At 57.2% G+C, this 56,846-nt stretch carries 55 protein-coding genes, 1 pseudogene and 1 CRISPR repeat array (2 of these 57 running past the window's edge); of the genes and pseudogenes, 30 read left to right on the top strand and 26 right to left on the bottom strand.

The features are described from left to right. The 5 genes from cas9 to EU803_RS15580 all read left to right on the top strand — a co-directional run. Positions 1-819, top strand: partial view of a type II CRISPR RNA-guided endonuclease Cas9 gene (gene cas9 / locus EU803_RS15600; RefSeq protein ID WP_129684517.1) — the 3' end only. It extends 2,397 nt beyond the left edge of the window; only the last 819 of its 3,216 coding nucleotides appear in the window; its start codon lies off the left edge, out of view; its stop codon occupies positions 817-819. A 65-nt stretch (positions 820-884) separates the two neighbouring features. Continuing rightward, positions 885-1,796, top strand: coding sequence for a type II CRISPR-associated endonuclease Cas1 (gene cas1 / locus EU803_RS15595; RefSeq protein WP_129684515.1), 912 nt, complete (start codon positions 885-887; stop codon positions 1,794-1,796). Continuing rightward, positions 1,793-2,137 (top strand): CRISPR-associated endonuclease Cas2, encoded by a 345-nt coding sequence (gene cas2 / locus EU803_RS15590; RefSeq protein WP_129684513.1) that lies wholly within the window; start codon positions 1,793-1,795, stop codon positions 2,135-2,137. Before cas1 ends, cas2 begins: the two co-directional genes overlap by 4 nt. A 72-nt stretch (positions 2,138-2,209) precedes the next feature. Next, positions 2,210-2,972: direct repeats of the CRISPR family, unit length 36 nt; unit sequence AGTTTAGCTGTTCAGAATTCGAGGTCCAGCCGCAAC. Between the two features lie 782 nt (positions 2,973-3,754). Then, positions 3,755-4,585 carry a type IV toxin-antitoxin system AbiEi family antitoxin domain-containing protein gene (locus EU803_RS15585; RefSeq protein WP_129684511.1) on the top strand — a complete coding sequence of 277 codons (831 nt, stop codon included), beginning with the start codon at positions 3,755-3,757 and terminating at the stop codon, positions 4,583-4,585. Further along, complete coding sequence (locus EU803_RS15580) at positions 4,575-5,492, top strand: nucleotidyl transferase AbiEii/AbiGii toxin family protein (protein WP_129684509.1); 918 nt, start codon at positions 4,575-4,577, stop codon at positions 5,490-5,492. The genes EU803_RS15585 and EU803_RS15580 overlap by 11 nt, the downstream gene beginning before the upstream one ends. Before the next feature lie 178 nt (positions 5,493-5,670). Here the strand turns inward: EU803_RS15580 and EU803_RS15575 are convergent, their stop codons facing one another. The 4 genes from EU803_RS15575 to EU803_RS15560 form a co-directional block, all read right to left on the bottom strand. Further along, a complete protein-coding gene (locus tag EU803_RS15575) occupies positions 5,671-6,267 on the bottom strand; it encodes a DUF6088 family protein (protein WP_129684507.1) in 597 nt (198 codons plus the stop codon). A 582-nt stretch (positions 6,268-6,849) separates the two neighbouring features. Then, positions 6,850-7,440, bottom strand: coding sequence for a hypothetical protein (locus EU803_RS15570; RefSeq protein ID WP_129684505.1), 591 nt, complete (start codon positions 7,438-7,440; stop codon positions 6,850-6,852). Next, positions 7,440-8,327, bottom strand: coding sequence for a zincin-like metallopeptidase domain-containing protein (locus tag EU803_RS15565; RefSeq protein WP_129684503.1), 888 nt, complete (start codon positions 8,325-8,327; stop codon positions 7,440-7,442). Before EU803_RS15565 ends, EU803_RS15570 begins: the two co-directional genes overlap by 1 nt. Before the next feature lie 454 nt (positions 8,328-8,781). Beyond that, on the bottom strand, positions 8,782-8,982 hold the full coding sequence (locus EU803_RS15560) for a hypothetical protein (RefSeq protein ID WP_129684501.1): 201 nt from the start codon (positions 8,980-8,982) through the stop codon (positions 8,782-8,784). A gap of 1,615 nt (positions 8,983-10,597) precedes the next feature. Between EU803_RS15560 and EU803_RS18825 the strand changes: the two genes are divergently transcribed. Together EU803_RS18825 and EU803_RS15540 are read left to right on the top strand one after the other, a co-directional pair. Next, the gene (locus EU803_RS18825) at positions 10,598-11,164 is read left to right on the top strand and encodes an EAL domain-containing protein (protein ID WP_277985712.1); all 567 of its coding nucleotides are present in this window, start codon (positions 10,598-10,600) and stop codon (positions 11,162-11,164) included. Positions 11,165-11,392: 228 nt separating this feature from the next. Then, complete coding sequence (locus tag EU803_RS15540; RefSeq protein ID WP_129684495.1) at positions 11,393-13,807, top strand: Hint domain-containing protein; 2,415 nt, start codon at positions 11,393-11,395, stop codon at positions 13,805-13,807. Positions 13,808-14,185: 378 nt separating this feature from the next. On the opposite strand, the gene EU803_RS15535 is transcribed toward EU803_RS15540, so the two are convergent. Then, positions 14,186-14,428, bottom strand: a complete 243-nt coding sequence (locus EU803_RS15535; protein WP_129684493.1) for an H-type lectin domain-containing protein — start codon at positions 14,426-14,428, stop codon at positions 14,186-14,188. A gap of 570 nt (positions 14,429-14,998) precedes the next feature. On the opposite strand from EU803_RS15535, the gene EU803_RS15530 reads away from it, so the two are divergent. The 9 genes from EU803_RS15530 to EU803_RS15490 all read left to right on the top strand — a co-directional run bounded on the left by EU803_RS15530 (position 14,999) and on the right by EU803_RS15490 (position 23,780). Beyond that, positions 14,999-16,243, top strand: coding sequence for a transporter substrate-binding domain-containing protein (locus EU803_RS15530; RefSeq protein ID WP_129684491.1), 1,245 nt, complete (start codon positions 14,999-15,001; stop codon positions 16,241-16,243). A 72-nt stretch (positions 16,244-16,315) separates the two neighbouring features. Continuing rightward, positions 16,316-17,185 (top strand): urea ABC transporter permease subunit UrtB, encoded by an 870-nt coding sequence (gene urtB, locus EU803_RS15525; RefSeq protein ID WP_129684489.1) that lies wholly within the window; start codon positions 16,316-16,318, stop codon positions 17,183-17,185. A 9-nt stretch (positions 17,186-17,194) separates the two neighbouring features. Continuing rightward, positions 17,195-18,304, top strand: coding sequence for an urea ABC transporter permease subunit UrtC (gene urtC / locus EU803_RS15520; RefSeq protein ID WP_129684487.1), 1,110 nt, complete (start codon positions 17,195-17,197; stop codon positions 18,302-18,304). Further along, positions 18,304-19,032, top strand: coding sequence for an urea ABC transporter ATP-binding protein UrtD (urtD, locus tag EU803_RS15515; protein ID WP_129684485.1), 729 nt, complete (start codon positions 18,304-18,306; stop codon positions 19,030-19,032). The genes urtC and urtD overlap by 1 nt, the downstream gene beginning before the upstream one ends. 3 nt (positions 19,033-19,035) lie before the next feature. Then, positions 19,036-19,737, top strand: coding sequence for an urea ABC transporter ATP-binding subunit UrtE (gene urtE / locus EU803_RS15510; RefSeq protein WP_129684483.1), 702 nt, complete (start codon positions 19,036-19,038; stop codon positions 19,735-19,737). Positions 19,738-19,789: 52 nt separating this feature from the next. Then, positions 19,790-20,833 carry an aliphatic amidase gene (locus EU803_RS15505; protein ID WP_129684481.1) on the top strand — a complete coding sequence of 348 codons (1,044 nt, stop codon included), beginning with the start codon at positions 19,790-19,792 and terminating at the stop codon, positions 20,831-20,833. 108 nt (positions 20,834-20,941) lie between these two features. After that, positions 20,942-22,018, top strand: coding sequence for an AAA family ATPase (locus tag EU803_RS15500; protein ID WP_242494392.1), 1,077 nt, complete (start codon positions 20,942-20,944; stop codon positions 22,016-22,018). After that, positions 22,015-23,181 carry a transporter substrate-binding domain-containing protein gene (locus EU803_RS15495; RefSeq protein ID WP_129684477.1) on the top strand — a complete coding sequence of 389 codons (1,167 nt, stop codon included), beginning with the start codon at positions 22,015-22,017 and terminating at the stop codon, positions 23,179-23,181. The genes EU803_RS15500 and EU803_RS15495 overlap by 4 nt, the downstream gene beginning before the upstream one ends. Beyond that, positions 23,178-23,780: an ANTAR domain-containing protein gene (locus EU803_RS15490; protein WP_242494391.1), complete on the top strand. Its 603-nt coding sequence runs from the start codon at positions 23,178-23,180 to the stop codon at positions 23,778-23,780. Before EU803_RS15495 ends, EU803_RS15490 begins: the two co-directional genes overlap by 4 nt. 137 nt (positions 23,781-23,917) lie before the next feature. On the opposite strand, the gene EU803_RS18745 is transcribed toward EU803_RS15490, so the two are convergent. The 3 genes from EU803_RS18745 to EU803_RS15480 all read right to left on the bottom strand — a co-directional run bounded on the left by EU803_RS18745 (position 23,918) and on the right by EU803_RS15480 (position 27,107). Further along, entirely contained in the window at positions 23,918-24,253 is a 336-nt protein-coding gene (locus tag EU803_RS18745) for a hypothetical protein (RefSeq protein WP_207209217.1), read from the bottom strand. A 119-nt stretch (positions 24,254-24,372) separates the two neighbouring features. Further along, positions 24,373-25,827, bottom strand: coding sequence for an NAD-dependent succinate-semialdehyde dehydrogenase (locus EU803_RS15485; RefSeq protein WP_129684475.1), 1,455 nt, complete (start codon positions 25,825-25,827; stop codon positions 24,373-24,375). A gap of 2 nt (positions 25,828-25,829) precedes the next feature. Then, on the bottom strand, positions 25,830-27,107 hold the full coding sequence (locus EU803_RS15480) for a 4-aminobutyrate--2-oxoglutarate transaminase (RefSeq protein WP_129684473.1): 1,278 nt from the start codon (positions 27,105-27,107) through the stop codon (positions 25,830-25,832). Positions 27,108-27,251: 144 nt separating this feature from the next. Between EU803_RS15480 and EU803_RS15475 the strand changes: the two genes are divergently transcribed. Next, positions 27,252-27,818 (top strand): cupin domain-containing protein, encoded by a 567-nt coding sequence (locus tag EU803_RS15475; protein ID WP_129684471.1) that lies wholly within the window; start codon positions 27,252-27,254, stop codon positions 27,816-27,818. A 110-nt stretch (positions 27,819-27,928) separates the two neighbouring features. Here EU803_RS15475 and EU803_RS15470 read toward each other — a convergent pair whose 3' ends face one another. From EU803_RS15470 to EU803_RS15435, 8 genes are all read right to left on the bottom strand, one after another. Next, entirely contained in the window at positions 27,929-28,939 is a 1,011-nt protein-coding gene (locus tag EU803_RS15470; protein ID WP_129684469.1) for an ABC transporter permease, read from the bottom strand. Then, on the bottom strand, positions 28,936-30,444 hold the full coding sequence (locus EU803_RS15465; RefSeq protein ID WP_129684467.1) for a sugar ABC transporter ATP-binding protein: 1,509 nt from the start codon (positions 30,442-30,444) through the stop codon (positions 28,936-28,938). Before EU803_RS15465 ends, EU803_RS15470 begins: the two co-directional genes overlap by 4 nt. 70 nt (positions 30,445-30,514) lie before the next feature. Continuing rightward, entirely contained in the window at positions 30,515-31,591 is a 1,077-nt protein-coding gene (torT, locus tag EU803_RS15460) for a TMAO reductase system periplasmic protein TorT (protein WP_129684465.1), read from the bottom strand. A 71-nt stretch (positions 31,592-31,662) separates the two neighbouring features. After that, positions 31,663-32,634 carry a biotin-dependent carboxyltransferase family protein gene (locus EU803_RS15455; protein ID WP_129684463.1) on the bottom strand — a complete coding sequence of 324 codons (972 nt, stop codon included), beginning with the start codon at positions 32,632-32,634 and terminating at the stop codon, positions 31,663-31,665. After that, positions 32,624-33,499, bottom strand: coding sequence for an allophanate hydrolase subunit 1 (locus tag EU803_RS15450; protein WP_129684461.1), 876 nt, complete (start codon positions 33,497-33,499; stop codon positions 32,624-32,626). The genes EU803_RS15455 and EU803_RS15450 overlap by 11 nt, the downstream gene beginning before the upstream one ends. A gap of 10 nt (positions 33,500-33,509) precedes the next feature. Continuing rightward, positions 33,510-34,880 (bottom strand): acetyl-CoA carboxylase biotin carboxylase subunit, encoded by a 1,371-nt coding sequence (locus tag EU803_RS15445; RefSeq protein WP_129684459.1) that lies wholly within the window; start codon positions 34,878-34,880, stop codon positions 33,510-33,512. Position 34,881: 1 nt separating this feature from the next. Further along, positions 34,882-35,118, bottom strand: coding sequence for an acetyl-CoA carboxylase (locus tag EU803_RS15440; RefSeq protein ID WP_129684457.1), 237 nt, complete (start codon positions 35,116-35,118; stop codon positions 34,882-34,884). Positions 35,119-35,142: 24 nt separating this feature from the next. Then, positions 35,143-35,919: a 5-oxoprolinase subunit PxpA gene (locus EU803_RS15435; RefSeq protein ID WP_129684455.1), complete on the bottom strand. Its 777-nt coding sequence runs from the start codon at positions 35,917-35,919 to the stop codon at positions 35,143-35,145. Positions 35,920-36,083: 164 nt separating this feature from the next. Here EU803_RS15435 and EU803_RS15430 point away from each other — a divergent pair, with 164 nt between their 5' ends. Further along, on the top strand, positions 36,084-37,058 hold the full coding sequence (locus EU803_RS15430; RefSeq protein WP_242494390.1) for a LysR family transcriptional regulator: 975 nt from the start codon (positions 36,084-36,086) through the stop codon (positions 37,056-37,058). Between the two features lie 415 nt (positions 37,059-37,473). After that, positions 37,474-37,680 carry a hypothetical protein gene (locus EU803_RS15425; protein ID WP_129684453.1) on the top strand — a complete coding sequence of 69 codons (207 nt, stop codon included), beginning with the start codon at positions 37,474-37,476 and terminating at the stop codon, positions 37,678-37,680. Between the two features lie 126 nt (positions 37,681-37,806). On the opposite strand, the gene EU803_RS15420 is transcribed toward EU803_RS15425, so the two are convergent. Then, positions 37,807-38,262 (bottom strand): MarR family transcriptional regulator, encoded by a 456-nt coding sequence (locus EU803_RS15420; protein WP_165352868.1) that lies wholly within the window; start codon positions 38,260-38,262, stop codon positions 37,807-37,809. A 54-nt stretch (positions 38,263-38,316) separates the two neighbouring features. Between EU803_RS15420 and EU803_RS15415 the strand changes: the two genes are divergently transcribed. From EU803_RS15415 to EU803_RS15405, 3 genes are all read left to right on the top strand, one after another. Further along, entirely contained in the window at positions 38,317-38,904 is a 588-nt protein-coding gene (locus EU803_RS15415) for a hypothetical protein (protein WP_129684449.1), read from the top strand. Positions 38,905-39,164: 260 nt separating this feature from the next. After that, positions 39,165-40,037, top strand: coding sequence for a hypothetical protein (locus tag EU803_RS15410; protein ID WP_129684447.1), 873 nt, complete (start codon positions 39,165-39,167; stop codon positions 40,035-40,037). 198 nt (positions 40,038-40,235) lie between these two features. Next, the gene (locus EU803_RS15405; protein ID WP_129684445.1) at positions 40,236-40,619 is read left to right on the top strand and encodes a nuclear transport factor 2 family protein; all 384 of its coding nucleotides are present in this window, start codon (positions 40,236-40,238) and stop codon (positions 40,617-40,619) included. Positions 40,620-40,908: 289 nt separating this feature from the next. Here EU803_RS15405 and EU803_RS15400 read toward each other — a convergent pair whose 3' ends face one another. The 7 genes and pseudogenes from EU803_RS15400 to EU803_RS15380 all read right to left on the bottom strand — a co-directional run bounded on the left by EU803_RS15400 (position 40,909) and on the right by EU803_RS15380 (position 49,141). Then, entirely contained in the window at positions 40,909-41,601 is a 693-nt protein-coding gene (locus EU803_RS15400; RefSeq protein WP_129684443.1) for a hypothetical protein, read from the bottom strand. A 15-nt stretch (positions 41,602-41,616) separates the two neighbouring features. Then, positions 41,617-44,433 (bottom strand): hypothetical protein, encoded by a 2,817-nt coding sequence (locus EU803_RS15395; protein WP_129684441.1) that lies wholly within the window; start codon positions 44,431-44,433, stop codon positions 41,617-41,619. Beyond that, positions 44,430-45,263, bottom strand: coding sequence for a hypothetical protein (locus EU803_RS15390; RefSeq protein WP_129684439.1), 834 nt, complete (start codon positions 45,261-45,263; stop codon positions 44,430-44,432). Before EU803_RS15390 ends, EU803_RS15395 begins: the two co-directional genes overlap by 4 nt. Further along, on the bottom strand, positions 45,263-46,996 hold the full coding sequence (locus EU803_RS15385) for a hypothetical protein (RefSeq protein ID WP_129684437.1): 1,734 nt from the start codon (positions 46,994-46,996) through the stop codon (positions 45,263-45,265). The genes EU803_RS15390 and EU803_RS15385 overlap by 1 nt, the downstream gene beginning before the upstream one ends. Before the next feature lie 599 nt (positions 46,997-47,595). Continuing rightward, the gene (locus EU803_RS18645; RefSeq protein WP_165352867.1) at positions 47,596-47,751 is read right to left on the bottom strand and encodes a hypothetical protein; all 156 of its coding nucleotides are present in this window, start codon (positions 47,749-47,751) and stop codon (positions 47,596-47,598) included. A gap of 396 nt (positions 47,752-48,147) precedes the next feature. Beyond that, positions 48,148-48,228: pseudogene (locus tag EU803_RS18895) on the bottom strand (transposase); the annotation flags it as partial. 379 nt (positions 48,229-48,607) lie between these two features. Beyond that, the gene (locus tag EU803_RS15380) at positions 48,608-49,141 is read right to left on the bottom strand and encodes a TetR/AcrR family transcriptional regulator (protein WP_129684435.1); all 534 of its coding nucleotides are present in this window, start codon (positions 49,139-49,141) and stop codon (positions 48,608-48,610) included. 118 nt (positions 49,142-49,259) lie between these two features. On the opposite strand from EU803_RS15380, the gene EU803_RS15375 reads away from it, so the two are divergent. The 8 genes from EU803_RS15375 to EU803_RS15340 all read left to right on the top strand — a co-directional run bounded on the left by EU803_RS15375 (position 49,260) and on the right by EU803_RS15340 (position 55,867). Next, positions 49,260-49,979 carry a type 1 glutamine amidotransferase domain-containing protein gene (locus tag EU803_RS15375; RefSeq protein ID WP_129684433.1) on the top strand — a complete coding sequence of 240 codons (720 nt, stop codon included), beginning with the start codon at positions 49,260-49,262 and terminating at the stop codon, positions 49,977-49,979. Between the two features lie 72 nt (positions 49,980-50,051). Then, on the top strand, positions 50,052-50,735 hold the full coding sequence (locus tag EU803_RS15370) for a cupin domain-containing protein (protein ID WP_129684431.1): 684 nt from the start codon (positions 50,052-50,054) through the stop codon (positions 50,733-50,735). Between the two features lie 5 nt (positions 50,736-50,740). Next, positions 50,741-51,415 carry an SDR family NAD(P)-dependent oxidoreductase gene (locus EU803_RS15365; RefSeq protein WP_129684429.1) on the top strand — a complete coding sequence of 225 codons (675 nt, stop codon included), beginning with the start codon at positions 50,741-50,743 and terminating at the stop codon, positions 51,413-51,415. Continuing rightward, complete coding sequence (locus EU803_RS15360) at positions 51,415-52,494, top strand: FAD-dependent oxidoreductase (protein ID WP_129684427.1); 1,080 nt, start codon at positions 51,415-51,417, stop codon at positions 52,492-52,494. Before EU803_RS15365 ends, EU803_RS15360 begins: the two co-directional genes overlap by 1 nt. Positions 52,495-53,203: 709 nt before the next feature. Next, positions 53,204-53,617 (top strand): hypothetical protein, encoded by a 414-nt coding sequence (locus EU803_RS15355; protein WP_129684425.1) that lies wholly within the window; start codon positions 53,204-53,206, stop codon positions 53,615-53,617. A gap of 124 nt (positions 53,618-53,741) precedes the next feature. Beyond that, complete coding sequence (locus EU803_RS15350; protein WP_129684423.1) at positions 53,742-54,284, top strand: sigma-70 family RNA polymerase sigma factor; 543 nt, start codon at positions 53,742-53,744, stop codon at positions 54,282-54,284. Further along, on the top strand, positions 54,281-54,967 hold the full coding sequence (locus EU803_RS15345; protein WP_129684421.1) for an anti-sigma factor: 687 nt from the start codon (positions 54,281-54,283) through the stop codon (positions 54,965-54,967). Before EU803_RS15350 ends, EU803_RS15345 begins: the two co-directional genes overlap by 4 nt. 63 nt (positions 54,968-55,030) lie before the next feature. Further along, positions 55,031-55,867 carry a DUF4198 domain-containing protein gene (locus EU803_RS15340; protein WP_129684419.1) on the top strand — a complete coding sequence of 279 codons (837 nt, stop codon included), beginning with the start codon at positions 55,031-55,033 and terminating at the stop codon, positions 55,865-55,867. 51 nt (positions 55,868-55,918) lie between these two features. On the opposite strand, the gene EU803_RS15335 is transcribed toward EU803_RS15340, so the two are convergent. Continuing rightward, positions 55,919-56,263, bottom strand: a complete 345-nt coding sequence (locus EU803_RS15335; protein ID WP_207209216.1) for a hypothetical protein — start codon at positions 56,261-56,263, stop codon at positions 55,919-55,921. A gap of 230 nt (positions 56,264-56,493) precedes the next feature. Then, positions 56,494-56,846, bottom strand: the 3' portion of a protein-coding gene (locus EU803_RS15330; RefSeq protein WP_129684415.1) for a helix-turn-helix domain-containing protein. It continues 64 nt past the right edge of the window; only the last 353 of its 417 coding nucleotides appear in the window; its start codon lies beyond the right edge, outside the window — the gene reads right to left on this strand; its stop codon occupies positions 56,494-56,496.

The following is a 56,846-nucleotide window of genomic DNA, read 5'->3' as shown; positions in this document are numbered from 1 at the left end:
GAGGGGTTCCGCGACGACCTGCGCGTTCAACTTGATGGAATCATCGTCAGTCACCGCGCCGATCACGGCCGGATCGACAAGGAAGGACGCAAGCACGGTCGCGACAGCACCGCCGGGCAGTTGCATCAGGAAACCGCCTATTCCATCGTCGATGACACATATGTTGCCAGCCGGACCGATTTGCTCAGCGTCAAGCCCGCTCAGCTCTTGGACGAAGCCGGTCGAAGCGGCCAGATCCGTGACCCGCAACTGCGCAAGGCGCTGCGCGCGGCGACCGCCAACAAGACCGGGAAGGACTTCGAGAATGCATTGCGCGATTTTGCGGGCAAGCCCGGCCCGTATCATGGCATCCGCCGGGTGCGGATCGTCAAACCCCTGCAGGCTCAGGCGCGGATACCCGTGCCTGCCAGGGACCCAATCAAGGCCTATCAGGGGGGCAGCAACCATTGCTTCGAAATCTGGCGCCTGCCCGACGGCAAGATCATGCCTCAGGTCATAACCACCTATGAGGCGCATACCCTCGATGGGATGATCAGGCCCCACCCCGCGGCGAAACGGCTTCTGCGGGTCCACAAGGGCGATATGGTGGCGTTGGAACGCGGCGGGCAGACAATCGTTGGCCACGTCCAGCAAATGCACATCAAGAACGGCCTGTTCATCGTTCCCCATAACGAAGCAAACGCGGATGCGCGTAACAACGACAAGACCGACCCGTTCAATTGGATTCAGATCGCCGCCCGCCCCGCCATTGAGGCGGGGATCCGGCGTGTTTCGGTCGACGAACTCGGACGTCTGCGCGATTCCGGGCCCGGAAGGTAAGGAATACCTGCCTTCGGCCGAATCGGATGAAGCCCCATCCTTCCAAAGTGTTGGAGGGGTGACATATGGACCAGATCGTCGATATTGCCACCGACGGGCGGCACCTGTCGCGCGATCGCGGTTTTCTGAAAGTCAGCGAAGGCGCCGAGGAAATCGGCCGTATCCCGCTGGACCAGGTCGCCGGAGTGATCGTTCACGCCCACGGCACCACGTGGTCCACCTCGCTGCTGACGGAACTGGCGGATCGCGGGGCACCGGTTGTTCTGTGCGGGTCCAACCACGCGCCGCGCTCCGTTCTCCTGCCGCTTGAGGGGCACCATGCCCAGGGCGCCCGGCTCCGCGCCCAATGGCAAGCCAAGGCTCCGCTCATGAAACAGGCGTGGAAACAGGTTGTGATATGCAAGATCGCCATGCAGGCCGCCGCGCTTGAGGCCATGGGGGAGACCCATGCTCCCGTGGCCATGCTCAAACGCAAAGTGACCAGCGGCGATAGCACAAATGTCGAAGCCCAGGCCGCCCGTTACTACTGGCCCCGGATGATGGGCCAGGATTTCCGCCGCGACCGTAATGCGCCCGATCTCAACGCGCTCCTGAACTACGGCTACACCGTCCTGCGCGCCGCCACCGCGCGCGCCGTGGTTGCCGCCGGGTTGCACCCAACCATCGGATTGCACCATTCCAATCGGGGCAATGCCTTTGCCCTGGCGGACGACCTGATGGAGCCGTTCCGCCCCTTGGTCGATTGTTGCGTGCGCGGTCTCGTTGCCCGAACCGGACCGGAGGTGAACACCGAGGCCAAACAGGCCCTGGCGCGGCTCATCGCGCTCGACCTTCCGCTCGGTGACGGCCTGACGCCCGTATCGGTCGCGCTCGGCAAACTCGCAGCGTCCTTGGGGCAAAGTTTCGAGGCAGGCGCACTCAACCTTGCGCTGCCCGCCCCCCTTGATGCGCTTACCCTTGCGGGGCTTGGGGCATGACCTCGGCGCCCGTCTTTCTGTCTGGATACCGGATCATGTGGATACTTGTGATGTTCGACCTGCCCACCGACACCAAGCCGCAGCGCAAAGCGGCAACGGATTTTCGGAATTTCCTGCTGGACGAAGGCTTCGAGCGCAGCCAGTTCTCGGTCTATGCACGCTTCGTCAACGGCAAGGAGGCGTTTCAGACCCGTGTAACCCGTATTGAACGTCAGTTGCCCGACAAGGGTGACATTCAGATCCTCAACTTCACTGACCGACAATATCGTGATATCGTGCATTTCTCGGATCAGGGTCGAAGGGCGGCCCGGAAAAATCCGCAACAACTGGCGCTTTTTTGATCATGATTCTTCAGATTGCCGCACTCGATCCCTCCCAAAACCTCTGTTGTTTCAGGGGCTTGGAAGAGGATCGAGTTTAGCTGTTCAGAATTCGAGGTCCAGCCGCAACGTGGCCCACCGATTGCCGGTGGGCACTGAAAGTTTAGCTGTTCAGAATTCGAGGTCCAGCCGCAACAACGCAAGCGGCTGGATGCGCTGCCAGACAAGTTTAGCTGTTCAGAATTCGAGGTCCAGCCGCAACGACACGTTCCGAGGCGGCAAGCTGGCGGTGAGTTTAGCTGTTCAGAATTCGAGGTCCAGCCGCAACGAATATGGGCAGGACATCGTGTCGCGGGTCAGTTTAGCTGTTCAGAATTCGAGGTCCAGCCGCAACATGGCGGCGAACGGTTACGCGCCGTTCTTTAGTTTAGCTGTTCAGAATTCGAGGTCCAGCCGCAACACGAAGGCTGAGCTTCAGGCAATGTTCATCAGTTTAGCTGTTCAGAATTCGAGGTCCAGCCGCAACGACGCGCTGCATCCCGTCATCGTCGGGGAAAGTTTAGCTGTTCAGAATTCGAGGTCCAGCCGCAACGCCCCAGCGGCGCGCTATTGCAGGACATTGAGTTTAGCTGTTCAGAATTCGAGGTCCAGCCGCAACAGCGCGACGGCATCACTTGGCTGGACTGGCAGTTTAGCTGTTCAGAATTCGAGGTCCAGCCGCAACGCTAGGCGTTCAGGAACGCCGACCCGGCGCAGTTTAGCTGTTCAGAATTCGAGGTCCAGCCGCAACTGAGTGTGTCAACGTTTGCGGGGCCGCAAAAGTTTAGCTGTTCAGAATTCGAGGTCCAGCCGCTCAAATTCTGAACGGCTGCTTTGTCTCAAACCTAAAGGCGCTCGCTCGCTCGGCGAAAGTCCGGAATCCGCCCTGCCCGAGTGACGTCTTCGGCCGTGAGGTAGCTGAACGTATGTCTTGATTGGGCTGAGCTACGGCCAGCAGGCCGATCAAAGCCAAAGGGTAGTCGGGGAAACTTTGAGCTGCGACGCCGCAAGTCGGCTCTGAGCCCAAACTTACTGAATGCTGCAAAGTGTCCGAACGGCTCCGATGCGCAGAAAGCGGACTCTGCAAAACTGCAAATGTATGGATGTTATTCGCGACAGGCCCGGCCCAGACCGGCCGCTTACTATACACTGCTACCGCTGCGGTGCGGCCCTAGATTCCGAACTTCCGCAGCAGCCGAAACGTCTTGTAGAGGAAAACGCCGAACGGCTTGGAGCATTCATTGATACTCCTTGGGTTTCCGCTGCATTTTACCACGGACTGCTTGGCATGCCCGGCGGAGCTTAGAGTTGGCCACTTTCGCCGATAGAAAAGCACCGGTCTTCATCTCATAGGAACGATTGGCGGTCACTCACCACAAGGCCCACATGGCCGGCAACCTGCCGCTTCAAAAATCTTCAGCAGTTGAAGCCTGTCAAAGACAAGAACACAAAGCTCCAACTTTTCGATCCGAATGGCCGGCTGTCTTCTCAGCCAATCCCTTCGAGAGCGTTACAGTTTGTCCATCCTTGGTGGACCATCTCACAGGTTTTCACAGAAACAAGTAGCGGCCTCTTTAAGAATACAACATTATGTCACGTATGAGCAGACAAGAGCACGAAAAACTAAAGAGCCTTCTTGAGGCTGTCCCCACGGGGTTCCTCGTGGACTCCGCTTGGCTTGAGCACCACGGGATAGGCAGGCGTTCGTCCTACGCCTATGTCCAACGCGGCTGGCTAGAACGCCTTGGACGCGGAGTCTTCCGCCGCCCCTCACCAAGCAGCGCCACCACGAACACGCTCAACTGGAAGACCTGCCTGCTCTCGCTCCAGCACATCATGCACTACCCTGTCCATATCGGGGGGGCGACGGCATTGGGCCTGCAAGGCTATGCGCACTATCTCTCACTCGGCGACAAGAGCACAGTCTGGCTTTACGGCTCAAAAATCCCTAACTGGCTCGAAAAACTGCCGCTCAACACCAAACTCCGCACACGCAACTTGTCACTGTTCTCCGATCCGGAGTTGGGTGTCGATGACGCACGAAGGAATGCCGACGAGACAGCATCGTCCCTGCCGTGGGACTGGAAACTGGTGATGTCCTCGCCGGAACGGGCGATCTTAGAGGCGCTGGACGAATTGCCGGATCAGGAGAGCTTTCACAACCTCGACATGGCGTTCGAAAGCCTGACGACATTGCGCCCGAGAACCCTCTCGGCGCTGCTCAGAAGTTGCAAGAAAATCAAGGTCAAACGTCTGTTCTTCGTGTTCGCCGACCGCCACGATCATGCCTGGCGCAAGCGTCTCGATCCGGAAGAGTTCGACCTCGGCAGCGGGGATCGAGCATTGGTCAAAGGCGGCAAGATACATCCGCGCTACAGGATCATGGTGCCCGAAGAGTTTGCAATAAAGGAACGTAATCATGGCGCGTGAAGACTATGCCGCCCAAGTGGCCCTTCTCGTGCGCTTACTACCTTATGTCGCCAGGGAGGAGATATTTGCGCTCAAGGGCGGGACGGCCATCAACCTCTTCTATCGCGACCTGCCACGCCTGTCGGTCGATATCGATCTGACCTACCTACCTGTCAAAGACCGCGCCGAAAGCCTCGCTGAAATCAACGTCGCGATGGACCGGATTGCCGCCGCCATCGAAGGCGGCATCACCGACGCAAAAGCGCAGCGTATTGCAGGTGGCGGCGGCGGTGCCACGCGTGCGCTCGCACGCCTGGGCGCGGCCGAGATCAAGATTGAGACCTCCCCCGTCACGCGCGGCGTCGTGCATGATCCGGAACAACGCGAAGTCTCCGAAGCCGTCGAGGAGGAATTCGGGTATGCGGCGATGAATATTGTCTCCTTCGAGGATTTGTTCGGAGGCAAGCTGCATGCGGCCGTCGATCGCCAGCACCCACGCGACCTGTATGACGTGAAGCTGCTCTACGAGAACGAAGGCCTTACGGACGAGTTGTTCCGCACTTTCCTCATCTATGTAGCGTGTTCACCGCGCCCACCGCATGAATTGCTGAACCCGAACCTGATCGATCTGGATCAACCCTATGCGCGGGAATTCGAGGGCATGACCAAGGAGCCAGTCGACCTTCCGGAACTGATCAGGACGCGCGACCGCCTAATCAGGGATATACGATCCTGTCTCGATGAGGACGCGAAGAGATTTCTGAGGACTTTGCACGAAGGCGAGCCGGATTACGAGGCGATCGGCCGGCCTCAAGCCGCCGCGTTGCCCGCCGTCAGATGGAAGCTGATCAACGTGAAAAAGCTGAAAGCAGAGAACCCCGAGAAGCACACCGCCCAGGGCGAAGAGTTAGAGAAACTCCTCGGCTGAAGATGGAACAGAGACGACTGATTTTGAGAACGATCCCGATGAAGAAGAGTGCCTGGTCACGGTTTTTGATGTGCTCGGCTTTCCAAGAGGCCCGCAGGCCGCCCCAAGGTCGAGGCGGCCACCTCTAGCGCATCGAGCTTGTCTTGGCGTGACAGGTAAAAGTAGGTCTGGCTCTCTGTCATTGCGGAGACGCGAGCGCGCTAAGTTCCTTGGCCAACCAGGTTGGTGCACAGGCACGAAGGCTCAGAAGCTCGCGCTGCTCCCCTTCGTTCAGCATCGCTTTGATGCGCGTCAAAGCCTGAGCGGCCTCGGACTTCCCGAAATAGGCAAGCGCCCGAAAGGCATGTCCGGCTCGGCTGTTGGGCGCGCGAAGCTGCCAGCTCGGAACATGCTTGAGCTCGACGCTTTGCGCTCCGAGCGTCAGATGACGGCTTGGCCCGGAGGTCCAGTAAATCTGACGCGATGGATTCTGCGTCGAGATGCCGAGCAGGTTCGCAGCAGAGGCTCCGCTCTGCGACACACGCTCACCCGTTGATTTTGCGATATGCTCAACCACGGCTTCAACCGAGGGCGCCCGGTTCCCAAAGCGGGTTTTCACGGGCAGGGCGAACACTCCCCGCTTCACACGCAGAAGCTCCCCGCGCCGAACCAAACGCGATAGCGCCTGGTCAATCGCCGCACGCTCCCCGAGGTGCAACAGTTCCCGCGCGGAGAGGGTCGCCCCCTCCGGCAAGGTTTCCGCATAGGTCTTGATGGCTTGGGATGTGGTCTGCATGTTTGCCTCCAAGCGTCAGATATATAATCTATTTTCTGACAGATGCAAGCATCGATCCGGCGACGCTTGAGGTCCCACTTCGTTCGATCCAAACCGCTCAAGTTCCCATTGCTCATAGCAAAGGTGCTGTTCCTGCAAGGGGTATCCCGCCGGAGTTTGAATCATCCGACCTCTGACAACCACGGGCAGACAGACACGCCGGGTCAAGTTGCCGCAGTCGATTGCAAGGGACGGGAGCCAGCCCACCTTCATTGCCCGACGTTGTTGACTGAAGAAACCGAACGTCGCGGAACGGGTCCCGCCCCGCAGAGAACCGAACGCGCCAGCGGCGAGGTGAGAAAGGGTCAACAGTGGGAAGTACCATCCGCCGGTGAAGCAGCGCTATTGCTTGGGTATCGCCCCCCACGAACGCGGTTCGGCGCGAATAGCGCCGGTCCTGAGCGATCCGGGCCACTTGCCCGGATCGCTCGGGACACATGGAAGGACCGTCAGCCCGGAACCGGTTCGGACAGATGGCCCGATATCATCGACTTCCGAAACATGACATGCGGCAGAAAGGCGGTCTTTTGCTGTGTCATCGCCCTATCCCACCGTCTTCCAGTCGCGCTTCATGACGCCACTGATCCGGCAATGCGCGCCCGTCTCGGCGCAGATGAAGCTGGTCGAAACCCGCTTCTCACCGGGATTACGCCCCTTGTGGACGGTGAAGCGGCTTCGTTGCCGCCCGTCGGTGAATTCCAGCGGTTGGGCCAGTTCGATCACGTCGCCATGGGTCAGCTTGCGGCTGGCTTTGGCGGCGTGTTCGCGGCACCGTTGCCGCCATGCAAGCGCGTAGTCCGTTGTCGTTGGACTGAGCAGGTTGAGAATGGCCAGAGGGGCTTGGGATTCCACCGGCCCTTGGCCCTCGTCCATGCTCTTATAGCCCCAGCCGCCATTCTCGCGTCGGGTCAAGAAGACGGCAGCAAAGACATAGCGGCCCATTGCATCGGCCTCGTGGCCGTAGGTCTCTCCGTCAGGACGTTTCAACTGCACTTCGACCGCGACATACCAAACCGTGCCGACACGGCTGGCCCGGAGGGGCCGTGCGGCCCGCACCTCGTCCTCGTATGTGCAGAGCCGTTCAATCTCGGCTTTGATGTCGCGCGGGGTATGATTGTAGATCAGCCAGCCCATCACGCGGCCTCCTTGGTGCTGGTTGCGCCCTCGGCGGCGGCTTCGATCATATCCACGGCTTTCTGTGCCTCGCTCGCGGCGCGGAAGATGGCGCGGTTGTCCTCGCCAAGGGCCTTCAACCACCCTTCGACATAGGCGGCGGACTGTTCAAAGTCGGGTTTGAACCCGTGCTTTGCCCCAAGGATGCAGGCCGCGATTTCCGCGATGAGTTCTTCGAATGCATAGGCTTTGCGGTCCCGGAACTTCTCGAACCGGTCCAGCCGCGACCTGTGGCCTGTGGAATGGGCGCACTCATGGGCCAGAGTTCCAAAATACTCAGATGCCGAATAGAAGGTTTGAACCGGCGGCATGTGGATCTGGTCCTTGTCGATGCTGTAGTAGGCGCGCGGTTCCTCGGTCGTGATGATCGGAACGCCAAGAGCCTCGAAGAACGCGCAAAGCGCGGGGTCCGCTTCGGTGCCGAGATCTTCGGCGGGCGCAGGCGTGGCATAGAAATGCTCGGGCAACCCGTCGATCTGATCGGCGTTGAAGACCCGATAGGCGCGGGTATAGGGAACCGCCTTGGCTTCGCCCTCGTCCGTCTCCCGGTCGATGGTGCCATATTTGACGACCGTGTTGGACTTTTCTCCTTTGCGAACCTGCCCCCCGTTCTCCTGCGCCTGCCGATAGGTGAACCAATGGGCGGAGGTATATCCGTGGTTCTGAGCTGCCGCCCATAGCAGCAGCACATTGATGCCCCGGTAAGGTTCGCCGTTGGCCCGGTGCGGGAAAGAACAGCCTCCCGCCTCACCGGTCCATGGCTTGCGCCACGGCGGGGTGCCTGCTTCGATGGCTGCAATGATTGCGCCTGTCACCTGATCCTGAACATTGAATTTTGCGGTCGCCATTTGTGGCCTCTCCTCTGTATCGCCCAAGATTGGGCATGTCTGGCAAGCGAGCCGCGCCTTGGCGCGTGTCTATCTTGCCGGACTGGCCCTCGCCGAGAGCAGGAGGGGGGCCCGTCAAGCGCGGTGCCGGACCGGATGGGGAGGGGGATCACCCGGCTGCACGGAGCCGAAGGCGGAGGAAGCCGGGGACACCCCTTCCGGTCCGAACAGCACCGGGCTTTACGGGGGAACCGGAGGTTCCCAAAACCGGGACGGAGCGGCGTTCGGCTCGTCCGAACCCCGACGGCCCCAGCCATCGACAGGGTCGCCTGACCGGCCAGAGCACAGCGTCGGCCGGGCAGCCCCCTGCCCTCGTGCGCCAGCACACCGCCGATCCTTCGCGGCCCGAAGGGGGCTCCCTGGAACAGGGGATGGGGCGGCCTGACGCCGCCCCGAGGCCCTGGGAGGGAGGGCCTCACTCGGTGACGCCCTCGTCGTCCTCCTTGTCCTTGGGCTCGAAGAGAACCAGTTCGCCGTTGATCGGGAAGGCCTCGAGCTGGATCTTCATGAAGGACTTCGAGCCCTCGCGCTGGGGGAAGGCGACCCCGATCTGGCGGAAGTAGGTCTTGCCGTTCTTGCCTTCGACCGGGGTGGTGACGCGGTAGTGAGTAGTCATGGTGGAGTTCCTTTCCTGTTTCGATGCAACCGAAACAGGCCGACGGAGAAGGCCGGGATGCAGGCAGAAATGCGGAGGGTCCGCGCGCAGCGTGGAAGCCGTATTTGTGCTTGCCGGAGCGCAGCGCAGGAACCAGCCCGGCCGCGTCGGCCAGATTGCATCTTCAAGAAACAGGGGAGGGACGCCACGGCGCCGACACAGCCTTCAGCGCGTCACCCGGACCGGAGGCAGAACCAGCCCAGCAGACCCCACCCGGATCGGACCAGCCCTCCCTACCCGCGCCGAAACTGCTCCAAACTCATGAAGATCCAGACCGAGGCCGGCTCCCAACAGGCACCCCGGCCCTTCCCTGCCCCAAGAACCGAGACGACACCGGGCAACCAAAGATGACCCCCGCACCCGGCCACGGTCAGCGCCAGGCCAGACCCAACAAAGCCCCCCGCAGCGCCGCACCCCCGCAAGAGCGATCCAGACTGGCGTGCCGTAATCGGGTGGTCCGGTTTGATTGCTAGTGCATCGTTGGCCTCAAATATGAAAAGATCTGCTGATCGGCGAGAGCACATCGTCGTCGAAGCTGCCCTCGGCATTCGTGAGGCGTCCGTCGTCATAGATTTTTCGGAATGCTGAGGCTGTTTATTGTCGGAAGCCGGGCTTGCCGGATTTGCCCTTCGTTACGCGGAAACATCTGGCCATTTGACACGGCACCTAATCTTACCAATTCGTAAGCGACACCATGCAAGAGTCTCCCGTCCTGTGTCAGGCATGGAACGACGAATCTACGGATTGGTGAATAACGGTGTTAGGACCTTTGTTGTCGAGCACCACGGCGGCGAAACGCTCGACCTGTCGGCAGAAACCGTCCTGGTAGTATTTGGCGAATGTTGGGTGGCTATGCCAAATCCACGGCGGTCGGAAAGCTCATTGATTTGGGCGGCGATACGTTCTGGGAAAGAACCCGCAACCACGACGACATGCATGAGCGCATTCAAAAATCGATGCCGCATCTCAAACCCTTGGGTTTCGATCTGGAAGACGCAATACTGCATCACACGGCCGCGGCGTTGCAGTCTGCGTTCAGGGAATGTGGACTCTGCGCCCGCATAGTGGGGACGAACTCGCAACAATGCTCCCCGGAGAGATAACTCAGAACAGCTGACCGAGTGGGCCGAAGCGGCAGTGGCGGCGCCTTGTGAGTTTGCCGACGAAGCTCTGCAAACCAGCGCCAGCGTCGGTCTGGCGCAGAGCCGTGCCATCGACAGCCTAACGGCCGACGGGCTTCTGCATCATGCGAATCTTGCGCTCTACGAAGCCAAACGGAGCGTTCGCGGTCACGCGCGTGCATGCACACCGGAATTGCAGAGAACTCACTTCGCGTTCCAGGAGTTGTCGACAGATATTCTACGGGGGATTGCACGGCAAGAATTCGTGGCGGATCTGCAGCCACAGTTTATGTCAACAGCGGCACCGTGATCGGATTCGAGGCGCTGGCGCGATGGAACCACCCAAGGCGCGGTGTCCGGATACCGAATGACTTTCTGGGCGCAGCGCAGCGCGTCGGCCTTGGGCAGGAGCTCGACGGGGAAGTCTGACGCTCTGCGCTGGACGCATTGGCGTAGTGGGACGAGCAAATGCTGGGTGTTGCCAAGGCTGTTTCGATATTACGGTCGAAAACCTCTTGAACCCTCGCTTCAGTGATGCCCTGCTGTGGAACCTCAAAGCACGCGACATCGAACCTCAAAGGCCTGTACTCGAGATCCTTAGATCGGCCCTCTATGTCACAGGCACCGATGGTATCCTGGAGGCCAGTAATCAACTTGTATCAAGCGGTTTCTCCTTTGCCTTGGACGACTTTGGGACGGGGCATGCGTCGGACCTGAGCTTGGTGAATCTGCCCGTCGATTTGGTCAAGATCGACAGGGCATTCGTGTCCGGTGTCGGATCGGACCGTCAGAAGCGCTCTTTGGTATCGTCCATGATTGACATGGCCACCAACCTCAGGATTGAGGTTCTGGCCGATGGCGTAGAGTCGGATGCAGACGTCAAGGTCTTGCAGGACATGTGGTGCCGATTGTTCCAGGCGTTCCATTTTGGTCACCCGATGCCTCAGGAAGCCGCTCCGGAGTGGATCCTCGAGCGTGAAGTGCACCGGCCACCTCCAGAAATGAACCGCGGCCGGGCGTGACGTCACCTGAGATTTTTGAAACCCAATCTGAAGGGGCCAGTTGGTTGCGTTAACCCGTCTTCGATACAGTCGAAGCAGGAACCGCTTTCATCAAACATCTTCCTTCAAAGTTTCTAAACTTCAAAGCAATAGGTTGGCCCCAAACCACCGCGCTATCGGAGAAGTTCAGTCAAATTGCCTGGGTCTAGATCGCGAACAGTAAGTGCCTACCAGTCAGATTGAAGGGTAATGTACCAGTCTTTTCTCGCCTATTCTGTCGTTGATATTGGGTTGAACCCGCAGAACATCCGCACAGGAAACACGTTCGATGTTTCCTTGTCGGACAGCTATGATTTCATTGTATCGGATAATGACACAGGTGTTACAGGCGGCGCCGATGCCGAGGGTGATCAGATCCTGTTCGTCCAGGACAGTGTCGGCAACGTTGTCGTTGATGGTGAAACGTTCTACCTTGAAACGGTGATCACGTTCACGATCGATGGTGTTTCCTATACGGGATACTATTTCGAAAGTGACGACACCGGCGCTGACTTCATGGTCTTTTCCGAGCCGATCCCCGCCGGGACAGCTACGGTTTCGTCCATAAATACAAACCCGACCAGCGTTGACTATGCCCAACTTTATTCAAGCGGTGAAACAATTGATGAAGGTGGCTTCGAGTTCCTTGGCCTGACAGGGGACGATACGCTGAGCGGTGACGGCGGCGATGACAATATCTTTGCGAACTGGGGCAATGACCTTGTTTATGGCGGGGCTGGCAATGACGCCATCTCGGGTGAAGGGGGTGCGGACACGCTCTGGGGCGAGGCCGGGGACGATCAGATCTACGGCGGGTTGAGCGAAGATGTTGTCGATGGTGGAACCGGGAATGACACCATCGACGGCGGAAGCGGCAATGACATCCTGACCGGCGGCGACGGTGACGACACCATTTATGGCGGGACTGATGCTGCAGCTACCTTCGATCGTTTGGGTGTTGAATGGAACCATTTCAGCGATCCAGACAATGACGGCGTGATCGACAATGGCGACGACCTCAATGGCCAGACCGTCTCGGTCGGTTCGATCGATGTTTCGGTCACGACATCTTCTCCCGGCATCACCAATTACGCTTCAACCACGCTCTTAACCACCGGCGTGGACGGCGGAACCAGCACGGTTTCACCAAACAGCGCGATGGGTATCGAGGGCGATGGAACGACCCAGATCACCTTCTCCGAAGGTGTCGAAAACCTTCAGTTTCGGATAAGCGATTTCGAAAGCGGCCCAAACGTACCCCTCGAAATCATCACAATCAATGCCTATGACATCGACGGAAACCTGATCCAATACACTGTCGATCTGGGGGCGTGGATCCAGGGTGATGATACGGATGGTGTGGCTGGGGCCGACACATTCTACACCAACCAGTTGGATCTTGTCGCATTCGATACGACGCCGGAAGGGTCGATGCTGGTAACGATCCCCGGCCCGGTCGCGATGGTCGAGTTCGTGTTCAACTCCCAGGGTGGTAGCCTTGTTGTGTCGGATCTGTATTTCGACAATCCGGAAACTGAGTTCAGCGAGGTTGGCGGCGACGACATCATTAGTGGCGGGGCTGGCAATGACATCCTGGATGGGCTGGACGGCAACGACACCATCAGCGGTGGCACAGGCAACGACACCATTTCCGGCGGGACCGGCAATGACATCATTACCTTTGCCGACGGCGACAGCGTCAGCGGCGGCGATGGCGACGATCTGTTCATTCTCGAAGACCTAGGTGAGGCCTCGAACGGAACGATCACCATCAACGGTGGCGGTGCGACGGAAACATCCGGCCAGGGCGATACACTGCAACTGGGTGATTTGGCGGACCTCTCGACCCTAAACATCCAAAGCACGACACAGAACAGCAGTGGCAACACCACCTATTCAGGAACGGTGACCCTTGATGATGGCACGGTCCTGAATTTCAGCGAGATCGAAAACATCGTCTGCTTTGTAACCGGAACACAGATTGACACCCCCATCGGGCCCCGACCGATCGAGACCCTGAAAGTCGGCGATCTTGTCAATACGCTGGACCACGGCCCGCAGCCAATACGATGGATACAATCAAGCACTGTTTCCGGGAAAGGTAACCTCGCGCCGGTTTGCTTCGAGGCCGGCACGCTGCCGGGACAAGACCGGGAATTGCGGGTATCGCCTCAACATAGGGTCCTGTTTGGCGGATACCTTGCCGAACTGCACTTCGGTGAGGACGAAGTTCTCGTTCCCGCGACGTGTTTTGTCGGCTCACCGGGCGTCACACAAGACGACACTGCGGTCGTGACCTATGTTCATATGTTGTTTGATCAACACGAAATTGTCACGTCTGAAGGCTGTCATACTGAGAGTTTCCACCCCGGAGAAATGGCGTTGACGGCCCTCGATTCAGCCGCCAGGAACGAACTATTCGCGATTTTCCCAGACCTTCGCCATTGCCCATCCAGCTACGGATCGACTGCGCGCCGAGTGCTTAGATCATACGAAGCCTGCGTCATGCTTGGGCCGGCATTCGAAAAGAAGGTCGCAGGTCCGGTATCGTTGGCTTGCTGTCAAAAGGCAGGCAGACAAATGGGCGGTCGGCTCATCTTCTCAGGGGTTTGCTCCGTTCCTTAGATGCCCTGCGTCCCGCCGTCTGGTGAGCCATCACAGTTTGAGACAAGGTGCGGCATAGGCGATGGAATGGATTGGACCGACCCGATTTATCCGCCGGGGCCGACTGACCCAAAGACACGATTCTGTTGTGGGAAGGGATGGATTGAAGTGGTGCGTCAACCCATCCCTATAGGCACCTCCGCGCCAGAGAGTGGGGGGCGCAAAGGCGGTGTCTGCCTGTGGTCTCCATAAAGGAAAGCGTAATTCGGGATGCTCCCATTTGGGGACATCACCTTAATTTTTCTACCTTTTTGAGATTTCAGTAAACCACGGATGCGACTAGTCCGGATATCGATCCACCTAGAATGGCGCCCTTGTCCTCGGGTCGGGTTGGGTGTTTCATGCCGGACCCATTGCTTGCCAGCTGACCGAGGCCCTTGCGATGTGTGTTTCTCCCCAGGTTGACAGGTTGATGGTGAAGCCCCGCCTGCTGATCTTCTGCGGCACGACGTTGATCGGGAGGTTCTGGTCGTGGGCCGCGTCGATCCCAGACAGGGATGCAGTGACCTGCGGCACCTCCGAAAAAACCCGCGAGAATGTCACCGGAACTTCGACAGACCGGTCGCAGTCCCCGCTCCACATGTGGCCCTCGCCTAGAGCAGGTGGGGGACCCGTCAAGCGCAGTGCCGGACCGGATGGGGAGGGGGATCACCCGGCTGCACGAAGCCCTTGGGCGCAGGACGCCGGGGACACCCATTCCGGTCCGAACAGCAGCGGGCTTTACGGGGGAACCGGCGGTTTCCAAGACCGGGACGGAGCGGCGTTCGGCTTGCCCGAACCCCGACGGCCCTAACCATGGAAAAGATCGCCTGACCGGCCAGAGCGAAGCGGCGACCGGGCAGCCTCCCGCCGGTGGTCGCCAAGTCGAATGGCGGCTTTCGGTCACGACAGTTCCGCTTCAGAGCGGTCGCAATTAGATGCAGATCGACGGCTTTCCCATGAAACTCTGAAAGGAAGATGCCTCCAACACACTGAATAATATCATTATTTTTATGTTGCTTTCCATACTGAGATAGTGAAACGATATTGCTACGAGTTCAGCTTCGAACTCCCGATATGGGCAATAAGGCCCCTTAGGTACCTAGGAGATCCTAGCACCTGAGGGGCCTTTTTGCGTTTTCGGCCAACGAGAAAACAACGGGGAATGATGCAATGAAAAGACGAGACTTTCTTGGACGAACGGGCGCACTCGGCGTTGCTGGCTTGACCGGGGGGCTTTCTGCCCCAGCGCTTCTGCTTGGCGCGCGCCCTGCCTACGCCGTTGGCGATGACATTCCGGTGGGGCTCTTGTTTTCGCTCACAGGTTCGGTGGCTGTGGTCGAGCACACACTGCACGATGCCGCTCTGCTTGCGATCGAAGAGATCAACGCCCAAGGCGGAATCCATGGGCGGATGCTGAGGCCTATCATCGAAGACCCGGCATCGGACCCGGCTACCTATGCCGACCGCGCCCGGAGACTGATGATCCGCGACAAGTGTGTCAGTGTATTCGGCTCCTACACCTCGGCCAGCCGCCAGGCGGTGCTTCCAGTGGTGGAGCAGCGCGACAATCTTTACTGGTATCCAACGCTTTATGAGGGCCGCGAATGCTCGCGAAACATTATGTATGGCGGTGCTGTTCCCAACCAGCAGCAGGACAATGTCATCGGCTGGGCGATCGAGAACTTCGGGCCGCGTTTCTACCTGATCGGCAACAACTACGTCTATCCCAAGGAAGAGAATAACTACTGCAAGAAGTTGCTGGCAGAACTGGGCGGTGAAGTCGTCCACGAGGAGTACGTGCCGCTCGGCCATTCCGACTTCAGCTCAGTCATCAATCGAATCCGCACGGAAAAGCCGGATGTGATCTTTGCCACAGTGGTTGGCGACTCCGACGTCGCCTTCGCTCGCCAATATCACGCAGCCGGATTCGATCCTGAAGAGATGCCTGTCATTAGCCTGACCCGCTCCGAGGTCGAGGTTCAGGCGATCGGTGGTGAGGCTGCTGCTGGTCACTTCTCGTCGGCACCCTACTTCATGGGGCACGCCACACCAGAAAACGAACGGTTCGTCGAATCCTATAAGAGCCGGTTCGGCGGCGACCAGGTGACCCATTTTGTCAGCGAGGCTGCCTATTTCCAAGTCTACCAATTCAAGGCCGCGTTGGAAAAACTCGATCCGTCCGACGTCACACCGCAGGCGATCCGAGATGCTGCCGTCGGCGTCGAATTGGCGGCACCTCAGGGCAAGGTTTTGATTGACGAGAACCTGCACACGCATCTGTGGCCGAAGGTAGCACAATGGCAGGCCGACGGTCAGGCCAATGTAATCCTGGAGTCGACCGAGCGCGTCGCCCCGAAACCCTACGCCGCCTACGACGGACAGACCTGCACCGGCTCTGGGCTGGTCAATGGCTGATCCAATTCTCCCGGTTGCAAGGCCGGGAGACCAAGACCGCTGCCGATGTCACCAAGAGGCGAGGGAAAGATTATGGACGTTATCATCAATCAACTGTTCTCGGGGCTAAGTATGGCCTCGATCCTGCTGATCATCGCATTGGGACTTGCGATCATCTACGGATCGATGGGGGTTATCAATCTTGCCCATGGCGAGTTTGTGATGCTGGGGGCCTACACGACCTGGGCGCTGCAACACTATCTTGGCTTCGGCATCCTGTTTGCACTTCCATTCGTATTTCTGGTCGTGGCGGCAATTGGCTGGCTTATCGAGCTGACAATTGTGCGGCGCCTTTATAGTCGACCGCTCGACACCATCCTAGCCACCTGGGGGATAGGTATTATCTTACAGCAGCTGGTCCGCATCGTGATCGGCCCGGAATCCCGTTTCGTACAAGGTCCAAAGATCTTGGGGGGCAATATCGAAATCGGGAGCCTAGTGATGTCGAATTACCGAATTTTCGTCATTTTCTTGTCCATCGGCGTTCTGGTTGCCACCTGGGCCTTACTGACACGCACTGAATTCGGCACCAAGTTGCGCGCTACCATCCAGAACCGAAATATCTCCGAGTGCTATGGAATCGAAACCCGGCGCATCTATTCACTAACCTTTGCATATGGCGCCGGTCTGGCCGGAATAGCCGGTGCTTTAATCACGCCTCTCTTCAGCACGATCCCGACGATGGGAACCAGCCTTGTCGTCGATGCGTTCCTTGTCGTGATCATCGGCGGACTTGGCAGCCTGCTAGGCGCGGCTGTGGCCTCGGTGATGATGGGCGAGGTGACCGCGATTTTTTCGATGGTGATAAACGACACGCTTGGACGGATCGCTGTGCTGGCCTGCGTCATTCTGCTGATCCGCCTTCGTCCCCGCGGACTGTTTCCCGAGAAAACCCGAGGCTGAGGCAACGACATGAGCAAGAAACTAAAAACCGATCTCAATACTTTCGCGCTATTCGCAGCTGTCATCCTGTTGGGCTTCCCAATCATCTTGGGTTTCGACGGCTACGAACTGAACACCTATTCGCGCTACCTGAGCCTTGGCATCGTTTCGATGGCGCTTGCTTTGTCATGGGGAACGGCCGGTCTGCTCAACCTTGGTCAGGCCGCAACTTTCGGCATCGGGTCGTATATCATGGCGATGCATCTTAAGTTAAAGGCCAGTCAGAGCGGCCTGCCCGACTTCATGGGCTGGAACAATGTCGAGAGCCTGCCATGGTTCTGGGTTCCGTTCCATTCTCTGCCCTTCACTCTAGTTGCTGGGCTATTGGTGCCTGCGCTGGTCGGTGGGCTTATCGCTGTTTTCATGTTCCGGGCGCGGATCTCCGGTGTGTTCGTCGCGGTCATCACCTTGGCGTTCCTGGTCGCTTTCCAGCTGCTAGTCATCGAACAGCAGGGATTCACAGGGGGTCAAAACGGATTGACCGGGCTCGCACCGCTGACGATCTTCGAGTGGACGGTCGATACCTACAGCGCACAATTCTACTATTTGGTTGCTGGCTGCCTGATCGTTGCTGTTCTGATTGGTCTCTATTTGGTGCACAGCAAGTTCGGCCTGATTCTGCGCGCCATTCGTGAGGACGCGATCCGTGTCAGGTTCTTCGGCTACAATGTCGCGACCTACGAGACGATGGTCTTTTGCATCTCGGCGGCCCTCGCGGGGTGGGCCGGAATGCTCTACGTTCTGGTGCTCGAATTTGCGTCGCCGACCTACATGAGTGTTTCCTTCAGCCTTGCCATCGTCATCTGGTGCGCAGTCGGTGGGCGTGAATCCGTGATCGCCGCTGCCTTTGGTGCGATTATCGTGAACATCCTCGAGGGACGCCTGTCTGACGTCTTCGTTGAAGGCTGGAATCTGATCCTTGGCGCCGGTTTTGTACTGGTCGTCCTTTTCATGCCGAGAGGTTTGCACGGGGTGATCGCAGGCGCTGGTCGCTTGCTATCCAGCCGAAACACCAGGGGAAGTTCGAGCGCAAAAGTTGCCAAAGGACCTAATCGAAGCCAGACCAAAGGAGCCCTCTGATGGCACTTCTTGATATCACCGATCTGCATGTCGTGTTTGGTGGCCTCCGCGCCGTGGACGGCTTCGACCTTACGGTGGACCAGGGTGAAATTCTTTGTCTGCTGGGTCCCAATGGCGCTGGAAAATCGACCACCCTCGACCTGATCTGCGGCAAGACCCAACCGACTGGCGGTTCAATTCAGTTCGAGGGCAAAGAGATCTCGAACATGCTCGAATTCCAACGCGCACGCCGCGGAATTGGTAGAAAATTCCAGGTTCCATCAGTCTTCAAAGAACTGACGGTTGACGAGAATTTGGAAGTTGCACGCTCCAAGCGATATGGCCTGTTGCAGACGCTTTCGAGCTTTGGACGCCGTAAGAGCTCTGAGACTGAATGTATCCTCGAACTTGTCGAACTAGGCGCAAAACGCGACCAGCTTGCCGGAAACCTGTCACACGGCGAAACACAGTGGCTCGAAATTGCGATGCTGATCGCGCAAGATAGTAAGCTGATCCTGATGGATGAACCTACCGCCGGGATGACCATCCAGGAAACCGACAAAACGGCAGAGATTTTCAAGACCCTGCGCTCGGCTCACGCCCTGATAGTTGTTGAACACGACATGTCCTTCGTTCGCCAAGTGGCCGACCGGATCACGGTTATGGCCCAGGGGAAGAAGTTGGCAGAGGGATCGATCGCCGAGATCGAAACCAACGAGGCCGTCAAATCCGCCTATTTGGGACATTGAACCATGAGCATCCTTCAAGTCGCGAACCTCTACTCCTACTACGGCAAAAGCCCGGTACTGCAGGACCTATCATTCAAGATGGAACAGGGGGAATTCCTATCAATCCTGGGTCGCAACGGGGTCGGAAAGACCACGCTTCTGAAGTCGATCATGGGGCTGACCGACAGAACGTCGGGCAGGCTCATATTCGATGGTCACGAAATTCTCGACTCCAGACCATACGAACGCGCCCGATTGGGCATCGGTTACATTCCGCAGGGCCGTGAGATCATCCCGCGTTTTACCGTTCGCGAGAACATTGTGATGGGCACTTACGCGAGGACGGACGGCCAGCGCACTATCCCGGATTATCTCCTCGATCTGTTCCCGATCCTGCGCGAGTTTCTGAACCGGCGTGGAGGCGATCTGTCCGGTGGCCAACAGCAACAACTTGCCATCGCTCGGGCTTTGGCGATGGAACCCAAGATCCTTGTCCTCGACGAACCAACCGAGGGAATTCAACCGAATGTCGTGAAGCAAATCGAGGAAGCCATCGTTCACCTCAATCGCGACCGCGGCATCAGCATCGTTCTGGTTGAACAAAACATCCCATTCGCCCGCGCCGCATCAGACCGTTTTATCGTGATGGACAAGGGGCGCATAGCAATGACGGGTACCAAAGATGACCTGACGCACGACGTCATCGAAAGGCACCTGACGTTCTGATCCGTTTTGAATTCTCAATCCAATTCACACCCGCACAAGAAAGGAATCCGACATGCGACATGGTGATATATCCAGTAGCGACAACACAGTCGGCGTGGCCGTCGTCAACTACAAGATGCCCCGACTGCACACCAGGGCCGAAGTTCTGGAGAACGCTGAAAAAATCGCCGACATGATCGTCGGCATGAAACAGGGTCTGCCAGGCATGGATCTAGTGATCTTCCCGGAATACAGCACTCAGGGCATTATGTACGATCCCGGCGAAATGATGGAGACCGCCGCAGTCATCCCTGGCGACGAGACCGAGGTCTTTGCGCGGGCCTGCCGCAAAGCTAATACTTGGGGCGTGTTCTCGCTGACTGGTGAAAGGCACGAAGAGCATCCGCGCAAGAACCCCTACAACACGCTCATTTTGATGAACAACAAGGGCGAGATCGTGCAGAAGTACCGCAAGATCCTGCCCTGGTGTCCGATTGAGGGGTGGTGCCCTGGCGGCGAGACATTCGTGGCCGAGGGCCCAAAGGGACTGAAGATTAGCCTGATCATCTGCGATGACGGCAACTATCCCGAGATTTGGCGCGACTGTGCCATGAAGGGCGCCGAGCTGATCGTGCGCTGTCAGGGTTACATGTATCCGGCCAAGGACCAGCAGGTCATTATGGCCAAGGCGATGGCCTGGGCGAATAACTCTTATGTTGCGGTCGCAAATGCAGCCGGGTTTGATGGCGTCTACAGCTACTTCGGACACTCGGCGATCATTGGTTTCGATGGTCGAACATTGGGCGAATGCGGCGAGGAAGAGATGGGCATTCAGTATGCTCAGCTTTCCATTCCAGAAATTCGTGATGCGCGCGCCAACGACCAGTCACAGAACCACCTCTTCAAACTCCTGCACCGGGGATACACCGGTGTTCACGCATCTGGTGACGGTGACAAAGGCGTAGCGGACTGCCCATTCGAGTTCTATCGAAATTGGGTGAACGATGCGAAAGCGACACAGGAGCAGGTCGAGAAATTGACTCGCTCTACCATTGGGGTAGCTCAATGCCCGGTCGGCAACTTGCCAACCGCCGCAAAGGAAAAGGAGGCGGGCTGAGACGCCCCGGCGGCTTGGCGCTATTCTCCCGTGGCGCCAAGCCCAAGGTGTTCCCGAAAATCCGCGATGCCATTCCTGACTGATCGTATCCAAGACACAGAGCGTGAAATGCGCCAGAAGCGCGCGCTAGATGAAGAAAACTGCATATCCGCGCGCGGGCACAGTGGAAGCCCACGACTCGCTTCGTCGCGCTTTGGTTTCGATGTCGCGGGTATTGAGGCCGAACTTCGCGCCCACATCATTGGGCAGGATCATGTCATTGATGAACTCATCCGGTATCTCAGGACAATTTCGGCTGATATAGGTGACCCTCGCAGGCCACTTGCCTCCGTAATGTTCACCGGCCCCACCGGCGTCGGCAAGACCGAAACCGTGCGTTTGCTCGCACGTGCACTGTACGGTGATGCGGATGCGGTTTGTCGCGTCGACATGAATACGCTGGCCCAAGAGCATTATGCTGCTGCGCTTACGGGCGCCCCGCCTGGCTATGTCGGATCCAAAGAAGGGACGACGATCCTCAACCAAGAAAAGATTGAAGGTAGCCGAAACCTACCTGGCATCGTGTTGTTTGACGAACTAGAGAAAGCCAGCGATGAGGTTGTCCTCGCGCTACTCAATGTATTCGACAATGGTATGCTGACTGTTGCGTCAGGCGAACGAACCATTTCGTTTCGAAACTCGATCGTGTTTATGACGAGCAATCTGGGTACAAAAGAGCTCGACCGCCTGCGCAACCGCAGACGGTTCCTCCAGGGAATTCCGCCGAAGTCAAATAGAGCCCGTGTCCACGACATCATGATAAATGTCCTGCTCCGGCGCTTCCCGCCGGAATTCATCAATCGGATTGACCATATCGAAACATTCAACTGGATCAGCGCCCAACAGATACCGGACATACTGGCGGTTGAGGTTGAAAGACTGAACGCCCGGCTGCGCAAACACTCCTGCCAGATCAAGCTTGATCGTACTGCGATCGATTTTCTCGCCAAGAAGAGTTACGATGAGCGGTTCGGAGCGCGGGGCATTCGGCGGACAGTCCGAAAACACCTGGATTTCCCCCTTGCCGACTACCTACTCGACTCTGTCGGTCAAGAAGCGGAAACTATCGGTGATATTCGACTTCTTGCGCGCTTGGAGGGAACTCGAATAATATTCGAACGTATGCATGAAAGGCAACATCGGTGACCAAACTAGACACTTGGCGAGTTGGAATTCTCTTTTCGACTTCGGGCGTCACCTCCATTATCGAGAAATCGCAACTCAATGGCGCTCTGCTCGCGATTGACGAGATCAACTCCGCTGGTGGTGTGCGGGGGCGAACAATTGAACCGGTTGCCTACGATCCGGGCTCTGTCGTCAAACGATACGGCGAACTCGCTGAAAGGTTGATCGTCGATGACAAGATAAACGTGATCTTCGGATGCTACATGTCTTCGACACGGAAGGAAGTTCTTCCCATTGTCGAACGGCGAAACGCGCTGTTCTTTTATCCCACATTGTATGAAGGCTTCGAGTATTCGTCGAATGTCATGTATGGCGGTGCAACTCCAAACCAAAATAGCGTCCCGCTTGCGAATTACCTCATGGAGACCTTTGGCAAGCGCATATACTTTGTTGGATCTGACTACATCTACCCCCGCGAGTCGAACCGGGTCATGCGGAACGTCATCCGCCAAGGCGGTGGAGAAGTCGTTGGGGAAGAATACGTACCGCTGACCGCCGGAGTCGCCCGTTTCAAAAGCGTGATTTCGAACATCCAAAAAGTGAAGCCCGACGCAATTTTTTCGACGGTTGTCGGCCAGGGCTGCATCAATTTCTATTCTGCTTACCACAAAGCCGGAGGTCGCGGAATTGAATGTCCCATTGCAAGTTTGACGACCAACGAGGGAGAAATTGCCGAGATAGGTGCCGAGGCCTCTGTCGGGCATATCACCGCGGCGCCCTATTTCCGGTCGATCGATTCCGAAGCAAACCGGAAATTCCTCGACAGCTACAGGAACAAGTTTGGCACGATTTCAGACGTAACTAGCTGCTGCGAAGCTTCCTACTGCCAGATGCATATGTTCGCGCGTGCGTTGAGCGAATGCGGGGAGCTGGATACCGACGCGCTGCGCGATGCCCTGCTCGGGATGACTTTTCAGGCGCCTCAAGGCGAGATCAAGATCGATCCGGACAATAATCACACCTACCTTCAGTCCCGGATTGCGATTGTCGACGAGAACGGCGAGTTTGATATCAAGAACATGGTAAGGCACATGATCAAGCCTGATCCCTACCTGGTCTATCCGGAAATTGACGACTGGAGCCTACGCACACTCGAAATAGCCGAGAGGCACCGCAGCGGATGAGCGACTTCATCAACAATCTGCGTGATCTGAATGTTGGGGTGATGCATCCGCGAGACAAGACAGCGGATGCATTGTTGCGTCAGATCCACCGTATCGGTTGCGGCTTTGAGTCCATATGGCCAATTCCTTCAATGCTGCCTGAAAACATTGATATTCTTTTTGTGGACGTGGACGAGACAAGCCCGCTTGAAATCAAACCTATACTTAGCAAACATAAAGGTGAGCTACCTGCCATCGTCGCAATGATAGAGTATGAAAATCCTTCAGTTCTTGAGGGGCTTTTCGAGATCAAAGCCAATGCGGTCATCACCAAACCCGTCAGAGCTGCCGGGGTAATGAGCTCAATTCTGATGGCGCGACAGTTTTGGTCGGAACAACGTCGCTTCGACAAAGAAATAAGCAAGATTCGAGCTCGGCTCGACAATCTACAAAAGCTTAATGACGCAAAATTTATCCTGATGCGCCACCATGGGATAGACGATAAGGATGCATACGCCATCATTCGCAAGCAAGCGATGGCAAAGCGGGTGACAACAGTCGAGATCGCGCAATCCATTATCAATGCCGACGGTATATTGAGGGATTTCGGAAAGGGCTAAACGCCAGAACTATGGACGACCGTGCAGATCGATGCATTCGTACTTCAGGTTTCGACAGAGCCGCTCGATGAAGTAGTGGGGCACCACCCCTTGACGTCCATTGAGTTGCGGAAGCCTGAGCGGCGCAACCGGTCGATTCAGGCGAAAGACCCAAGCTGCGAGCCCCGGCGAGCGGTGATGTTCTCGGGCGAGCCGTTCAGGGTGATGGCCTCAACCAGAGCCTCGACCCAGGAGTCTGGCGCCAGCCTGTTTGAGGTGCGCATACCAGCACCTTGGCAATGCGCCAGTCTTTGCCCGGAACCGCAATGATTCGGGCCTACCGCATTGATGGATAGGACATGTCGGCCGCCCGGACCCAGCTGAGTAGGGCCACCCGCCCCACTTTCGCCCCGAAATTCGGCGAATTGTTCGTCCGTTTTGACATCTCTGATCTTCTTCTCGTTGAAGACCAGCAGATAACAGATCTTAGCCAAGGTCAGTGTCCGTTACCAAGGGGCTGGCCCGTCAGCAACTTTCTAGAACAAGGCATTGACGTCCCGCAGCAAGGGCTTGCTGTCCGGCAAGGCCATGTCCTTGGATTGGTTCAGCGATTTCAGTGGATCTCGCCGAAGCACATGTATTTGAGTTCGAGGTAATCTTCGGCTCCGTATTTGGAGCCTTCGCGGCCCTGACCCGATTGCTTGACGCCGCCAAAGGGGGCGACTTCCGTCGAGATCAACCCGGTGTTGATGCCGACCATGCCAGTCTCAAGGCGCTCGGCGACGCGCCAAACGCGGGATATGTCCTTGGCATAAAAGTAACCGGCAAGGCCGAAGTCCGTATCATTCGCCAGTTCGACAGCTTCTTCCTCCGTTTCGAACTCAAAGAGCGGCGCAATCGGCCCAAAGGTCTCTTCGTACTGCACCTGCATACCGCGGGTCACATCGGTGACGACGGTCGGTTCGAAGAAAGTCCCTCCAAGAGAATGCCGGTTGCCGCCTGTCGCAATTCTCGCACCTTTGGAAATTGCATCCGAGAGATGAGCTTCGACCTTCGACAGGGCGGCCTCATTGATCAATGGACCGATCGCTACACCTTCCTCGAAGCCATCCCCGACAGACAGCGCCGACACGCGCTTTGCGAGTTTCTCGGAGAATTCCTTGTAGACACCCGATTGAACGTAGATCCGATTGGCGCAGACGCATGTCTGACCGGCGTTCCGGTACTTAGCGACCAGCGCGCCCTCAACAGCGGCATCGACATCTGCGTCGTCGAACACGATGAACGGCGCGTTGCCCCCAAGCTCCATCGAGACTTTCTTGACCGTGGAAGCCCCCTGCTCCATCAGAATTTTCCCAACACGGGTGGAGCCGGTAAAGGTGATCTTGGCCACCTTGGGGTTGGCGCAAAGCTCCTTGCCGATAGCGGATGCGTCGCTGCTCGGGATCACGCTGAACACGCCTTTTGGAATTCCGGCGCGTTCGCCCAGCACAGCCATGGCCAGGGCAGACAGCGGCGTCAGTTCGGCGGGGCGCGCAACAAAGGTGCAGCCAACGGCGAGCGCAGGCGCAACCTTGCGGGCAATCATCGCATTAGGGAAGTTCCAGGGCGTGATCGAGCCGACGACACCGACCGGTTGCTTCAGGACCACAATGCGCTTGTCGGGCAGATGGCCGGGGATCACATCCCCGTAGATGCGTTTAGCCTCTTCAGCAAACCATTCGACATAGGACGCACCATACATGATCTCGCCCTTGGCCTCGGCCAGAGGCTTACCCATTTCAGCGGTCAGGATAGCGGCCAGATCGTCGATGTTCTCGACCATCAGATCATGCCACTTGCGCAGGATCGCACCGCGCTCCTTGCCTGTCTTGGCCGCCCAGGACGCCTTGGCATCGTAAGCACCGTCGATGGCGAGCGTGACGTCTTCGACGCCAAGGTCGGTCACATCCGCAATCTTGTCCCCGGTCGCAGGATTGAAGACCGGAAAGCTGCTGCCGTTCTCGATCCAGTGCCCATTTACATAGGCGCGGGTCTCGAAAAGTGCAGGATCGTTCAGCTTCAGCATGATCAGTTCTCCCGCGCGGCAGCTATCGACGCTTCAAGAATGTCGAGCGCCTCGGCAAAGACTTCATCCTGAATGGTGATCGGGGCGAGGAAGCGAATGACGTTGCCATAAACGCCGCAGGTTAGAAGAATGAGGTTGCGCTTGAGAGCCTCGGTGCGAACCTTCTGCGTGAATTCAGGGCTGGGGGCTGAGCCATTCGGGGTGTTAAATTCAGCAGCCACCATGAAACCGGGTCCGCGAATATCGACGATTTCCGGAGTTGTGGCACGGATTGATTCAAGCCGCTGGCGCAGACGCGACCCCAGCTCATTTGCACGTGCGCAGAGGTCTTCTTCCTCGATGACATCAAGAACAGCATGGGCCGCCGCAATCCCGAGCGGGTTGCCGCCGTAGGTTCCACCAAGTCCACCAGGGCCGGCCGCATCCATGATCTCGGCCTTGCCGGTGACGGCCGCGAGCGGCAAGCCACCCGCGAGACCTTTCGCCATCGTGGTCAGATCGGGTGCGACGCCATAGCCATCCATGGCAAAGAGGTTGCCTGTGCGCGCGAAGCCAGTCTGGATCTCGTCCGCGACCATCACAATCCCATGCTCATCACAAAGCGCGCGGATCCCACGTACAAGTTCGGCAGGAGCAGGATAGAAACCGCCCTCCCCCTGTACCGGCTCAAAGATGATCGCCGCGACCCGCCAGGGATCGAGGTCTGCCTTGAAGAGCTTGTTCAGGGCATTCATCGAATCTTCCGTGGAAACCCCATGCACGCCGATCGGGAACGGCACGTGATAGACGTCGGGCATCATCGCCCCGAAACCTTGTTTGTAAGGTACTACTTTGCCGGTGAGGCTCATGCCCATGAATGTGCGGCCATGAAAGCCGCCCCCGAAGGCAATGACCGCCGGACGGCCAGTGTAAGCACGCGCCACTTTGATCGCGTTCTCGACCGCTTCGGCGCCGGTCGTCACGAAAACAGTCTTCTTCTCGAAATCGCCGGATACGCTCGCGTTCAAGCGCTCAGCAAGCCGCACGTAGTTCTCGTAAGGCAGCACCTGGTGACAGGTGTGGGTGAAAGAACCCATCTGCCGCTCCACTGCTGCCATGACCTTTGGATGGCAGTGGCCGGTGTTCACGACGGCAATACCTGCGGCGAAATCGATATAGCGATTTCCCTCCACATCCCAAACTTCCGAGTTTTTTGCCCGGTCAGCGTAGATCTGGGTTTGCATTCCGACGCCGCGAGAGATGGCTTTGTCTTTGCGAGTGCTGATTTCCGCGTTCAACATGGTTTTCTTCCTTTTCGAATCAGGGCGACGAGGCCTGCTTTTCGTATCCTGTAGGCGTTCACGATGCTGTAAAAGCCTGTTTCTTGTGTTCGGTAACTAGTTGATTTATATAGAATCAAATTTCGCATTTTGAGTATTTTGAACATGACGAACACATCGCATGAAGACCTCATCCTTGGTGCCCGATTGCGCGCTCTCAGAGAGCGAGCAGGGTTGTCTCAAAGAGCGCTTGCGAAGAAGACCGGTGTGCCAAACTCGACGATCTCGCTCATGGAATCTGGTAAGACAAACCCATCTGTCGGAGCGTTGCGGCGGGTTCTGGACGGCATCCCTGTTAGCCTGTCTGAGTTCTTCGAATTCGAACCGGAGATGGAGAAGACGACCTTCTATGCTGCCGAAGATCTGCCGGAGATCGGGAAGGGTCGGCTCTCTCTAAAACAGGTCGGAACCGATCTGCTGGGCCGTGCCATGATGATACTCTACGAGACCTATGAGATCGGGGCTGACACCGGACGCGTCATGTACGTCCACGAAGGCGAAGAAGGCGGGGTCGTCATCTCAGGTCGAATTGAAATTACGGTCGATGATCAACGCAAGATACTGGGTCCCGGAGATGCCTACTATTTCGACAGCAAAAGGCCCCATCGATTTCGTCAGGTCGGACCCGAACCTTGCGTTCTGGTGAGTGCTTGTACGCCCCCAACCTTTTGACGCTCAATCTGGTGGCACCCGTAAGCCCTGTGTGTTCGAGACTGTTCTCCTTTCATAACTGAAACGAAAATGGGGCCGGTTGTTGCCGGCCCCGGTCTTTTGCGTATTCGTTAATTGCCACTCAGGATCATCCGGTAGCGCATCTGATCAAAGATCACGGCGAGGATGAGCAGTGCGCCAAGCAGAACCATCTGCATATAGGAACTGATTTGGGCCAGGTTCATGCCATTCTGAACAAGGACGATGAAGAATGCACCCAGGACCACGTTCTCGACCCGGCCAATACCGCCTCTGAGTGAGACACCTGCAATCACACAAGCTGCAATCGACTCCAATGCGATTGTGCTGCCAAGATTGGCTTCGCCGGATTCAACGCGTGCCGTGAGCAGCAAGCCGGTCAAGGATGCAATCAGCGCACAGATGACATAGGCCATCAAAAGCGTCCGCTTGGTGTTGATCGCCGAAAGATGGGCCGCTTTGATGTTGCCGCCAACAGCATAAACCTGCGTGCCGAGGCGCGTCCGCGACATGAAAAGCCACATGACGATGATACAGACGGCTGCGATGATGACGGGAATAGGCACCCCAAAGAGCCTTCCGAAGCCGAACGTATCGCCGAATGCGAAAGGCAGGTTCGAAACCGGTACGCCTCCGGTCAGAAAGAGCGCCAGCCCTGCACCAACAGACGACACACCAAGCGTCATGATGAAGGGGGACACATCAAAGTATGCGACGCCAACACCGTTGATGAGGCCAACAGCGATTGCTGCGGCAAAGCCCATAAACGCACCGAGGGTGATTGCGAGCCAGATCGCGTCCGGAAAGATCCCTGCAAACCAAACCATCCCGAGAGCTGAGACAACGGATGTCAGCGCAATCGCGGTGCCGACCGATAGATCGAACCCACCAGATATCAGAACGAGCATCTGTCCCATCGACGCCAGCACCAGATAGACCGACTGTCGTGCGACATTGACGAGGTTCTGAAGGCTGAGGAATTTGTCAGAAAGCGCGGTGAAAATGATCAGCGCACCAACCAGGAAGAATGGCAAGACGCCAACCTTGATAAAGGTCTTTCGGACGGGATCGAAGGCCCCGGTCTTCTTTGCTTCTATTGTCATAGTTTTGCTCCGGTTTCGTCGAAGAAGAATTTGAGGACCTGCTCCTCAGTCATGCCGTCACCAGTCAGCTCCGCCGAGATGTGGCCATGCGCCAGAACAAGCATCCGATGAGAGAGGTTCATGACCTCAGGAAGATCTGAAGAAATCACGACCACGGCTTTGCCGGACTCGGCGAGTTCCTTGATCAGCAGATAGAGTGCGGCACGGGTGCCCATGTCGACACCAACCGTGGGCTCATCAAAGATGATGATGTCGGCATTCTGGCCAAAGCATTTGCCAAACAGTACCTTCTGCTGGTTGCCGCCAGAAAGCTGGGACACCGGCTTGTTGCGATAACCCTCGTGCAACTCCACATGGTCCGAGATCGTTGCGGCTTCGGAGTTGACTTCGGACCATTTGACCAGCTGACCGTCGCCCCCAACCTTGTCCCCCATGACTAGATTGATCGCGAGATTGTCCCTGGACGGCTTGGCAAGGTCGAGCCCTTCCCCCTTGCGGTCAGGCGAGAGGTAATAGATGCCTTCCTTGATGATGTCGCGCGTCGGCGCATGACTGATGTCCTTGCCGCGCATTTTCACCGTGCCTTGCAAGCGGGTCGTCAGGCCCATGACAGTGCGGAAAAGGCGCGATTTCCCGGACCCCACAAGCCCCGCAACGCCCAGGACTTCGCCCGCCCGCACCTCGAAGGAGGCATCATGAATGCCTGCCGTTCTGAGCCCCTCAACGGTCAGCAGAACTTCCCCGGATCCCTTCTCGATCTTGGGGTAAATTTCGTCGATCGCCCGCCCGGTCATCATTTCGACCAGCGCATCTTCGTCTGTGTCCGCCATATCGACGGTACCGATCTTGCCACCGTCGCGCAGAACCGTGATCCTGTTTGCAATGCGCGAAAATTCCTGGATGCGGTGCGAAATATAGATGATCCCGACACCCTTGGCTTTGAGCTCATTGACGAACTCAAAGAGGTGGTCGACCTCCTTGTCCGTGAGTGAGGCCGTCGGTTCATCGAGAATGAGCACCTTGAGATCGCCGTGAAAAGCCTTGGTAATCTCGACCATCTGTTGCTGTGCCCGCGACAGGTGCGAGGTGGTCTCATTCGGATCGATATCGAACCCGAGCTCGAGGAGCATTTCATGCGCGCGTTTACGCATGGTGCGATGGTCGATGAAAGGACCCTTCATGGGCTCCCAGCCCAAAAAGATGTTCTGAGCTACAGTGAGCGTCGGGATCAGAGAGAATTCCTGAAAAACGGTGTAGATGCCCTTGTCCTGAGCATCGGCGACGCTGTCGAACTTCACTTCCTGACCGTCGAGGACAACACTGCCCTGTGTTGGAAAGTTCGCGCCAGCGAGCATTGAAATGAGAGTCGACTTTCCAGCGCCGTTCTCACCAAAGAGAACGTGAACTTCGCCCGAGTGAAGGTCGAAGTCGACCGCGTTCAAGGCAAGTACGCCCGGATATTGCTTTGTGAGCGCTTTGGTTTCGATGAGTGGTTGTGATGACATCCTGATCTCCAAAAAATGCGGGCCGGTGGGACAGGCCCTAACCGGCCCGCAGTCCAACAGGGAGAGGTAGTTAGTTGGACACGGAGAAGACAGGCGCAAATCCATCCGGGGGAAGGATGTTGGTGCGCTCAACTTCACCAATGTTTTCGGGATCCACGACGAAAATCTCAGGACCAACATGCTGGATGTAGTCCTTGCCCTCGAGGATACGGACGGCCTGGTCGATCGCGATGCGGCCTTGGATCACCATGCTGTCAGCGGGGGCAGCAAGGATGAAGTTCCGCTGAATTCCGGTGTAGACGCCGGGCGTCATGTAGAAGGCCAGCAAATCCACTTCGCCCTGCAAGCCACGCTCGCGGATCAGACCCTGAGCTGCCTCCGCGGTTACCGCGGTGCCTGCGAGGTAGCGCACATCGGGATTTGCTTGCAGCACGTTTTCGACGAGGGCCAGCTGAGTTTCCTTGCCAGTGTCGCCATAGCGAGGTTCAAGCACCTCGACAGCAGACCCTTCTACGGCTTCCATGAAACCCGCATGGGCGGCTTCAACCCAGCCGGCACCAGCGGGACCAGGGAACCAGCCGACTTGTACCGGATCGCTTCCTGCGGGGTGGCGTTCGGCCAGATATGCGCCCGTCTCGTAACCCATCGTGCGGAACGAGACCAAAGACTTGGCCGAGATGGCATCGGACGAAACGCCGTTGATGACATCGATGACTGGGATCCCCTGCCCCGCGACTTCCGCGATGACGTTGTTCAGGCCGTCGAAAGAAATCGCGCCGACAACAACCGCATCAGCACCGCCGGCAACACAGTCTTCGATCTGGCTGATCTGACGAGCTAGTTCGGTATAGCCACCGGCTTCAACTACATTCAGGTTGACGCCAAGACGCTCGGCTTCCGCGGTCACGCCATAGTCGACACCGAGCCAGTACGCGTCTTTCATGTGCGGGAATGACACGCAAATGTTCCAGGCTTGTTCAGCCGCTTCAAGGGCTTCGTAGGTCACGGCGCTGACTTCACCATCTGCGGAGAAAGCCGGTGTGACTTCCTGCGCAGGATAGGGGAACCAGGCGTCTTCGGCGAATGCCGTGGCTGGAAATGCAGCACTCAAAGCCAGTGCCGTGGCCGTCTTCAGGACGAGTTTCATTGTTCTGATCTCCTTGTCAGTTACAGTAGTCTGAGGCGATTTCTCGCGATTTCAGGTTGGAGTTCTGACTCTTAGACGAGCTCTTCTCTTATTCTTGCAAGCATTCCTTTGCGTTCCTTTCGGGCGTCGAGCGCCTTGGCCATGTCGACTTTTTCGAACTTGACCGAGGTATGTGGCTGAAGCTGACCGATAAGATCCATGTCGGCCGAAATGACCGCGCCAAGGGTGAAGTAGCCGCCGCCTGACACCGCATCGCGGTGCAGAACGATTGGCTCGGTCCCGCCCGGCACCTGGATGGAGCCGTAGGAGTAGCAGCCATCCACGATATTCGAAGGATCAGCGCCCGCACCAAACGGTTGTTCGCGATCCACGAACTCCAGCGGACGCCCGCCCTTGAAGCGATAACCCATACGGTCCGCTTCAGGCGCCACCTTCCACTCATCTTCGAAGAACCCGGCACCGGCCTCGTCCGTCAGGCGATGCCAGTACAGCCCGGGGAGTACGCGCAGACTGGCAGGTGTTCCTGGTTTTCGGCGAAGAGGTTCCGAAACGGTGCGACCGGCACCGGGTCCTTCCGAACCACCTGTCGGCAGTTCATCTCCAGTTTGGATAGCGCGGCCTTCCACGCCTCCAAGAGCTCCAATGGGATATGTGGACCGACTGCCCAGAGCCTCGGGCGTTGTGATTCCACCGCTGACAGCGATGTAAATGCGCGCGCCGGACTGCAGGAAATCGAAGCTCAGCGTCTGGCCCGCTTTGACGACGAAGGACGTCCAGGCCTCCTGGTATTCCCCATCAACCTTGATCGGAAGCTGTGCGCCGGTCACTGCGACAGTAGCGGTTTGCGTAAACTCGATCTCCGGCCCCATGAAGACCGCTTCGAGACAGGCTGCACCTTCATCATTGCCGACGAGCATGTTTGCAGCGCGCAGCGCATAGCGGTCCATGGCGCCGCCAAGCGGGATGCCGAGATGGAAATAGCCGATGCGGCCAAGATCCTGAATGGAGGTCGCAAGGCCGGGGTTTTTGATCTTAAGCGTCATTGAGGGCCTCCAACATCTTTGCATTGGTGCCGCGCATGTCGGCGTTGAACTCATCGAGATCGAACTCGACCTCGGCGATCCGCGGCACGTAGGTGCCGTCTTCGACCGCCGCGACGATGGCGTCATATTCGGCACGGTCGATCGGCTTCCATTTCACGATGTCGCCGGGTTTGAAGAAAACCATGAAGTCCTTCAAATGCGCGACCTTCTGTTCCGGATCGTAGATGGGCATCGGGGTGACACCGAACATCTGATAGCCGCCGGCACCGCGCACGGAATAGATGCAGGAGAAGCAGCCACCGTAGCCCACAGTCAGTTTCGGCGTGTCCGTCCGGGGGCTCAGGTATTTCGGAACCTGAAGCTGCTTTTCGCGTTCGACCAGCTGATAGAGAAATGGCAAGCCCGCAACAAAGCCCACCATAGACACGAACCAGGGCTGTGAGTGATGCGCCTCGATGAAGTCGTCTACCGAGGCATACCCGTTGATTTTCGCAGCATAGTCGAGATCGGTTCCATTCGGGTCCTGATGGCGTTCGCGGAACCGCATCAGCGTCTCGTGTGTCCAGGGGTCCTTGTAGAAAACAGGGATCTCTATGATCCGTGTGGTCAGGCGCTTCTCTGCGGTTTCCGCCTTATGCTCGAGCTCCTTGACCTTTGCCATGATGTCATCGGGAGCGATGACATCTGGATCGAAGCGAACCTGGAACGAGGCGTTCGCAGGGCAAATCTCGGTGACGCCCTCAATCTTGGCGTCGCGCACCGCGTTGCTCATGGAAAGAGACTTGAAGAACGCGTCGAGGGACATTTCGTCATCCATCTCGACATAGACGTGCTCGTCGCCTCCAAATGTGTATCTGGTTTTCATTCTGGCTTCCTCACGTGTTCTCGGGTTTCAGGTTCCCTGCTTCCAGCCACGGCTCAAGCCACTGCGTATGGAAATCGCCGGAGGCGACACCAGCGTCTCTTGCCAAGGATTTGTGGAGTGGAACGGTGGTTTTCAGGCCATTGATCTCGAGCCCGTCCAGCGCAGTTGCCATCTTGGAAATGGCATCGGCACGATCCTTACCGTGAACGATCAACTTCCCGATCAGCGAGTCGTAGAATGGCGGGATCTGATAGCCTTCATACATGAAGTGGTCGAAGCGAATGCCTTCCCCTTCCGGGATTTTCAGGCTCTCGACCTTTCCCGGCCACGGCAGGAATTGCATGAACGGGTCTTCGGCATTGAGGCGCACCTCGATTGCATGCCCTGATTTCTTGACCTGATCCTGGCTGACGCTCAGTGGTTCACCGCCACAAACGCGGATCATTTCCTGAACAAGGTCAAACCCTGTGATCATTTCGGTTACGGGATGTTCAACCTGGATGCGGGTGTTCATCTCTATGAAGAAGAACTCGTTCTTGCTCTCGTCATAGAGGTATTCAAGCGTGCCAGCACCACGATAGTTCACCGACTCCGCGAGTGCGACGGCGGCCATACAGAGCTTGTCGCGCGTCTCTTCATCAAGACAATCCGCGCCTGCCTCTTCCCAGACCTTCTGGCGACGGCGCTGAAGCGAGCACTCGCGTTCATAGAAGTGAACGGCCTTCTTGCCATCGCCGACAATCTGAACCTCGATATGGCGCGGCGATTTCACGGAGCGCTCAACATAGAGCCCGCCATCGCCAAACGCTGCGGCTGCCTCCTGTTGCGCTTGCGGTGCCAGCGTCCGCAGCTCGTCTTCGTTTTCCGCAATCCGGATGCCCTTGCCACCGCCACCTGCGGCGGCCTTGACCATGACCGGATAGCCCACTTTAGCGGCGACCTCGACGGCTTCATCGACGGATTCAATTCGCCCCTTGGAGCCGGGCACGACCGGAACACCGGCTGCTTCAGCAGCCTGACGTGCAGCCACCTTGTCGCCCATGCGTTCGATCGTGTCTGCGGACGGCCCAACAAACTTGATACCGGCTTCTTCGATGGCGCGCGCAAACTCGGGGCTTTCAGAAAGGAAACCGTAGCCGGGATGAACCGCGTCGGCCGACTTCTCGATGGCTGCTGCCACCACACCTGTGATGTTGAGATAGGACTCGGTCGCCTTTGCAGGCCCGATACAGACGGACTCGTCGGCCAACTTGACGGCGAGCATATCCGCGTCACCCTCGGAGTAGGCTTGGATCGTGGTGATCCCAAGCTCTTTGGCAGCGCGGATGATGCGAACTGCGATCTCGCCGCGGTTTGCAATTAAGAGGCGCTCAATGTTCATCTCAGACCACCACTTCGGCAAGCACCTGTCCCGCCGTCACCGGTAGACCATCTTCGGCCACATATGCGGAGAAAGTGCCCGCAAACTCGGCTTTGACCTCGATGAAGGTCTTCATGACCTCGATAAGGCCGATCGTTTCGCCAATGGCGACCGGGTCGCCCGGGTTCTTATAGAGTGCGGCTTCCGGAGAAGGCTTCACGTAGAATGTGCCCGGCAGCGGCGAAATTACTTGTGCCATTTTGGTATTCCTTCCTCAGTATTCTCAGAGTCCCAGCACCGTTGCGGCTGGTGCGATTGTGATCCCGGCATCCGTCAGGCCCGCGCGGATGGCTTTGCCCATGGACAGCGCGCCCGGAGTATCGGAGTGAAAACAGATAGACTCGAATTCAATGCGAATGTCTTCGCCATCCACAGTTCTCACGACGCCTTCCTTGCAGGCCCGCACGCATTTCTCGGCGACATCGTCCGGCTTCGGGCGGGCCACGTGACGGGCAAAGACGATCGATCCGGATTTGTCGTAGTCGCGATCGGCGTAGAATTCCCGAACGACCGGATGCCCGACCCGTTTTGCCACTTCGTAGGTTTTGGAGACGCCCATGCAGAAGATGATTGCCGTACCGCAGGTTTTGCTCAGCGTATCAACGATCATCTCGGACAGTTCTTCGTTCACAGCGGCCTCCATGTAGAGGGCACCATGAGGCTTTACGTGTTGAAGGCTTATCCCGTGACGCCTGCCAAATTCGCGGATCGCGCCCACTTGATAGACGATGTCGTTAACGAGCTCCTCCGAGCTTGTCTTCATGTAGCGACGCCCGAACCCTTGAAGATCGTTGTAGCCGGGATGCGCGCCCAAGCCGACACCATAGGTCTGAGCGAGTTTGACCACACGGTCCATTGAATTGGGGTCGCCTGCGTGAAACCCAGCCGCGATGTTAGCCGAACTGATGAGAGCCATGATCTCTTCATCGGGAGCTTCGCCCAATGTCCATTGACCAAACCCCTCGCCCATGTCGCAGTTGAGGTCGACGATTTCTTTCATAGTCCGCATCCCTGATCTTGTTTGGACCACGATCACAAAATGCGTTTGGAATTGGAAATTCTTTATTCTGAGGCAAGGATATCAGAAAATTCGATACTGCAGCTGCGAAGGACTCCACCTTTCCGCTTAGTTGCTAGGCGGGATCTCTTGCGGGAACAATAGGATTGCCGTATATCGATTTTTTCGATAGTCGCACGCTGTATATTCTTATGGCTGAACTCATGAACCTGCGTCACCTCAAATATTTCGTTGCCACCGCGGAATCGGGTCAGGTGAGTCGTGCCGCAAACGCTCTTTCGATCTCACAATCGTCCGTTACGGGTGCGATCAAGGAACTTGAAGCCATTCTGGATGCGGAACTTTTCGTTCGATCATCTCAAGGTATGGAGCTGACAGACGCGGGACGAGAGTTTCTCGCCGCCTCACGCGACATTCTGGACAAGGTCGACGATGCAAAGCGGCTGACGAAGCGACGCTCTGAAGTGAGTGGCACGATCACCTTGGCTGCGACCTATACAGTGCTGGGCTACTTTCTGCCCTTTCATATCGATCGGCTTGCGCGCCTCCATCCCGGCCTCGACATCCAGATCAGCGAACTCAACCGGGAGAGCATCGAGGACGGGCTACTGGCCAATCGCTTCGATCTCGCCGTGCTGCTTACATCGAACCTCAACAATCCCAACCTCGAGTCGGAGACGCTCCTGAAATCGTCTCGGAGGCTTTGGGTGCCAGCGGGTCACCGCTTTCTTGAGCGCGGCAAAGCCAGTTTCAAAGAGATCGCAGACGAAGACTACATCATGCTGACCGTCGACGAAGCGGCGCATACGGCCATGAAATATTGGAGCAAAACTAACTATCGGCCCAATACAAAGCTTAGAACCTCTTCGGTTGAGGCGTGCAGGTCGATGGTCGCGAATGGGCAGGGCGTCGCTATCTTGTCTGACATGGTCTATCGTCCTTGGTCTCTGGAAGGCAAACGCCTGGAGACCGTTTCGACCGATATCGAGATTCCGACGATGGATGTCGGGATCGCATGGCGAAGCGGCGTCGAGTTTACTCCGGCGATGAACCTCCTAGTGGACTACTTCAAGGCAAGTTTCGTCTCACCTCAGATGGCGCAATTCAGTGGCCGAAAGTAATCCGGCCTATCTGGTCGATCTGGGGACCGGTTTAGCCATTGAGTGCTATCACGAAATGGAACTAATCTGTTGTCCGTCCAACCGCCTATCAATCAGGAATGGCTAAGCGCTGGACATCCTTGCTCCTAGTCTCGAGGATATGGAGAAGGCTTCATTTCTCACCGGCCGGTGTGCAGATGCCCGTGACCCAGCAGGGGAACAATATTCTTATGATCTAGCAAAGAGGCAAAAAATCGTTCACGTTCAACCTAAGGCCTACAAGATGCTCTTCAGCGAGATTGCAGCCAAGCATCGAGTTGAGGCGGCCATCCCACCCGGGTGGAACAAGTGGAGTGCCAGTACATGTTAGGCCTCAATGTACCGTTTGACGGACTGAGGCTGTCTCCTTTTCGCATTTGATGGGGCATTGGCATCCATGCACCGCGGCGAAGTACGAAAAGCTTTCTGCCGCAGCGAGATCGACATCCGCCCGCACCGCAATATCGGACAATTTGGCAAGCAGTGGAACCTGGAGGCGCTGCTGCAACGGACTCGATCCCGAGCAAGACAGGAGCTGGTCAATCTCGGACCCCAACGACTGGCCATCGCCGCGATGCGGCTCCACAAAACCGGCCATCGGTGACATCGTGCAACATAGTCTAATAGGCCAAAAGCAGCTATGCGGGACGGAGCGGGCTTTCGCGGCAGTGGCGCCAAAGTCTGCTTTCCATTCATGTTAAGTCCCAGCGTGATCGCCTGAAGAGCAAAGTCACAAACGATTTTGGTCCAACCAACGACCCAGGGTCTTGAGTTGCGACGCGAAGACTTCAATGTCAGAGCCATTCAGGCTTTCAAACACTTTGAAAAGATCTGGGCCCATGTCTTGGTAGATCATTCCAAGCAATCTGTCGGCTTCAGCTGTCGCGTGCACCAATTTGGACCGTTTGTCCGTGGGATGAGGCTCAATTCTGACAAGCCCCAAGTTCTGGAACTTCGCAGTCGTTTTTGTGACGGCAGGCTGTTCAACTTCTACAGCAACCGCAATCTGCGAGATACTTTGTCCTCCCGGAAGTCGTTGACGGGTGACGTGGTGTAGGATGCTGAACTGGCTAGGGGTCAGCCCGTGGGGGGCAAGCAAGATACCCATGCGCGTCGTGAACAGCTTTCCCACAATTGAGAGCCAAGTCGAGCACTCAGCGATGAGGGGGCCTGTCAAAGTGGTCACGGAAGACTCCTTGATTATCATTCCCGAGAATGAATATACATTCCAGGGAATGCAATGGAGAATCAATTCGTGTCGAATATTTTGAATAAAGTAACCGAGTTACCCGTCGCGGTTCATGCAACCTTGGCGGCGATCTCCGTCCTTTGGTTTCAATGGGCCAAGGGAATGCTCGATGCCAGTTACGCTGCATCGCTTCATCCGGTTGATTTTGCCACCGGTCAGACAAGCTTCAGTGGCGAAACGATCAAGAGCTACTACGCAGTCATGACCGACGCCGGCACTCTCGACATCTATGTCAGGACGCAGATTATTGATTTCGGTTTCATTCTGGGGTTCCTGGGGATTGGTCTGTTTGTTTGCACGCTGATTGGGCGCCTTAGTCGGGATGGCGGATTTGGACGGCGCATGGGTCGCCTGGCTGGTTTGGTGTTTGTGGCTGGTGGCATTTGCGACATGATCGAAAACGGCTGGTCTTTTGTCATGCTCGCCAACCCAATAACATTTGCCGATTGGCTCGCCATTCCGTACTCGACTTTCGCGGCCTTGAAGTTCGGGCTCATCACCTTGGGGATAGCATTGGCAATTGTCAGCCTTCTGTCGGCGGTCGTCGGGCGCGGTCTAGATAAACCAAATATCGGATAAGCCGCCATTTTTGGTCACCGCAGGATCGGTCAAACTGGGCTCAGAGCCGACTTGCGGCGGCGTAGCAGAAGGTTCCCCGACCACCCTTTGGCTTTGATCGGCCTACAGGATGAGCCCGGCCCACAGCGGACTTTGACCCGACGGACACACGCTGCATCGCAGCTTCCCAAAGCAGACCTTCTGTCGGCGCAGTCATTTGCCATCTTGCCTTCTCAACCTCGACGTAAGTTAATCCGCGTAAACAATCTCAAGTGGACAGCATGGCTTATCAGAGAAAGTGGCTCAATAATAAAGGCGCGCCATACCTGCTCGCCCTCATCCTCAAGAAGCTGGAAACGATGGATGAGCCATTCGTCACTTACGGTGAAACTGCAGCGATGTTGGAACGCAAACTGAAGACGTCGAAAATCTTCAGCCTCCACATAGGGGGCGTCGCGGGCAATATGATGGACAAAATTAAGGCCATTGCAAAAGACGCCCCTCCAATCAACGCCCTGGTCACCAGTTCGTCAGGAATTCCTGGGGCTGGCTTCGCTTGGTATTTTGATACCCTCTGGCGAGACAAGCGCGGCAGAAAGTGGGAAAGTTTGGATCGGGCCCAAAAGCTAGAGGTCGTGAAAGACGTCCGCAAGGCGGTCAGGAACTACAAACACTGGGATCAAGTTTTTCAAAGTGCCTTCGGCAAACGGCCAAACAAACTGGAGCAAAAAACTTTCACAGAACGGGACGGCAAGCCGCTCGAGGCTCTGTTTCCGCGAGGCAAGGGAGAAAGCGAACAGCACAAACTGCTAAAGCAATGGGCAAGCAACAATCCGATTGCAATCGGCCTCCCGCAAGGGTTCGTAGGGGAGGTTGAGCACGACTTGCTATCGGGCGATCGAGTTGATGTTCTTTTCACAAGAGGAGAGGAGTTCGCAGTTGTCGAGGTCAAGTCTTGCCTGTCCAGCGACGACGACCTCCGTCGCGGAATCTATCAGTGCGTGAAGTATATGGAGGTGGTCCGGGCGACGCGCCTACCAGTCGAGGTGGATGTGCGCGCGATCCTCCTGTCAGAACGAAAACTGCCGCCGGAACTCGTCGCCAGAGCCAAACTTTTGAGTGTTAAATCTCGGGTGCACAAAGTTAACGAGTGAGTTCCAAAGGCCTGCCGGCGGCAGTAACCGTTCGGACACTATTACAATCGGCCCCTTTGCGGACATTGGCCGGTGATCTGGGATGCTGCAGTGCGGCCCGTCGAACCAGCCATTCGCTGCGACGGCAAAATCTCAGGGCGAGCGAATTCACAGTCTGCGGGACTTTGCCGCCGTGCCCGCGCATGCTAATCTTTTACCATGAAAGCGGAGCGAAACTCCCCAGTCGAAGTCGTGCGGCTGTTCAATGATTGTATATCGAGGCGTGATGCTGAAGGCTTGTCCGAATTATTGACAGAAGATCACGTCTTTATTGGCAGTGCAGGACATGCGGTTTCAGGCAAGAACGCATGCGTCGATGCATGGCGCGGTTTTTTCGATGCCTTTCCAGACTACTACAATGTGATCGAACGCATGGAAACAAAGCACAATCTTGTCGCTGTTGCAGGGCATTCGGTTTGCAGCGACATCAGATTACATGGGCCGGCGCTTTGGAAAGCCATAGTTGTGGATGATCGCTTGGCAGAGTGGCACGTTTTCGATGACACCGAAGAAAATCGGCGGCGATTGGCGCTGGAATCTTGAGTGCAAATTTGGGCTCAGAGCCGACTTGCGGCGACGCAGCACATAATGCGAGATCGTCCATGACCGCACCGACGGTTCCGGCCCACAGCCGCCGTTCACCGGCAGGTCATAATGCTGCGGCTGCAGCCCGCAAAGCCGACATTCAAGCGTTGCTTCACATAATTTCCGATCAGCATGTGACGCCACGTCCTTGATCTGTAATCACTGTTGGCTGCAATGCTCGAAGCGAAAAGCGCACGGCCGGGCGACTCTCCTGCCGCTCGATTTCTCCCGGCGCTGCGCAGTCACTTCAAGACTTGGGGGGCAAGGAGACCACTAGGATGACGACCAAAAAGACGAAAGAATAAAAGACCTGCGTGGTGAGGAGCGCGTAGCCGAAATGCGAGGCCGGAACGAACTGTCCAGGTGTGAAGGTGAATGCATTCGCGACGCTGGCCGCGAGCGCATCGGTGATTGGGGCGTTCTCCATCGAGCGGTCGAACAGCCGGAGCTCGGCACCCCAAGGGCCGCGGAAAAAGGCCGCGAAGCCGACGATGGAATACAGGAACGATAGGGCGAACAGGATGAAACGCCGGTTCGTACGCGCGTGGAATACGTCGGGTTTGGATGCGATTTCGGTCGGGGGCTCATACTTCCACAAGTGATAATAAAAATAGGAAAAGAGATTCATAAAGAGGAAGTAAGCCAGAGTTCCCACGCCGACCTTCCACGCCAAGCCTCTGGGGTAGACCAAGAAGAAAAGAACTATCACCCATTTTAACACCGTGTGAAAATCGATCGCGTTGGCTCGGCTTTTTCTTTCGGTCGAGGGGGAGCGACTGACGGCGATCCCCTTGAAGATTTCGATGAGGCTTAGGCACCATAGGAGGTGGATCACACTGAAAACAAGGGTGGAGATGAACCCCTCGTTGTCCTTGTTGCCGTCGATGCGCTTCGGTTTGTCCTGTTCGTAGTAGAGTTTGGCGCAGAGATTCTTGAACATCGTATCCATCGATTTTCACGCTTGCTTGTGCAAACGTTTCACGAAGGCATGTACACTCTCATACCGCCAGTGGTCGATCTTGGAAATGTCGCCCGAGCGGAAGCGCTCGAAGAATTCATCGCGTTCCTCGGTCGCTATGGGTTCGAGCCCGATTTCTGCGGCCCGCCCCGAGGCATCGTCGTTTTCCAGCATCGTCGAGGCGACCCGCCGGTACACATGCGTCAAGCTCGCTTCGATCGCCCCGCCTTTCTTGGCCGCGACGAGGTATCGAAGTGCCTGAGTCAAGCACTCGTTCAGACCGACCGGCTCGCGGTCGCCGCTGTCTATTGTGAACAACCCCTTCTGATCGGCCTGTTGCCAATATCGATCAATCACCGCCAACTGAACGATGTTCGTCGCCGCCGAAATAAGGGTGAGACCGAGCATTTGCCTACGTATCGCAGTCTCGGAAGTGATCGTCGCGGTCTCGACATTGGCAAAGTCGAAATCCTCATGCGCTTTTAGTTGTTCGAAGCACGACCTTAACGCTTTGATCTCGGAATCGCATTTCTGGAGTTTTTCTGCTGAGGCGCTGATTTCGAGCGAGTTGGCCGCCACGCCGCCGCAACTGTCCATGCGTTTGAGATAGTATCGGGCGAGGGCGATTGAGAGTTCTTCATTGCGGTAGCGTAATGTCGAAATCGGTTCTGAAGATAGAAGGTTCGCACTCGTGGTGTCCTTCCTCTGGTCCTCGATTGCACAGGCCTCCGAGGCCCGGAGCGCCGCATCGGCTCGCCCCAGTGCAATGGCATCATCTGCCAACATTCGTTCGCAGACGCTTTGCAGGAAATTCGCCTCTCGCCCGCTGGGGTTGTTCTGGTCACGTGTTTCGATCGGCGGAAGGCCGGGTCTCTTTGCGCGGTTGATGATGTCCAATGCGCGACTTAGATGCCCTCTCGCCACCGACCAGTTTTCCAGGCAAGAGAAGGAGGCCGCGAGGACGAGGAATTTCAGATGGTTTTCCCAGCGATCGTCTGACGCTGTCGGATCGCAGTCCTCTACGATCCGGTCGTAGTCGGAGAGCCATTCGGTGGATCCGGGATATCTGGCGTTGATAGACATCTTCTCGAACATCGAGAAACTGACGTAGAGGTTGCGGAAAAACAAATCCGGCGGCGTTCGTCTCGACGTCCGTCCCGATATGCTCGCGAGTTCCGTTCCGTGGAAGGAGAACTGCAGGATCATCCTGTCGCGAGACCGTTCCACCATCTCCGAGAGGATAGCCGAAATGTCAATATCCACTTTGTTGCACCCCGTCGCGATGAGCCCGAGGCCCGACTTGAAGGCCTCTTTGAGTGCTTCGTCGTCCGGTTCCGTCGACAAGTGAATATCGCTCCGACCGAGTGCATTCTGGATGAAGTCTCTCCATTTTTTCAAAAGGTCGATGAAGCTGACGCGAAAGCCCGGCGGGATGTGAACGAACCGCTTTGGCTCATTTATGATGTCGCTCAGGACGCTCAACGGCAGCTCGGTTCGCGCGGTTTGTTCGAGAAACAGGCCGGAAAACAGTGCGATACTCTCGTGTCGCGTCGGGGCTTGGCGCGTCTCCGCGGTGCTGGGCGCGCTTTCGTCCCAATATGTGTCGGACGCTTCTGAGAGATTACCGAGGAAACCTGAGATGTGGCGGACATAGAGCAGGCCGAAAGCTTTGAACCAACGGTCGTCTTTCTGCGCGTCTTCGGTGAAGGCGAAAAACCGCTCCATGCTGCGGATGTTGCGGCGAAGGAACTCCTTGAGGTCACTGCCCTTCCCGGCGCCGGGATAAGTTCTCAGGTATTCCGCAAGGTTCGACCGAAGGTGATCGTGTGCTCTGTAGGCCGCCCTCGAAATCTCGTCGGTACAGGTGATCAGGACGACCCGCGTGGAGTTGCCCCCGTAGGCATGCCTTTCGTCATGGTTGACCTTGTTGAGAAGCGCCAATTGGACCAGCGCCTCTCGGTCATTTTCGACACGCGACCCGGTTTCCCCTTTTGAGAAGAGCTCGTTGAATGTCTGCGACAGGAGGTGGCGTGCGATCTTGAAATGTTCGGCCGATGGGATCCCCGAGTTAACCTCAAGAATATCCTTTCCCTCGAACTCGTCTGTGGTTGCGCCGCAGAACTCCAAGAAGCGGTAGAGTTCGGCGGCAGGGTTCAAGTCGCCGAGTTCTTCGGCTCGTGCATATACATTCTGGATGATGTTCAGATACTGATCCGGAGGGATCGCGGGAATATTCGCGTCCTGCGGGCGCAGGACGAACCTCTCTAGAGTGACACGAGCCACTGTCTCGATAAGCTCGGCTTTCTTTTTTGCGTTGAGGCGGTTTTCACGGACGCGGGATACTAGGAGTCGGTAGTGGGATTTGCTTTCAGTAACGTGGGGCGTCAGTTGGAGGATGCGCGTTTTCTGACCTTCGATGCGCGTTTTGACGCTCCCCGTCAGAGCCTTGAGAAGATTCCCCGCGGTGCGGTCTTCCTGTTGATTGGTGAGCGCAACGGTCTTTCGTAGCGTCTCGTCGTTTAAGGCGTAGAGCGGGCGGAAACGGCGCGGAAGAAACTGCCCAAAACCGAAACTACCATGTGCCTTTCGGCCGTGCCGATACGGCGCGCCGTAGGCCCGGATGACATTACTGTCGAGGACGTAGCGGATTGCACCGCCGTTGGCCACGAAGTCCTTTTCCGCGAACTCGCTGCGCGTTTCTCGCTCGATAAAGGCGACGCTTTGCACCAGATCACGATACTGTCGCTTGCTGACCGAGATGCTGCCTGCGGAGATCGGCTCAAGCGTGACATTATTTTCTTCCTCGACAGTCATGCGACTTGCTCCTCGGCTTGTTGCCTCAAGAGAAGTTCCACGGCACCAAGGCTCGATTCTGTGACCAGATCTTCCAGTACAGCATCGATGATGGTGTCAGCTTCGAAGCCGATTTCTGACTCAGACTCCGGTTGTCGCGACATCACGGCATCCGTTTCGGATTTGAACTTCCACGGCCCGGCGAGGTCGTTCTCGGTCAAGGGCGAGACGCAAACCACATAGTGTCGGTTGTCTTCGGTGAATTTGGCGAGCGAGTAGCCGATGACCCAACCTTCGGCCATCGCATATTGGCCCGGCCGGAAGTACACATCGGTCGTCGCGGGCTCGAGTTCCACTTCGAAAGCGTCGAACTCGAGCCCATCACAATCTAGCCAACCGTCCACCCTGAGCGGTAGCGATGCGGTTGAAATGCGTCCCCACGTTGGCCCCGCGCCGCGTCCCTCCAGACCACGTTCTGCTAAATGGACAACCTGCCAAAGTGCGCGAAGGGCAACGAGATCGGCCCCGTTTGCCCTGACAATGGTCTCGCCGGTCGTTTTGACATTCTCCGCGGTCTCGGGAACCACGCGAATGATCGTGAAGGGTTCCCATGTGCGCGGGCTTATATCCACTTCTCCGGAAACCTCCGGCCCGTCATTGATGATAGTCCCGACCCGCGCGTCTCCGAAATAGACGTCCGCACCAAACCGCTTTTTCCTGCTGCTGATGGCGACAAGGTAGGTGTCCCCGGTTCCGCTGTGGAAAAGCACTTCGCACACGTTGAAGCGACGCCCTTCGCAGGTCAGTTCGGACCCAATGCCGATGTTCGGGCGATGGTGCGCGGAGGGCATCAGGTTGCAGCTCCCTCGTTCTCGCCTGAAACCTCCGCGGACAGGACGCGAGTCAAATCGCGTTTCGAACGGTAGCGAACCGTCTCGCCGTAGAGCTCGAAATCGAACCCGCCCATATTGCGATATTTGGACTTGTTTTGCTCGAAGTCCAAGTAAATAAAGGTTTCTTCGCGGCGTCGAGAGACCACGCTGCCTGCGAAATGGCCATCGCAATATTTCTTGGCTAGGTCGAGTTTGTATTCGACCCATAGATCTATGTTCTTTTCCGGACTGCCCCCTAATCCCATTGCCGCGAAGTAGTATGTTCCCTTTTTTTGGGCTGTTTCATAGTCGCCAGTTCTGAAGTTTTCCCCGAGGCCGATGTCAGAGTTCCGTTCTTCCGGGTTCCTGAACCCGAAAAGTTCGATTTTGGTCTTTGCGAAGTGCCTAAAGAAAAAGTTTGGTTTCCTCTTGCTTCGCACTTGAACCACAGAATCGTCGAATTCAGTTCCGCTGCCCGCGTTCGGATAATTCCTACGAATATGCTCCAATGCAATTCGGTGGTTATCCAGCCCCCAATACTCGTGCAGATACGGATCTAGCATCAGCGTATATGCTAGGAGCGAGATGGGCGAACATTTGTTGGACAGAAAGGGGTGCTTCTGGGAGACCAGAAACGCTTCCATTCTGGATTGGCTGTGGTTGTACTGCGCCTGGCCTTTCAGGACCTCTTTTATCTTGCTTTTACTTGGCAGGAGGGCGCTGCGAATTCCTGTGTCGAAATTTTGCTGGTTTCGGAATTTTTCTTCTAGTAGAGTTTTGAATCGTGTCTCGAAAGCCGACCTCTTAGGCAGTTCCGGGTCATCGAACTTTCTTACATGATCGTCACGAAGCTCGGAGACCAGCGCTACCAAAAGAGGCTCGATCTTGGAATCTTTGACGAATATGTTGCCCAGTTCGATGATTGCCCCGTCGCCGTTGCCCACGACGACGAGAGGCCTGTCGAGGTTCTTGTCCGAAACCGCCGTGGCGCGCGCCGCTCTATTCTCTTCCCAATACCCGGCATAGTCGGCGACACCTTCGTATTCCTGATAGCCGGTCGCAAAGACGACGCAGGCATAGCTTGCATCGAGTAGCTCTTTACGCATTCCGTGGGAGTCCAGCGCATAACCCTGTACGAGGAACCGATTGTCGTCTTTTGTGACGTCCGTGATATTCGTCGAAAAAAGAAGGTCGTTGTTGGCGTCGGGATTGCCGAGGTATCTTTGCCAAACCGGATCGCGCTTTATCTGCGCCGCCACCTCGTCAATCGGGCCGGAATGCCAGTTGAGAAAGGGGAGGTTCGTCGTCGAGTTAAAGGCTTCTGCGAGGGGCCATTCCGCGAGGCTGGGATGGGCAAAGCGATGCGACGCGTGCTCTTGTTTCGTGAACGCGTTGTTGGCGATCTCCGCTAGAACAACGCCCTCGACGCCAAGGGACTTCAGCGCAAGATAGCAGGTCGCGCCGGAGAGTCCTGCCCCGACGATAAGGACATTCTTGTTCGCGGTTTTCGAAGAGTCTCCGGAGTCCAAGTATTGCTTGACCAAGGACGCGACGTAAAAGCCACGGCGTTGCTGAGAATAGAAGGACACGTTGCCGATTGGCCCATTCAGGTCAAGAAGGCCGGGAATGGGTTTGGAATCGGCGTCACTGTCGTAAACGAAATAGTACCGGCTCGGGTCGTCGGGCTGTCTCTCAAATAATGTTCCGCTCATCAAAAAAACCTCGCTGCATCCAGACGTTAGAAAAATGGGCGGTGGACTGTCAATGCACTTGGCGGAGTGGGCCCGGTAAGAACATCCGCCCCTTGCCGCAGTGTCGCTGGCTTGTGATGTGCATGGCGCCATCAACAACGGCTGTTCCGGGATAATGGAGGCCAAACTGGGTGACCCATCCATTGCAACTGTGAGGCGGGCCGTCGCGCCTCTTGGGCCAAATGGGTGCGTTCCGCGCCGGAACGCTTGCCAAGACGGATATCTCGGAACGCGTCTTCCCCGCTCGATCCTGAAATTGCCTTGATTGATCTGGAAAAATTCCCTGTTCCGGCGCGTAGGAAAATCGCGCCACCGTATTGAGTTCACGACGCGATTCGCGTCTCTCACAGGTGCGAGAGGGCGAATACTGCCGCATTGCCCTGTTAATTTCCCTGTTTTCAGACGCTGAGCGCTTTTCGCGCAATTGTCGCGGGGTAGCGGGCGTTTGGGGCATGGGGTTTTCAATAGAGACGCGATTATGAGCATAAACTGCGCCGATTTCGGGCCGGAGTCTCTGTTTGCGATTCCGGCGGTACGAGTTTGTGGTTTTCCGGGGGGCCTCAAAGCGAAGAGAAGTGTTCAAGCTGTTCTGACCAGACCGCAGAAAAGCGGGTCTTGACCAGGTAGTCCGAGGTGAGGCCATCGGGCTGCTCGCCAGCGGCGATGCGGTCAAGAACGTCAGGCGAAAGCAATGCCAGGTTGACCACGTCCTGCACACGGCGTCTTGAGAGCCCTTGGTTGTCGGCAATTTCGGAGAAGGTTCTGCACGCGACAACCATCGCCAGTCAGGTTCGACCCCTCATGATGTTCTGCACCAAAGTTCTGTCGATCTCTGCTGGCGCCTCGCCCAGATACAATTTCAGCTCCACACCACGTCGGCGCATCCGGAATGGAAACTCGATCATAATTTCCGCCGGATTGACTTGTTCCGGTGTGCAGCCGAGACGATCCGTAAGCATTCACGTGCAAAAAAAGTCGCTGGTCGCCACCGAACGCCGTTGAGCGAATGTAAGACAGCAGCGCGCAGATTAGTGTAGACATCGGCTTCCGGCCGTCGCGGCGCTCCCGGATCGAGTTGTCTTAATCGATGAAACGGCCGTGAAGAGGAACCTCACCTCCGCCGTTGGCATCCCGGCTTCCTGCTCTTTGATCATCCCGATGATTTGCGCCTCGGTGAAACGGCTCTTTCGCATTCGTTTGCTCCTTCGAAAGGTTAAGCAAACTCTACATCAGAACGAGGGAAGTTTCGGGGGCAGGGCAGTGGGTGCCGCGAAAGCTCGCTTCGTCCCGCATCTTCCTAGTTCGACACAAGCGCGGCGAAGGACCGGTTCAGAAAATGGTCTTGAAGCCCGGCCTGAACGGCAGTTTCCCCCGATTCCGCATGATTATCTCGCGCGCGCAGCGAATGACCGGTGCCCGCCCTGCCCGAGTGACGTCTTCGGCCGTGAGGTAGCTGAACGTATGTTTTGATTGGGCTGAGCTACGGCCAGCAGGCCGATCAAAGCCAAAGGGTAGTCGGGGAAACTTTGCGCTGCGACGCCGCAAGTCGGCTTCGAGCCCCAGCTGTCAACTCTAGGAGATGCAGGCTTTGGCAGCTTCTGCCACCTGGTCAAACAGCTTCCGGTCGTTGGAAGCTGAGGCGACAATCATTCCGCCTTCCAGAGCTGATACAATGAGACCAGCTTTATCGGCGGCGGATCTGATATTGTTTTGCGTGAGCAATGCATCAAGCCAGGCCCTGTTCATATCAAAGAACGCTTTTGTCCTGCTGTTCACGTTTTCGGGCAGTCCAATGGCTTCCGCTCCCATGATCGCGCACAGGCAAATGGATTCGTTCAGCACCAGTGCCCGCGAATAAAGCGCCACATAGGCGTTCAGCGCCGACTCCAGTGTGCCGGTCTCGATCTTGTCGAGTTCCGCCTTGAACCGGTCGGCATAGCGCGCCACAAGCGCCTCCCCCAGATCGGCCTTGGTGGGGAAGTGATAATGCACGCTGGCGCTCTTGATTCCGACGTCATTGGCCAAATCGCGAAAACTCATCTCCGAGAATCCAGCCTTTCGCACACTGCGTTCTGCGGCGTCTAAGATTTTATCTTTCATTGTCATTGGCTTACCAAACTTACCTATCACTAGGTAAAATAACCATTGACGATGCCAAAGGCAAACGCCTAGACCCTACCTATCGGAAGATAGTTTTACATTAGCAACACAAAGGAACATGACAATGGCAACTGGAAACAAGCAAAAGCGCGTTCTTCTCATCATGTCCTCGGTCGACGAGATGGGCATCTCGGGCAAGCAGACCGGAACCTGGTTCGAAGAGGTCGCGACGCCCTATTACACCCTGACCGAGGCTGGCTATGAGGTGGTGTTCGCATCGCCCAGCGGCGGCAATGCCCCGATCGACCTTCTGTCGATGAAGGCGCCTTTCACCACAGAGAACACCGACCGTTTCTTCAATGATCCCGTCGCGATGTTCGCGGTCCAGAACACCCGGAAGCTGCGCGAAATCGACTACGGTACGTTTGACGCGCTGTTTGTCCCTGGCGGCTATGGCCTGCTCTGGGATCTGGCCTCGGACAGCTATGTCATCAAAATGATCCGCGATTTCTACGAAAGCGACCGGCCGGTGGCCATGGTCTGTCATGCCCCGGCCATGCTGCGCGACGTCAAGCTGTCGAACGGCGAATACCTGGTGAATGGCCTGTCCCTGACCGGGTTCAAGAACGATGAAGACACGGAAATCGAGTTGCTGCATCACCTGCTGTTCTCGCTTGAGGACGAGTTGAAAGGCCGCGGTGCGAACTATGTCAGCAAGGCCAACTGGGAAGCCAATGTGGTTGAAGATGGCGCCCTGATGACCGGTCAAAGCCCGGCGTCTGCGCCGCCGCTTGCGGAAGCGCTGGCGGGTCGTCTAGCCAACATGGCCCTGGCCGCCGAATAAGACCGAACGCATGGGGCGGTCGACCCGCCCCATGCTTGGCAGGATGATCCATTCTCAGTCGGGGAAAAGACTATGGAAATCAACGCAAACTTTGACGAGCGTGCGGTTGTGCATGCGGAACTGGAACCCTGGGTCCCTTCGCCCATGAAAGGCGTGGACCGCCGGATGCTTGACCGGATCGGCGGCGAGGTTGCCCGCGCCACCACCATCGTGCGCTACGCGCCGGGCAGCCACTTTTCCGCCCATACCCACAGCGGGGGCGAGGAGTTTCTGGTGCTGGACGGGGTATTTCAGGACGAGCATGGCGATTATCCGGTGGGCACCTATGTGCGCAACCCGCCGACGTCCTCGCATACCCCAAGCGCCACCGAGGGGGCGACGATCCTGGTCAAGCTCTGGCAATTCGACCCCGACGATCGCAACCAGATGGTCATCGACACCACGGTGCAAACGCCGCGTCCAGTGACGGATGACGTCTCGGAAATTCCGCTCTTCGAAGATGCCCGTGAACGGGTCCGGATCGAGCTTTGGGAGGCGGGGGCTTCTGTGACGGTCCAGGGTCACAAGGGATTTGAGGCGCTGGTTCTCGACGGCAGCTTTACCGAAGGCGGCGAGGAGTTCACGAAAAATTCCTGGCTGCGCATGCCGGCGGGACAGGTCTTGAACGCAAGCGCCGGGCCGGACGGCGCACGGATCTGGATCAAATCAGACCATCTGGCCGGGAAACATATCATCCCGGCTGGCGCAAAAGGATAAGGGCTATGGCAAGACCGCTATCAATTGTCGCGGGCAGCGGGCCGGGCCTTGGGCGGGCACTGCTCGATGCCTTCGGGAGGGCCGGGTACAGGGCCTGCGGGCTGAACCGCTCTGTCCCCAGGGGCGCGTCCAATATCCTGCCGACCGATCTGGCTGATCCCTATCAGACGCAAACCCGGCTGACCGATTTGTTCTGCGCACACGGAGCACCGAAACTGGTGGTTCACAACGCCGCAAAGCTGGTCATCGCGCCTTTTGAGCAAACGGTAAATGACGATTTCGAGGCGACCTGGCGGGCGATAGTCCTGTCGGCGGTCAATCTGGCGCGCGGTGTTCTGCCTGCGATGGTGCAGGCCGGGGGCGGAACTTTCATTGTCTCGGGTGCTACGGCCAGCCTGCGCGGGGGCAAGAATTTTTCCGCGTTTGCCTCGGCCAAGGCGGGCCTGCGCGCTCTGACACAGTCGCTGGCACGGGAATACGGCCCCCAAGGCGTACATGTGGCGCATGTCATACTCGACGGGATCGTCGACACCGAGGCGAGCCGGAACCTGCATGGCATTGAGGCCTCGCGTATGATGAAGCCAGCGGATATCGCGAAATCCTATCTCGCATTGGCCGGCCAATCGAAAACCACTTGGACCCATGAGTTGGATCTCAGACCAATGGGGGAGGCGTTCTGATGCATACCGAAGTCCTGGTCACAGGCGGCGGCCTCGCTGGCCTGGCTCTTGCGGATCAGCTCGCACAACGTGGCACCGATTTCCTGCTTGTCGAGGCGCAAGAACGTCTTGGTGGCCGTATCTTTTCCAAAGAGATCGCCGGAGCGAAGTTCGATCTTGGCCCGGCATGGTTCTGGCCCGGTCAGCCACGCATGGCCGCGTTGGTCCGGCGTTTCGATATCCCGGTTTTTGAGCAATATTCGACCGGCGACCTGATGTTTCAGGACCAAAGCGGCGCGGTGCAGCGCGGGCGCGGCTTTGCCTCCATGCGCGGGTCCTATCGGCTTGCGGGCGGGATGACGACTTTGATCGACGGGCTGTCGGGCGCGTTGGATTCGGCCCGGGTAATAACCGGCGCTCGGCTCAGGGTTGTTGCCCATGGTCGTGCCGGGATCACGGCGACATTCGACCGGGGTGGATCGCCTCTGACGGTTACCGCGGACAGGATTGTTTTGGCCATCCCGCCGCGGGTTATTATCGATACGGTGAGCTTCGCGCCAGAGCTTCCTGCGGGTGCGCTGAAGGACTTGTATGACATTCCGACATGGATGGCCGGGCAGGCCAAGATCTTGGCCGTCTACGACGAACCGCATTGGCGCAAGGCAGGCCTGTCAGGCGATGCCATGAGCCATCATGGCCCGTTGGTCGAAATCCACGATGCGTCACCGATGCAAGGAGGTCCGTACGCTCTTTTCGGCTTTGTGGGAGTTCCGCCGGACGTCCGGGAGGCACATCGGGATCAAATTACACATACTGCTTTGGCCCAGCTGGTAACTTTGTTTGGTTCCAAGATGGCCAATCCCCGCGCGATAGTCCTGCAAGATTGGGCAACGCTGCCCGAAATCGCCGGACTTCAAGACAAGGTGGCGGCTTGTCACCACCCGAACTACGGTTCGCAGGGCACCATCACGGCCCTCTCGGCAAAGGGCGTCTATTTCGGCTCGACAGAAACGGCGATAGGTTTTGGTGGCTATCTAGAAGGCGCTTTGGAGGCGGCGGAGGGCATTGCGCGGCAATCCAGTTTGACGACCGCCGAATGACTTCCCATCTGCAACCAAAAGCTGCCCTATAGCCGACATTTGTCAATTCGCAGCATGTTCCGCACGGTCGTTACCCGCCATCTCAAATTACTGCACGATGCACGATGCACGAATGGCCCGACTGGTGAAGCTTCGTTGCGGCATCGTCACTTGCGGCGGAGGTAGGCTATGGCTGGGCCGTTGAGAGCGTCCAACATCATTTGCAGTTTTGCAGGATTGGCTTCTTGAGCGTCCCCTCCTTCGCGTATGGGCTCAGCACCAATGTCGGTGACATCCCGTCAAGAACTGCCGCTTTGAAGTCTATGCGATGCCTCAGCCGGCGCGACGAATCTCCGCATTCTGCCCGGCACGCAGGTGATGCGATTCAACGCAACTCAAGACGAATGTTTTGTTTGGGCTGAAGTTCCTCGGGTTTGTGTTCCTCATCGCGAAACCTGGCGTAGAAGCGCTCGCAACTGCACTTCTATCATGGAAAGCCGGGTGCGAAAAAGGAAACCTTGGCGCCGATCGCGCCAATCCGGTTTCGAACTGCATGCACCACGAACTGCGGAGCGGCCCACACCGAACATTCTACCAACCTCCACGATGCTGGGACTTGGTCTTTGGTCCTGCCTTGCTCTTGCCGGCGCATTGAATTTTGCCTCACCGCGTGAAACTTTTCCGCCCCGCCAATCGTGGCTTCCCCACGTTCATAAAGGAGGACCACGAAATGAAATTCCCGATCACTGCTCTTCTGCTTGCCACGGTAGCGTCTCAGGCCTTCGCTGCCGGCCATGGCATTACCCCGATGGTCACGGCCTCGGATCAGTCAGTCGAGAACGGCATTGTCAGCGCAGAAATGGTCGCGGCTGGCGAGAACGGCTGGCTGGTCGTCCACAGGACCGGCGCCGATATGGCACCTGGTCCCGTTGTCGGCCATGCCCCCCTGCGCGCCGGCGAAAACATTGATGTCGCGGCCATTCTGACCGAGGCAGTCATGCCCGGCGACATGTTGATGCTGATGGTTCACGCCGAAAGCGGCGGCATGAGCACCGGAACGTTCGAGTACACTCTTGGGGCGAAGGAAGACGGGCCGGTCAGGGTCGACGGCGAACTTGTGATGACCGTGATCACCGTGCAGTAGCCCGATCGCCCTCGCCTGCCAAAGCTGTATTGCGCCTCGGGCCTGGTCACCCGGGGCGCAGTATCGACAAGTTTGACTTTTGACAATGGTTCGCTGATCGTGGTCAACCGAGGTCAGATCAAACATGACAACCCCAGCCGAGATCGAGGAGATGATCGCGCGCATCAAATTGCGCGAGCGCGACGCTTTGGCCGCGCTCTATGATGCGACGAGCGCGAAACTTTTCGGCATCTGCCTGCGCGTCTTGAGCAACAGAAGCGAGGCTGAGGACGTTCTTCACGAGGTCTATCTCAGGGTCTGGCAAAAGGCCGATACCTATGTCGTGACAGGACATAGTCCCATGGCCTGGCTCATCACGGTGACCCGGAACATGTCGATCGACCGTCTGCGAAAGCGGCAACCCGAAATCGGCGGAGAGGACGCGTTGACGCGCATTCCAGACAGCAGACCGGGGCCAGAGGCCGCGGCGATCATCAGTTCAGAGCGGGCGCGGATTGATGCCTGTATGAAGGAATTGGAGCTCAAGAAAGCGGATGCCGTGAGGTCAGTCTATCTGGAAGGGGAAACCTACAAGGACCTAGCCGCGCGCCACGATGTGCCGCTCAATACAATGCGGACCTGGCTGCGACGCAGCTTGATGAAACTTAAGGACTGCCTGACCCGATGAGCATGCCTGATGAGACACATGAAGAGGACGGACTGGCGGCGGAGTACGTATTGAGGCTCCTGGACGAAACCGAACACCAGGAGTTCGAGGCGCGCATCGCGGAAGATCGTCACCTTCGGGCGCGCGTTCACGAATGGGAAAGCCGGCTTGTTCCTCTCGCGGAAGACGTTCAGGACGTCGCGCCGCCCGCGTCGGTCAAGATCCGGTTGATGGGCACGATCATGGGAACGACCACAGCGCGCCGCGCGATCCCGATCTGGACCTGGCTTGCCGGGGGGGCTGTTGCGGCGGCCGTGTTCATGTTCGTTCTGTTCGGGAATTCCTTCAGACCTTCGATCGACATGTCACCGGCGTTCCAGGCAGAGCTCGCGTCTGGGGATGGCAGTGTCGTCCTGATCGCAAGCGTCATCCCTACGACCCATGAAATCGTGATCGAGCGGCTCGAAGGTGCACCGCCACTAGGACTTGTCCACGAGTTGTGGCTGATCGCGGAAGGTGCAGAGGCACCGGTGTCGCTGGGGCTTCTTCAACCCGAGGGCGCGACACGCATCCGGGTTCCCGACGAAATCGCCGACGGCGTTCGCACCGGTACGATTGCGATCTCCGAAGAGCCGCCGGGCGGATCCACGACAGGGGCGCCGACCGGGCGGGTCGTTGCTGCAGCGCAATTCAGCGACGTCTAGGGCCACCCGAAACTTTTCTGCCCTGCTTCTCGTGACTTCAGAGGAATTCTCGGAGGACACATCATGACGCAGACATTGCGCTTAAAGAATGCCTTGGCCGCCCTGATCCTCGCGGCAACGTGCGGGCCACTTGCCGCCCATGAACTCTGGATCGACGTAAACCCATCCGATTCATCAATTGATGCCGGTTTCTCGGCCGATCTTCGCGTGGGACAGAACCTGTCTGGACCCGACCTGCCCTATCTGGACACCGCCATCAAAGCGATGACGCATGTCGGGCCAGACGAGGTCTGGGCCATCGCCGCTCGGCTTGGCGACCGCCCGGCGATTGGCAACTTGTCGGCGATGACCGCCGGTTTACATATACTGACGGTCGAGACACATCCGGCCTACATCGTTTTCGACACGATGTCGGAGTTCGAGGATTATCTTGCCTATGAAGGTCTTTCAGACGTCGCGAACTTGCATCGAGATCGCGGGTTGCCCGTGTCGAGGATCGCCGAGGAATACATCCGAAACGCCCGCGCGCTGGTTCAGGTTGGACCTGTTGATGCGGGCGACATGGATCGCGCCGCGGGCATGCCCTTTGAGATCGTGGTGATGGGAACGCCGTTTGCCGAGGGCCAACAGGATCTGCAGGTTCGTCTGACGTGGCAGGGACGGGCCGCTAACGGAGTGCAGATTGCCCTGTTCCACCTGCCATGTGGCGGGTCGGCGCCCGATGACACACTCAGGGTGATCACGCGCACCGGTTCAGATGGCGACGCCCGATTCGAGTTGAAGGGTGCGGGCAAATATCTGCTGAGCGCGGTGCGGATGGAGCCGGTTGACGGCCCCGGCAACGTTGTGTGGCAAAGCCATTGGGCCTCGCTGACCCTTGACATCAAGGACATTGAATAGTGAAAGGCCCGGCTTTCACCGGGCCCTTTCTCGTCCTTGGGCGCCCTCTTCCTAGCGGCCGGCATTCCACTGCGCAGGATTGTCTGCCGCCGGACCCTTGTCGTCGGGGCGTTCGCCCAGTGCGCCGCCGAGCGACTGGGCGCTGAACACAGTCACCGTACCAACGTCGTCGGCACCTGGCACAACGGTGTTGCCCTGATCATGGCCTTTCGCAAACGCGGCGCCCACGGTCCCAAAAAGGATGGCGGCGGAAAGTGCAGTCAGTTTCATTTTGGCTCCTCCAAATGGTTTGATGGAGAAGTCACGAATGTAGGTCGGGAAAAGTTTCAAAGAATCCTGCGGAACGTTGCAGCTCACCAGGGCTAAGGCTTCTGAATCGGGCATCATTTCCGACACGGTGTCGAGTTCAATGGGGACGCACTAATCCTTGCACACCGCTTCACGCCCCCCAAAAGCCCTCGGAGCGGCCCACAGCGGACGCTCACCAAGATGTCCGGCGCCGCGGTGAAGCTTTCACCAATCCGGCCGTTCGCTGCTAGTGCTATATTCCAGTTGTGCTCTCGGTCCTCTGTGCGGGACTTTGCTGCCGTTCGTTCTCAGCAGTCCAATATCCGCATTCACGGTTTTTAATGTTCTATGTCGCACAAGTTGTGGTCGGCCAATGATGCTAAAACGTAGCAGTCTTCGGAAACGCCTTCGCCGTCGCAGCCCTTTGATATCCGGCTGAGTTCCTTTTCAAGTGTTCTAAGACGTTTGATCTTCGCGCGTACCTCTTCAAGTTGGGACGTGGCAATGTTTGTTGCCGCCTCGCACGACCGATCCGGATGATCCTGCAGTTCGATCAACGACGAAATCGCTTCAATCGAAAACCCAAGGTCACGCGCATGACGGATGAAGCTCAGCCGCTCCAACCCAGCTTTGTCGTATCGCCGTTGGTTACCGGACGTGCGTTCTGCCTCGGCCAACAACCCCATTTCCT

Origin of the sequence: Loktanella sp. IMCC34160 (assembly GCF_004145845.1) — a bacterium.
In the GTDB taxonomy this organism is placed as follows: domain Bacteria; phylum Pseudomonadota; class Alphaproteobacteria; order Rhodobacterales; family Rhodobacteraceae; genus SELP01.
The sequence above is the reverse complement of the archived record's forward strand: the minus strand, read 5'-3'. Positions and strand labels throughout refer to the sequence as shown.

What these genes read in the sequence shown, in the direction of transcription:
- cas1 (WP_129684515.1), top strand. Translation starts at nt 885, where the DNA reads ATGGACCAGATCGTCGATATTGCCACCGACGGGCGGCACCTGTCGCGC.
- cas2 (WP_129684513.1), top strand. Translation starts at nt 1,793, where the DNA reads ATGACCTCGGCGCCCGTCTTTCTGTCTGGATACCGGATCATGTGGATA.
- EU803_RS15585 (WP_129684511.1), top strand. Translation starts at nt 3,755, where the DNA reads ATGAGCAGACAAGAGCACGAAAAACTAAAGAGCCTTCTTGAGGCTGTC.
- EU803_RS15580 (WP_129684509.1), top strand. Translation starts at nt 4,575, where the DNA reads ATGGCGCGTGAAGACTATGCCGCCCAAGTGGCCCTTCTCGTGCGCTTA.
- EU803_RS15575 (WP_129684507.1), bottom strand. Translation starts at nt 6,267, where the DNA reads ATGCAGACCACATCCCAAGCCATCAAGACCTATGCGGAAACCTTGCCG.
- EU803_RS15570 (WP_129684505.1), bottom strand. Translation starts at nt 7,440, where the DNA reads ATGGGCTGGCTGATCTACAATCATACCCCGCGCGACATCAAAGCCGAG.
- EU803_RS15565 (WP_129684503.1), bottom strand. Translation starts at nt 8,327, where the DNA reads ATGGCGACCGCAAAATTCAATGTTCAGGATCAGGTGACAGGCGCAATC.
- EU803_RS15560 (WP_129684501.1), bottom strand. Translation starts at nt 8,982, where the DNA reads ATGACTACTCACTACCGCGTCACCACCCCGGTCGAAGGCAAGAACGGC.
- EU803_RS15540 (WP_129684495.1), top strand. Translation starts at nt 11,393, where the DNA reads ATGTACCAGTCTTTTCTCGCCTATTCTGTCGTTGATATTGGGTTGAAC.
- EU803_RS15535 (WP_129684493.1), bottom strand. Translation starts at nt 14,428, where the DNA reads ATGTGGAGCGGGGACTGCGACCGGTCTGTCGAAGTTCCGGTGACATTC.
- EU803_RS15530 (WP_129684491.1), top strand. Translation starts at nt 14,999, where the DNA reads ATGAAAAGACGAGACTTTCTTGGACGAACGGGCGCACTCGGCGTTGCT.
- urtB (WP_129684489.1), top strand. Translation starts at nt 16,316, where the DNA reads ATGGACGTTATCATCAATCAACTGTTCTCGGGGCTAAGTATGGCCTCG.
- urtC (WP_129684487.1), top strand. Translation starts at nt 17,195, where the DNA reads ATGAGCAAGAAACTAAAAACCGATCTCAATACTTTCGCGCTATTCGCA.
- urtD (WP_129684485.1), top strand. Translation starts at nt 18,304, where the DNA reads ATGGCACTTCTTGATATCACCGATCTGCATGTCGTGTTTGGTGGCCTC.
- urtE (WP_129684483.1), top strand. Translation starts at nt 19,036, where the DNA reads ATGAGCATCCTTCAAGTCGCGAACCTCTACTCCTACTACGGCAAAAGC.
- EU803_RS15505 (WP_129684481.1), top strand. Translation starts at nt 19,790, where the DNA reads ATGCGACATGGTGATATATCCAGTAGCGACAACACAGTCGGCGTGGCC.
- EU803_RS15500 (WP_242494392.1), top strand. Translation starts at nt 20,942, where the DNA reads ATGCGCCAGAAGCGCGCGCTAGATGAAGAAAACTGCATATCCGCGCGC.
- EU803_RS15490 (WP_242494391.1), top strand. Translation starts at nt 23,178, where the DNA reads ATGAGCGACTTCATCAACAATCTGCGTGATCTGAATGTTGGGGTGATG.
- EU803_RS15485 (WP_129684475.1), bottom strand. Translation starts at nt 25,827, where the DNA reads ATGCTGAAGCTGAACGATCCTGCACTTTTCGAGACCCGCGCCTATGTA.
- EU803_RS15480 (WP_129684473.1), bottom strand. Translation starts at nt 27,107, where the DNA reads ATGTTGAACGCGGAAATCAGCACTCGCAAAGACAAAGCCATCTCTCGC.
- EU803_RS15475 (WP_129684471.1), top strand. Translation starts at nt 27,252, where the DNA reads ATGACGAACACATCGCATGAAGACCTCATCCTTGGTGCCCGATTGCGC.
- EU803_RS15470 (WP_129684469.1), bottom strand. Translation starts at nt 28,939, where the DNA reads ATGACAATAGAAGCAAAGAAGACCGGGGCCTTCGATCCCGTCCGAAAG.
- EU803_RS15465 (WP_129684467.1), bottom strand. Translation starts at nt 30,444, where the DNA reads ATGTCATCACAACCACTCATCGAAACCAAAGCGCTCACAAAGCAATAT.
- torT (WP_129684465.1), bottom strand. Translation starts at nt 31,591, where the DNA reads ATGAAACTCGTCCTGAAGACGGCCACGGCACTGGCTTTGAGTGCTGCA.
- EU803_RS15455 (WP_129684463.1), bottom strand. Translation starts at nt 32,634, where the DNA reads ATGACGCTTAAGATCAAAAACCCCGGCCTTGCGACCTCCATTCAGGAT.
- EU803_RS15450 (WP_129684461.1), bottom strand. Translation starts at nt 33,499, where the DNA reads ATGAAAACCAGATACACATTTGGAGGCGACGAGCACGTCTATGTCGAG.
- EU803_RS15445 (WP_129684459.1), bottom strand. Translation starts at nt 34,880, where the DNA reads ATGAACATTGAGCGCCTCTTAATTGCAAACCGCGGCGAGATCGCAGTT.
- EU803_RS15440 (WP_129684457.1), bottom strand. Translation starts at nt 35,118, where the DNA reads ATGGCACAAGTAATTTCGCCGCTGCCGGGCACATTCTACGTGAAGCCT.
- EU803_RS15435 (WP_129684455.1), bottom strand. Translation starts at nt 35,919, where the DNA reads ATGAAAGAAATCGTCGACCTCAACTGCGACATGGGCGAGGGGTTTGGT.
- EU803_RS15425 (WP_129684453.1), top strand. Translation starts at nt 37,474, where the DNA reads ATGCACCGCGGCGAAGTACGAAAAGCTTTCTGCCGCAGCGAGATCGAC.
- EU803_RS15415 (WP_129684449.1), top strand. Translation starts at nt 38,317, where the DNA reads ATGGAGAATCAATTCGTGTCGAATATTTTGAATAAAGTAACCGAGTTA.
- EU803_RS15410 (WP_129684447.1), top strand. Translation starts at nt 39,165, where the DNA reads ATGGCTTATCAGAGAAAGTGGCTCAATAATAAAGGCGCGCCATACCTG.
- EU803_RS15405 (WP_129684445.1), top strand. Translation starts at nt 40,236, where the DNA reads ATGAAAGCGGAGCGAAACTCCCCAGTCGAAGTCGTGCGGCTGTTCAAT.
- EU803_RS15400 (WP_129684443.1), bottom strand. Translation starts at nt 41,601, where the DNA reads ATGTTCAAGAATCTCTGCGCCAAACTCTACTACGAACAGGACAAACCG.
- EU803_RS15395 (WP_129684441.1), bottom strand. Translation starts at nt 44,433, where the DNA reads ATGACTGTCGAGGAAGAAAATAATGTCACGCTTGAGCCGATCTCCGCA.
- EU803_RS15390 (WP_129684439.1), bottom strand. Translation starts at nt 45,263, where the DNA reads ATGCCCTCCGCGCACCATCGCCCGAACATCGGCATTGGGTCCGAACTG.
- EU803_RS15385 (WP_129684437.1), bottom strand. Translation starts at nt 46,996, where the DNA reads ATGAGCGGAACATTATTTGAGAGACAGCCCGACGACCCGAGCCGGTAC.
- EU803_RS15380 (WP_129684435.1), bottom strand. Translation starts at nt 49,141, where the DNA reads ATGACAATGAAAGATAAAATCTTAGACGCCGCAGAACGCAGTGTGCGA.
- EU803_RS15375 (WP_129684433.1), top strand. Translation starts at nt 49,260, where the DNA reads ATGGCAACTGGAAACAAGCAAAAGCGCGTTCTTCTCATCATGTCCTCG.
- EU803_RS15370 (WP_129684431.1), top strand. Translation starts at nt 50,052, where the DNA reads ATGGAAATCAACGCAAACTTTGACGAGCGTGCGGTTGTGCATGCGGAA.
- EU803_RS15365 (WP_129684429.1), top strand. Translation starts at nt 50,741, where the DNA reads ATGGCAAGACCGCTATCAATTGTCGCGGGCAGCGGGCCGGGCCTTGGG.
- EU803_RS15360 (WP_129684427.1), top strand. Translation starts at nt 51,415, where the DNA reads ATGCATACCGAAGTCCTGGTCACAGGCGGCGGCCTCGCTGGCCTGGCT.
- EU803_RS15355 (WP_129684425.1), top strand. Translation starts at nt 53,204, where the DNA reads ATGAAATTCCCGATCACTGCTCTTCTGCTTGCCACGGTAGCGTCTCAG.
- EU803_RS15350 (WP_129684423.1), top strand. Translation starts at nt 53,742, where the DNA reads ATGACAACCCCAGCCGAGATCGAGGAGATGATCGCGCGCATCAAATTG.
- EU803_RS15345 (WP_129684421.1), top strand. Translation starts at nt 54,281, where the DNA reads ATGAGCATGCCTGATGAGACACATGAAGAGGACGGACTGGCGGCGGAG.
- EU803_RS15340 (WP_129684419.1), top strand. Translation starts at nt 55,031, where the DNA reads ATGACGCAGACATTGCGCTTAAAGAATGCCTTGGCCGCCCTGATCCTC.